The sequence below is a fragment of the Streptomyces gottesmaniae genome (genome assembly GCF_031845845.1).
GTDB lineage: Bacteria > Actinomycetota > Actinomycetes > Streptomycetales > Streptomycetaceae > Streptomyces > Streptomyces akebiae.
In genome coordinates, this window is sequence record NZ_JAVRFJ010000041.1 from 1 (window position 1) to 57,671 (window position 57,671).

Here is a 57,671-nt window from a genome sequence, read left to right on the forward strand (position 1 = left end):
GACCGTGGGCGCCGCAGCACCAGGCAACCCCGCCAGCCGGTCGGTCGGCCGGTCGGTCCGCCAGTCAGCCCGGTGGCAGTCCCTCACGGTCGCCGGGCCCGAGGGCGCCCCCATGCCGGTGGCGCCGACAGTTCCGACTCCAGCTCGCGCAGCCGGGACCGTACGGCCGGAGTGGGGCGGACGGCTGCCAGCGCCCGCCACACTTCCAGGTCGTCCTCACCCCATGGGGCGTGCGCCCAGTCCGCCAGGAGGTCGGGGTCGTGTACGGCTATCAGCGCCGACCGCAGGCCGTCGGCGAGCCTGCGCCGCAGCCGTGCGACGGCCGGTGCCTGCGAGCCCGGCAGCAGCGGGCCCGCGTACGCCGACGCGGCCGCCGTCACCGCACCCGTCTCCAGTCTCCGTTCCACCACCGCCACATCGGACTCGACGGGAACCAACAGCCGATACGGCCGTGACCCCAGCAACCCCGACCCGAGGAGACGGCGCAGCCGCGCCAGTTCGGCCCGCAACGTCACCGGCGTCACCGACTCGTCCTCGTACAGCGCGCAGAGCAGCTCGTCGCCGGACAGTCCCTCCGGGTGACGGGCGAGCAGCACCAGGATCTCGCTGTGCCGACGGCTGAGCCTGATCTTCCGCCCACGGGCCAGGAGTTGGGCCTCGTCCCGCCCCAGGGCGGCCAGTTCGAGCGCGTTCGTCGACGCGCCGGGCGGAGTGAGCAGGGCGAGCTGGGACTCGGCCGCCCTGGCGACCGCCTGGACGAAGCCGAGGCTGTGCGGATGAGCCAGGCCGTCGCCGCCGGTGATGTCGACCGCACCGAGCACCCGCCCCGTGCGTGGATCGTGCACCGGCGCCGCCGCGCACGTCCACGGCTGCACCCGCCGTATGAAGTGCTCGGCCGCGAACACCTGCACGGGCCGGTCCACGGCGACCGCGGTCCCCGGAGCGTTCGTGCCGACCGCGGACTCCGCCCACCGCGCACCGGGGACGAAATTCATCCGGTCGGCCCGCCGTCTGGTCGCCGCGTCTCCTTCCACCCACAGCAGTCTGCCCTGCGCGTCGCAGACGGCCAGCAGATGTTCACCGTCCGACGCGAACGTGCCCAGCAACTCGCGGACCAACGGCATCACTCGGGCCAGCGGATGCTCCGCGCGATAGGAACCGAGGTCGCCGTCCGTCAGTTCCACCCTGGCGGTGCCCTCCGGTCCCACACCCGCCTTCGCCGAACGCCGCCAGGAGTCCGCCACCACGGAACGCACCGGTCGCCCCACCGTGCCCCGCTGTGTGAACGCCTCATGCGCGCGACGCAGCACCCGTCCCCGCTCGACGGGGTCGGCTCCCGGCTCCAGAGCCACCCAAGGATCGGTCAACTCGGCCTCCCGGACACGCGCTCACGGCTGGAACCCATCGTCACCGCCGGACCCGCACCCGGACAAGCCGCGCGCTCCCTCGACCTCAGGCGGCGTCGACCAGGCGTATGTAGCGGTCCCAGTCCCAGTGCGGCCCCGGATCGGTGTGGTCGGTGCCCGGCACCTCGTAGTGGCCGATGATGTGCGCGCGGTTCCTGGGGATGCCGTGCCTGTCGCAGATCGCCGCTGTGAGTGCCGCGGACTGCTCGTACATGGCGGTGGTGAAGTACTCGGGCCGGTCGATCCAGCCCTCGTGCTCGATGCCTATGCTTCGTGCGTTGTAGTCCCAGTTGCCGGCGTGCCAGGCGATGTCGCGTTCGCGGACGCACTGGGTGACGCGCCCGTCGGCCGACCGGAGCAGGTAGTGCGCGGAGACCTGTTTCGCCGGGTTCCAGAAGACGGGCAGGGTGTTCTTGTACGTGGTCTGCGTGACGTGGATGATCACCAGGTCGATGGGTTGACCGGCCGGACGGTCGGCCGCGGTGTAGTTGGCCGGGCTCGCCGGTTCCCATCGGGCGGGTGCGTGGTCGAGGGGCGGCGACTGGGCGCCTGCCCGGGGGCTCGGGAGCAACGCGTAGGGGATCGCGGCGAGGGCGGTGCCCTGCAGCAGCCGCCGTCTGCTCGGCAACGGCCTGGCTCGCTCCATGTGGCTGTGCCTTTCCGGTCGGGAGTGGGGCATGTGCTGGTCGGTTCGTATCCGTGAGCGAAGACGCAGCCGCAGGTCGAATGGCTGCGCCTCACGTGGATCACGGTACGGCGACTGGCGGACGGGCTGTCCGAGCGTGTGGAAAACGGTGGAAAACCGGCGAGCTGTGGATAACTTCGTCACCCGGCAGAGGGAACGGGTGCGTTGCGGAGTCCGGTCGAGGGCGGCGTCGGCCTGCGCATCGGCGCAGCCCATGACCGCTTCCGCAGAGCTACGGCCGCACCCCGACCGTCGCCGGATCGTCCAGCACCCCACGCACCACCGAGTGGGCCGCACCCAGCAGCGGGCCCTCCGACCCCAGCCGGGACACGGTCACGGAACACGCCGGACCGGCCGTCCGTCGCGCCAACTCGCGCTCCAGCGAGGGCAGCAGCCAGGGCGCGAGGGCGGCCAGGGCGCCGCCCAGCACGACGGTCTGCGGGTCCAGCAGATTCACCGCGCCGGTCAGTGCCACACCGAGCGCTGTGCCGGCGCCCCGCAGGGCCCGGTGCACGTCCTTGTCGCCGGCGGCGGCCCGCTCGGCGAGGAACTCGACACGGTGTTCGCCCGGTTCCAGTCCGGCCGCCCGGAGTACGGCTTCCTCACCGGCGTACTGCTCCAGGCAGCCCCGTCCACCGCACGCGCAGTCCGGTCCTTCCGGCCGGACGGGAACATGCCCCAACTCGCCCGCGAATCCACGTGTTCCGCGGAGCAGCCGACCGTCCACGACGACCGCGCCGCCGATGCCGATCTCTGCGGAGACGTGCAGAAAGTCGAGCGGTGTGTCGTCACCGAGCCAGAGTTCCGCGAGACCGCCGAAGTTGGCCTCGTTGTCCACGGTCACCGGCAGGCCGGCGGGCAACAGGGCGCCCAGGTCCGTGTCGTGCCAGTCGAGGTTGGGGGCCCGAACCACCGTGCGGGCGTCGCTCGCGACCAGCCCGGGCACCGCGACGGCGAGCCCGGCGGGCCACAGGCCCTCGCCCTCCGCCTCGGCGACGACGCGGCGGACGAGCTCGGTCAGCTCCGCTATGACCGGCTCCGGCGCCCGGCCGCGATGGGTGCCGTGCCGCACCGCCCGAGCCCGCACCTCACCCCGCAGATCCACGGCGCAGACCGCGAGGTGGTCGACACCGATCTCCGCGCCGATACCGGCGGGGCCGCGTCCACTGAGGGCGAGCGCCGAACCGGGCCGTCCGACCCGGCCGGGGCGCTCGGGACCCAGTTCCTCCAGGAGTCCCGAACGGATCAGCTCGTCCACCAGCGTCGACACGGCGGCCCGGGTCAGGCCGATGTGCGAGGCGACGGCGGCTCGGGACAGCGGCCCCTCGGCGTTGAGGGTGTGCATGACCCGGGAGAGGTTGCGGCGCCGCATGCCCTGCTGGTTGTCGGGCAGACGGCGGCCGGAGCCGCTGGGGCGGGTTTCGTGCGGTGGTGCGGTCATGCCTCCCTCGGCTCCCGTCGGTGCGTCCCGGTGGGTGTTCCTGTGCGGTTTCCTGTCCGTGCCCTGTAGATCATGCCGGAATCGGATTTTCCCACTGGGGACACCCCCTCGCCGGTCAGTCGCTGTCCGGTCCGCTTTCCAGCAGCGGTGCGGCGTCGGACAGCACCCGGGAGATCCTGGTGAGCGTCTCCTCGTCCCGCTCCACGGCCTCCAGCACCGGCCCCCGGGTGGTGTCCCAGCGGCGGGCCACCGCGGCCGGGTCCTCGCCGGTGAGCAGCCCGGCGGCCTGTGCGGCGGCCCCCAGCGCGACCAGCTCCCTGGCCTCGGGGACCTGCACGGCACGCCCGGAGAGGCGGCGCACGGTCTGTTGCCAGGCGGTGCCCCGCGCGCCCCCGCCGATGAGCAGCAGCGGTACGGAGGTGTCCGCGTCGGAGTCGAGCACCAGGTCAAGGGCGCCGAGCAGTGAGTGGACGGCGCCGTCGTACGCGGCCTGCAGCAGTTGTCCGCCGGTCGTGTCGTGGCGCAGCCCGTGCAGCAGACCCGAGGCGTGCGGCAGGGCCGGGGTGCGCTCGCCGTCCAGGTAGGGGAGGAGCGTGACGTCCGTGCCGGGTTCCACGGACTCGCGGTCGAGGCCCAGCAGGGCGGCCACCCGGTCGACGGCCTGGGTGCAGTTCAGGGTGCAGGCCAGCGGCAGCCAGTCCCCGTGCGCGTCGGCGAAGCCCGCCACCGTGCCGGTCGGATCCGCCGTGCGGTGCCTGGAGACCGCGTACACCGTGCCCGAGGTGCCCAGGCTCAGCACCGGGGTGCCGGGGCGCAGTCCGAGGCCCAGCGCGGCGGCCGCGTTGTCGCCCGTACCGGCGGCGACCAGGGTCCCCTTGGCGAACGGCAGCTCGTGGGCGTCCCGTACGGTCCCGGCGACCTCGCCCGGCCGGACGACACGGGGCAGCAGCGCCGGGTCCAGCCCGACATGGGCGAGCACCTCGGCGTCGTACGCCTCCGTCGCCGACGCCCACCAGCCCGTGCCGGAGGCGTCGCCGCGATCGGTCGTGCCCTGGCCCGTGAGGCGCTCGGTGAGGTAGTCGTGCGGCAGGCGGACGGCGGTGGTCGCACGGACGGCCTCGGGCTCGTGCTCGGCCAGCCAGGCCCACTTCGTCACGGTGAAGGACGGCCCCGGCACGCTGCCGGCGCGCTCCGCCCAGGCCTTCGCGCCGCCCAGTTCCTCGACCAGTCGGACCGCCTGCGGCGCCGAGCGCACGTCGTTCCACAGCAGCGCCGGCCGCACCGGCTCGCCCTGCGCGTCGAGGGTGACGAGGCCGTGCTGCTGACCGCCGATCGACACCGCCGAGGCCTCGCGCGCCGCCTCCCCGCACTGGTGCAGCGCCTCGCACAGCGCGTCCCACCACTGGCGGGGGTCACTCTCCCGACCCGCCCCGGAGGACACGGTGTGCGGCGCCTGCCCGCTCGCCACGACCCGACCGGTCGACGCGTCGACGACCAGGGCCTTGGTGGACTGTGTGGACGAGTCCACACCGACGACGAGCGGACCCTCGGCAGCTGACATCGGGCTCTCCTTCTCACGCGGCTCGTGACCGCCGCTGACGCGGCTGACGCCTCCGTCCGGCGACATCTTGTCTTCCCAGAGACGCGTCCGCATACTAATTTGTAAATCGCCATGACGAAATAGTCGGAGCGCAAGGAGCCGCGGCATGAACTACCAACCCACCCCGGACGACAGGTTCACCTTCGGCCTGTGGACCGTCGGCTGGCAGGGAAGGGACCCGTTCGGCGACGCCACCCGGCGCGCCCTCGACCCGGTCGAGACGGTGCAGCGCCTGGCGGAGCTCGGTGCCTACGGTGTGACCTTCCACGACGACGACCTGATCCCCTTCGGGTCCTCGGACAGCGAGCGCGAGGAGCACATCAAGCGCTTCCGCGCGGCCCTGGACACGACCGGCATGACCGTGCCCATGGCCACCACCAACCTCTTCACGCACCCCGTCTTCAAGGACGGTGCGTTCACTGCCAACGACCGCGACGTCCGCCGGTACGCGCTGCGCAAGACGATCCGCAACATCGACCTGGCGGTCGAGCTCGGCGCCAAGATCTACGTCGCCTGGGGTGGCCGTGAGGGCGCCGAGTCCGGTGCCGCCAAGGACGTCCGGGACGCGCTCGACCGCATGAAGGAGGCCTTCGACCTCCTCGGCGAATACGTCACCTCCCAGGGCTACGACCTGAAGTTCGCGATCGAGCCCAAGCCGAACGAGCCGCGCGGCGACATCCTGCTCCCCACGGTCGGTCACGCCCTGGCCTTCATCGAGCGCCTGGAGCGCCCGGAGCTGTACGGCGTGAACCCCGAGGTCGGACACGAGCAGATGGCCGGGCTGAACTTCCCGCACGGCATCGCGCAGGCCCTCTGGGCGGGCAAGCTCTTCCACATCGACCTCAACGGCCAGTCCGGTATCAAGTACGACCAGGACCTCCGCTTCGGCGCGGGCGACCTGCGCTCCGCCTTCTGGCTGGTCGACCTGCTGGAGAGCGCCGGTTACGCGGGGCCGAAGCACTTCGACTTCAAGCCGCCGCGCACCGAGGACTTCGACGGCGTGTGGGCGTCGGCCGCGGGCTGCATGCGCAACTACCTCATCCTCAAGGAGCGCGCGGCCGCCTTCCGCGCGGACCCGGCGGTCCAGGAGGCGCTGCGTGCCGCGCGGCTGGACCAGCTGGCGCAGCCCACGGCCGCCGACGGCCTGCAGGCGCTGCTCGCGGACCGGACGGCCTTCGAGGAGTTCGACGCCGAGGCCGCCGCCGCTCGCGGCATGGCCTTCGAACAGCTCGACCAGCTGGCGATGGACCACCTGCTGGGCGCGCGCGGCTGATCACGCGCGTGGGGCCCTTCGAGTCGAAGCCGAAGCCGAAGCTCCAACCGCAAGGCAGCTCAAGCTCAGAAGCAAGCCGAGGCCGAGGCGGTGAGGGCCCCTCTTTCCGCCGGTGACCGTCAAGGTCGACTCCGACGCCCTACCTCGTCGGTTTCCGTGCGTAAATCTCCGGAATCGCGCGACCCACGGTGTGGGCCCTATCAACTTCCGTACGGGGCTCGCGCCTTGGCCGTTTCGCGGGGACTCTGGACGGTATGGGCATGCCGCCGCCACCGTCCCAGCCGCCCCGATCGCCGGACGGCACACCGCCGTCGAACGGCGGAGGGTTCGGGCCCCCGCCAGGGGGTTTCGGTCCGCCTCCGGGTGATCCGCCCGGGGGAGGCGGTGGCAGGCGGCCCCCGGGTCAGGGCGGGGGCCGCCTGCCACCCGATCCGCCCGGTGGACCCGCTCCCGACGGACGTCGCAGGCTCGCGCTCATCGCACTGGCCGTGCTCGTCACCCTCGGCGCCGTCCTCGCCGTGGCGCTGGTGGCCGGCCGGGGCGCGGGGTCGCCGGACGAGAAGCCGTCGAGCGGGACCGGTGGCGGTGCGAGTTCTTCGCCGACCCCGTCGCTGAGCCTCCCCTCAGGGCTGCCCAGCGACCTTCCGACACTGCCCTCCGGGCTTCCCAGCGATCTGCCCAGTGGTTTCCCCAGCGATCTGCCCAGCGGATTCCCGACCGGGTTGCCCGGCGACCTGGACCCACTCTTCCCGGACCCGGTCGGCCACACCGGGTGACGGAACCGCTCCGAGGTGTCAGTCGTCGGGTTCGCCGGCGACGGCAGCCAGTGCCGTCGCAGGATCATGGGCTGCCGGGCCGGCCGGTGCCCAGCGACCCCGCTCCTTGCGGTAGGGCCACCAGCGGCCGTCCCGTCCGAGGCGGAGTTGGGCCGACCCACCCACGACGGTCCAACGGTTGTGAGTGGACCGCAGCGAAGGGCGCTCGCCCTCGTCCCACGCCGTCTCCACAGCGGCACGCGCGCGTGCGAGCGACTCCGCCGGTACGTGCCACTCCTCGTCCAGCACGGCGAGACCGGCCGCCCCGCCGTACCGCCAGGCGCGGACGGCGAGCGCCAGTCCTTCCCGGCCACGCCCGGAACCCTCGCCGAGACGCGCCGCGATGCTCGTCCCCGGCGCACCGGCCGCCAGGCGCACCACGTCCTGGTGGAACGGCAACTCGTCGCCCAGGGGCTGCTGCTCATGACCGGGGTGGAGAGCCTCGGCCAGCAACCGGTGTGCCTCCATGGCCGTCTGCGCCGCCAGGAACTCGAGCGCCGTCGGGTCGAGTCCCGGCGCGGGCGTGGTCTCGCTGTCCAGGGAGGGCGGCAGGCCGGGCTCCACCGGCAGCGCGGGCGGCTCGGGCAGCGGCGGGAGGACCTCCCCCGCCGCGAACGCCTCCGCGGCGTCCACACCGTCACTGTGGCTGTCCGCGAGGCTGCTGCGGAGGTCGTTCATCGCCTCCTCGCCGCCCGCCGCGGGCACGGTTGCCCGCACGTGCAGTTCGTCCAGCAGCGCACCTTCCGTACGGCCGCGCATCAGCAGCAGGACGAACGGGTCCTGATCCAGCAGGCGGGCCACCTGGTAGCAGAGCGCCGCGGTGTGTCCGCAGTGGTCCCAGGCACCGCAGTCGCACTCCGCCTCCAGATCACCGAGCCCGGGCAGCAGCTCCACTCCGGCCGTCGCGGCGTCCTCCACCAGGTGCGGTGGCATCTCACGGTCGAGCAGGGCGGCGACATGCCCGGCCCGCTCGACCGCCATGTCCAGAAGACGGTCCCAGTGCTCCCCGGACAGTTCCTGAAGCAGGACGTCGGCACGGTGGCCGGTGCCGTCGCGGTCCTGGACGACCGCGGTGACGCGCCCGGGGCGCACCGACACCGCGCCCACGGCCCCCGCGCGCGCCAGCCGGCGCCCGACCTTCACCTGCTGCCCGTCCAGCGCCGCGTCCTCGAGCGCCTTCAACCAGGCCCGCCCCCACCACGTCCGTGCGAAACCCCCGCCCCGTACGGGAGCCAGTGCGGCGAACGTGCGCTCTTCGGCATGTCCCGTGCGTTCCGTCATCGCGCGTCCCCTCGAAGCTCCACCAGATCGGCCAGTGCCGCATCGGACAGCTCGGTCAGCGCCGTGTCGCCGGCGCTCAGCACCGCGTCGGCCAACTCCCGCTTGCGCAGCAGCATGTCCGCGATGCGGTCCTCGATCGTGCCCTCCGTGATCAACCGGTGCACCTGTACCGGCCGTGTCTGTCCGATGCGGTACGCCCGGTCCGTGGCCTGCGCCTCGACGGCCGGGTTCCACCAGCGGTCGTAGTGCACGACATGCTCGGCCCGCGTCAGGTTCAGACCCGTGCCGGCCGCCTTCAGCGACAGCAGGAAGACCGGAACCTCGCCTTCCTGGAAGCGTTCCACCATCGCCTCGCGCTCGGGGACCGGTGTCCCGCCGTGCAGGAAGCGGGTGGGCACCCCGCGTGCCGCCAGGTGACGTTCCAGCAGCCGGGCCATCCGGACGTACTGCGTGAAGACCAGAACGCTCGCCCCCTCGGAGAGGATGGTGTCCAGCAGTTCGTCCAGCAGCTCCAACTTCCCCGATCTGCCCGGGATCCGCGGCTTCTCCTCCTTGAGGAACTGGGCGGGGTGGTTGCAGATCTGTTTGAGCCCGGTCAGCAGCTTCACGATCAGTCCCCGTCGCTCCATGCCGTCGGCGGCGGCGATCTCCGCCATGGTCTCGCGGACCAACGCCTCGTACAGCCCCACCTGTTCCCTGGTGAGCGACACGGCACGGTCGGTCTCGGTCTTCGGCGGGAGCTCCGGCGCGATGCCCGGGTCCGACTTGCGGCGGCGCAGCAGGAACGGCCGTACGAGCCGGGAGAGCCGCTCCGCCGCGGCAGGGTCCCGACCGGCTTCGACGGCCTGCGCGTACCGGGTGCGGAAGGTGCTGAGCCGGCCGAGGAGACCCGGAGTGGTCCAGTCGAGGATCGCCCACAGTTCGGACACGTTGTTCTCCACCGGAGTGCCGGTAAGGGCCACGCGCGCGCGTGCCCCGATGGTGCGCAGTTCCCGCGCCGTGGCCGAGTAGGGGTTCTTCACGTGCTGCGCCTCGTCGGCCACGACCAGGCCCCAGGGCACGTCGGCGAGGCGCGGTGCGTCGAGCCGCATCGTGCCGTACGTGGTGAGCACGAACTCCGCGTCGGCGAGCCCGTCCAGACCGCGCCGGGATCCGTGGAAGCGGCGCACCGGCACGCCCGGGGCGAACTTCTCGATCTCCCGCTGCCAGTTGCCCATCAGGGACGCCGGACAGACCACGAGGGTGGGGCCCGCGGAGGAGGCGTCCGACTGCCGGTGCAGATGCAGAGCGATCAGGGTGATCGTCTTGCCGAGCCCCATGTCGTCGGCGAGACAGCCGCCGAGTCCCAGGGAGGTCATCCGGGCCAGCCAGTCGAGCCCCCGCAGCTGGTAGTCCCGCAGCGTCGCGGCGAGCGCGGACGGCTGCCCGACCGATTCCTGCCCCTCGGGGTCCGACAGCCGTTCCCGCAGCGTCGCCAGCCACCCGGTGGGCAGCACGTCGACCGTTCGGCCGTCGACCTCCGTCGAGCCCGTCAGAGCGGCACTGAGCGCGTCGACGGGTGACACTTTGCGGTCCTGCTGCGCACGGGCGCGGTGGATCTCCTCCGGATCCACCAGGACCCACCGGTCACGCAGTCGCACCATGGGGCGGTTCGCCTCCGCGAGCAGGTCGAGCTCCTCCCGGGTGAGCCGCTGATCGCCCAGCGCGAACCACCAGTCGAAGGCGAGCAGCGCGTCGGCGGACAGGTACGACGGGGTGTCCGACACGTTGCTGCCCGGGCCCTGCCCGTCGTCGTCCGGTGGGCCGATGACCGCGCGGGCGGTCAGCCCGCGGGCCAGTTCCCTGGGCCAGTGCACGTCGACACCGGCCGTCGCCAGCAGCCGGGCGCCTTCGCCGAGCAGTGCGGTGACCTCCTCGTCGGCGAGTTCCACGGCGTCCGGCACGGCTGCCGACAGCAGCGGGCCGAGCGGGGCCCAGGCGCGGGCGGCGCGGCGCAGCGCCAGCAGGGCGTCCATCCGCGCGCGCGGCCCGAAGGCGGCCGCGTCGGCCCACACCGCGGAGGCGTCCGCGACGAGCGTCGGGTCGCTCACGCTGTGCAGCTGAGGGACGACACGGAACGCCGGCCTCGTCCCGGCCGGGTCGTCGGCCCCGAGCGAGGCGAGCCCGGGAATCTCGACACGCAGTGACACACGGACCCCGGCGTCGTGTCCGGCGGCCACGTCGGCGGCCCAGGCGCGCTGTTCGGGAACGAACCGCGGATCACGGGCGGCGAAGGCCGGGCCGCCCGTCGCGACGCTCGCGGCGGGGGAGCGCGGCAGCGAGTCCACGACGGCGTCGAGGAACGCGCGCAGCAGCCGCTCCGGATCGGGCAGCCGGGGCGGCTCGCCGTGGTCCACCGGCAGGGCGTGCGCCTCGGGCGGCATCGCGGCGGCCAGTTCCCTGACCCGGTCCAGGTCCTCCGCCCGCAGCGGCCCCGCCCGCCAGGCGTCCTGTCCGCTCGCGGTGACGCCGGGCAGCAGCAGGCCTCGCGCGGCGAACTGGAGCCCCAGTAGGGTGGCGGCGCCCCAGAAAGCCGTCGACCGGTGGGCGCCGGTGGTGGCACGCGCGCGCGTGAGAACCGGAAGCGCGGCGTGCACCGGGAGCGACACGACGGGCACCGTGACCCGTCGGACGCCACGGTCGCCGGGCAGCGCGAGCGTCAGCTCCCCGTCGTACCCGTGGGCGACCAGGGACGGTGCGGAGCCGTCCGGTCGCCAGAAGGCGACGTGACCGGTGCGGGCGGGGTCCGCGGCCACGAAGACGGCAGGGCATCGGGCCAGTTCGGAAACTTCGGGGAGGGTTGCCACGGGGTTCGTCGGCACAGGGATGCTGAACTCCTCAAATTTGACTACTGGAAGGCAGAATCGCCGAGGATACCTCATCTCAAACCTCTTCCCGATACCTTGTGGAGTGACGTGGGTCACTTTTCCCGTGCGGTGACGAGGGCATCTCAGGGTTGTACGGGGGTTCGACTCAGGGGCATGTCAGGGTCGCGGTCCGGAACCGCGGGGACTCCGATCCCGTTTTCAGGACAGAGAGCGGCAGTGGCCGCGAAGGAGGCGACGGAGATGTCGAAGAGTACGAAGATCGTCGCAGGGGGTGCGGCACTCGGGATCGTCCTGCTGATCCTGTTGCCGTTCCCCTTCTGGGCCAATCTCCTGATAGTCCTGGGGATCCCCACAGTCGCGTACCTGGCGCTGGACCCCTCGCAGCGGCGCAGGCTGCGCCGCACCGGCCGCAAGGAGCTCGGCCGCTGACGTGCCACCGGCCCGCCCGCGCGGGCCGGTGCGGCACACGCAATCAGTTCGGGCGTACGGCGATCTTGTCGAGCGACTCCAGAAGACCGGGCAGTTCCGGGCCCCTGCCCACCGGCAGTACCTCTCCGGGTTCCTCGTCGAGAAGGACGAACGCGATGTCGTCGGTCCTGGCCACCATCGACCAGCCGGGGCCGTCGGCACGGAGCGTCCGCGCGCCGCCCGGCGCGAACGAGGAGCGGACCCGCCCGAGAGGCGGAGGGGACTCCACGTAGGCGCGCGCCTCCGCGAGCACGCGGCGGATACCCGTGCGAGGAGCACCGTCGTCCTTCCCGGCACCCGCTGCGGCTTCCGTCGTGTCGCCGGACGCCGCCCGGTCCGAGCCGTCCTGCCCGGCGAACGCGGCGTCGTCGATCTGCTCCCGCCACATGGCCCACTGCAGAGCGATCTCGTCGGCGCCCAGACGACGCTGGGCGGGGCCCCAGATGCCGGTGTCCGGCGGGCTCAGCGGAGGCCGGTCCGAGACCTCGGGATCGGGGTCGTGCGGAGCGGGCACCCCCGGGGCCGCGACAGCGACCGCCAGAGGCCAGCCCGGCAGCGCTGCCACGACGGAGTCCTCGTCGGGCGACAGGTCGTACTCCATGCCGCAGTCCCACGACGCGATGGCCACGGCGACCAGCGACACGTCGTCGACCGCCACCGTCCACCTGGCTCCTTCGCCGTCCTGGCCCAGGACGATCCCGTAACCGTCCGCGAGCGGTGCGAGGCCCAGGGCCGCGCAGGCCTCCGGGTAGTCGTCGCCCAGCACGCTGGGGAAGTTCGCGGGCGTGAGCAGTACCGCCGTCAGCACGTACAGCGCGTCGTCGTCCCCGGCGGTGACGGCGTCCTCGTCCGTCCCGGCCATGCAGGCCTCCCATCGCTCTCGCTCGTCCGTCGGCGCACCCTAATGCGCCCGGCGTGCCCTTGTCACGAGCGGGAACCCCGTGCGGAGCTGCGGATATCCGGGGCGAGCTGCAGGTATCCGGGTGGACAGGGGCGAAACGACCGGAGACCCTCACTCGTTCAGGCGGCGGGCAGGCCCAGCAGTGACCGCGCGACCGTCTGCGGCGACTCGTCGCGCTCCCGTGCGAGGGCGATCACCGCACGGCACGCCAGCTCGCTCACTCCGAACGACAGGGCCTCGGGCGACACCCAGGTGGCGGCCTCGTCGATCTGGTCCTGATCGTCCTCGGCGCACGCCGCTATGTAGACGGCGGCCGCCTCGAACAGGTTGTGCGTGCGTTTCGTCTTCTGCGCGGTGGCCTCCGCGCCCCACGAGTCGAGGAGTCTGCCGAAGGACTTGCGAACGCTGTCGAACATATGGATTACCTACCCCCGCGTCGGTATCACAGCTCGTCCTATCCAACGTAGAGACGGATCTGCGGCGACAGAAGGGGGAGGGCCGGGTGAAGCGCGGCGAACGGCGCATTCAGGACGCTGCTCGGCGCGATCCACCAGGGCCGCGGCAGGGCTCAGCCCACGCGCTTGGCGAGCGCCAGGAAGCGGGCGTCCTCGTCGGCGTAGGACGTCATGCGCCAGCCCGAACCTGCCAGCAGCGGCCCCAGATTCGCCTCGGCGCGCAGATCCCGCGGGGTGATCTGCCGCCCCTGGCGCGCGGCGAGCGCCGCCCGGCCGATGGGGTGGAAGAGCGCCAGAGTGCCGCCCGGCCTGACCGCCCTGGCCAACTCCCGCAGATTCTCCGCGGGGCTCGGGAGGTGTGCGACGAGCCCCGCGGCGAAAACCGCGTCGAGCGACTCCGTACGCAGCGGCAGGCGGCCGACGTCCGCGAGCACCAGCCGCCCGTCACGGTCCCGCCCGGCCCGTACGGCGGCTGCCAGCATGGCGGGGGTCAGGTCGACGCCGAGGACCACTCCCGAGGCGCCCACGGCAGTGCGCAACGCCGGCAGGGCCCGTCCCGTACCGCATCCCGCGTCCAGCACCCGGTCGCCCTCGTGCAGGCCCAGCTCGGTGACCGCGGCGGCATAGGCGGGCCCGTCGTCGGGGAAGCGGGCGTCCCAGTGGTCCGCCCGTGCCGTGAAGAACTCCTGGACGTGTGTGTGGTCGTCGCTCATGCTCCGCATGATCCCTCACCGGAGCGGGGGACGGGATGACGCGCATGTTCGGGCGGGAGGCGATCGTTCCTGTGCATATATGCGCCACATTCCAGCAGCTTTAGAAATGCGCCCCCTCCGTGCTCCCATGCCCCCACTAGCGTCCCGGGGCCATGGGACACCTGGACCACGCCACCTTCGGCTGGCTGACCCCCGCACTGTCGTACGCCATGGCCTGCATCGGCGCCGCCCTCGGACTGCGCTGCACGGTCCGCGCACTCGCCACCACCGGCAGGTCCCGCCGCAACTGGCTGATCACCGCGGCGTCGGCGATCGGCACCGGCATCTGGACCATGCACTTCGTGGCGATGCTCGGCTTCGGCGTCAGCGGCACCGAGATCCGCTACAACGTCCCACTGACCGTCCTGAGCCTCGTGGTCGCCATGCTCGTGGTCTGCGCCGGCGTCTTCGCCGTCGGCTACAGCCGGGACCGCGCCCGGGCGCTTCTGCTGGGCGGGCTCACCACCGGTCTGGGCGTGGCGAGCATGCACTATCTGGGGATGGCGGCCGTACGGCTGCACGGCGAGGTCACCTACGATCCGGCACTCGTCGCCCTCTCCGTCGCGATCGCGGTGGTCGCGGCGACCGCCGCCCTCTGGGCGGCACTCAACATCAGGTCGCCCATCGCGGTCACCGTCGCTTCACTCGTCATGGGCGGAGCGGTGAGCAGCATGCACTACACAGCGATGTGGGCGGTGCGCGTGGAGGTCACCCCGTCCACGGCGGTCCTGCCCGGGGCCACGGCGATGCAGTTCATCTTCCCCCTCGCCGTCGGCCTCGGGTCCTATCTCTTCCTCACCTCGGCGTTCGTCGCACTGTCGCCGACGGCCGGGGAGCGTGAGGCATCCGCGTCGGCCCAGCGGCCGGTCGAGAACGCCGCCGCCCACTAGCCGCGAAGAGGGTTCTCCAAGTCCGCCCCCGAACCCCTGATCGAGGAGGCCATGCGTACACCCCGCAGGACCCCGACCGCCGCTGCCGAGGCGTCGCCCCAGCCGGCGAGACGCGGACGCCGCGCCCACGCCGGACCACCGGCCGACGAGCCCCTCGCAACCGACGGCACCGGCGCCCCGACGACCGGCCCACCCACCCGCGCGGGACGTCGGCACCTGCGCCCCCGCACCGTCCGGGCCAAGATCGTCTGCCTGTTGATGGTGCCTGTCGTCTCCCTGCTCGCGCTGTGGGCGTACGCCACCGTCACCACCGCCCAGGACGTCGCCCGCTACCGCCAGCTGCAACGCGTCGACGCCTCCGTACGCGGCCCGGTCGCCGACGCCGTCGCGGCGCTCCAGGCCGAACGCGCGGCCGCCGTACGGTACGTCACCGGGCCCTCCCCAGAGCGGGAGAGCGCGCTGCGCGGACTCACCCGGCGCACCGACCGGGCGGTGGACGCCCTGCGCCTGGGAGACCGCCACACCGTCGCCGACGGCACCGACCTGCCCGCAGGTGTGTCCGAACGCCTCGCCGCCTTCGTGACCGGCGCCGACCACCTGCGAACACTGCGGACCGCGGTCCTCGACCGCCGCAGCGGCTGGGCCGAGACGTACGAGCGGTACACGACGGCCGTCTCCACGGCCTTCGGCGTCGGCGGTGCGCTCACCGGCATCCAGGACGCCGAACTCGGCTCCGACGCGCGCGTGCTGCTCGAGTTCTCCCGCGCGGGCGAGGCACTTGCGCAGGAGAACACGCTCCTGTCCGGAGCCCACATCGCCGGAACCCTCGACCGCGAGCGGCTGCGCCTGTTCACCGGAGCCGTCGACACGCGCCGCACCCTGACCGAAGCGGCCGGCGCGGACCTACGCGGCCCGGAACGCGTCGCGTGGCAGGAACTCGCAGGAGGAGACGCCTACGCCGACCTGCGCGCCCTCGAGGACGAGGTGCTCGCGAGCCACCCCGGAACCAAGGTGCTCCACGCCGTCCCCGCAGCAGCCTGGGAGTCCGCCCACGCGCGCGTGCGGAAGGACATGCGCGACATCGAAGCGGACGCCGGACGCGAAGTCGCCGACCGGGCCGACCCGTTCACCCGCGCACTGCTCACCCCGGCCGGGGTCGCCGTGCTCCTCGGCCTCGCCGCGGTCGCCGCCTCCCTCGTCATCTCCGTACGCATCGGACGCGCTCTGGTCGTCGAGCTGGTGAGCCTGCGCAACGGCGCCCTGGAGATCGCCCGCCGCAAACTGCCGCACGCGATGCGCAGACTGCGCGCCGGCGAGGAGATCGACGTCGACACCGAGGCACCGACCGGCCCACCTGCGGAGGACGAGACAGGTCAGGTCGCCGAGGCCCTCGGCACCGTGCACCGCGCGGCCCTCCGCGCGGCGGTCGAGCGCGCCGAACTCGCCAGCGGCATCTCCGGGGTGTTCGTCAACCTCGCCCGCCGCAGCCAGATCCTCGTGCACCGCCAACTCGCTCTGCTCGACAGCATGGAGCGCCGCTCCGACGATCCCGACGAACTCAGCGACCTCTTCCGCCTCGACCACCTGACCACGCGCATGCGACGCCACGCGGAAAGCCTGATCATCCTTTCCGGTGCCGCCCCGGGGCGTGCCTGGCGCATGCCCGTGTCCCTGACGAACGTGGTCCGGGCGGCCGTCTCCGAGATCGAGGACTACGCGCGCGTGGAACTGCGGCAACTCCCGGAAGCGAAGATCACCGGCACCGCGGTCGCCGACCTGACCCACCTCCTCGCGGAACTCGTGGAGAACGCCGCCCAGTTCTCACCACCCCACACGCGCGTGCGGGTCACCGGGGAACCGGTCGGCAACGGCTACGCCCTGGAGGTCGAGGACCGGGGCCTGGGCATGGGCAAGGAGACGCTCGCCGAGGCCAACCGCCGAATCGAACAGTCCGAGGCCCTCGACCTGTTCGACAGCGATCGGCTCGGCCTGTTCGTCGTGAGCCGCCTCGCCGCCCGCCACGGCATCAAGGTCCACCTGAGGACCTCCCCCTACGGCGGCACCACGGCCGTGGTCCTCCTCCCCACCAGCCTGATGCACAGCGGCATGCGGGAACGTTCCATCGAAGCCTCCACCGAGACCTCCACCGCAGCCTCAGCCGAAGCACCTCCGCAGCCCGAGGAACGCGAGTACGCGCACGTGACCGCGGCCCCGTACCAGGAACCCGTCGACCAGGCGAGGGACCGGCGCGCCCCGATCGCGCCCGTCGCCCCCGCGGGACGGAGCACGGGGGACGGCCCGCCCGAGAGTCCGGCCGGCGTCACCACCCTGCGGCCGCAGCGCCGACCGCCGGAACCGGACAGCACAGATGAACTGCCGCGCCGCGTGCGCCAGACGCACCTCGCCCCCCAACTGCGCGAGCGACACGACGGACAGCCCGCGTCGGCGACGCCCCCCGGAGCGGACGTCGAGCGCACCCCGGAGCTCGTCAGGGACCGTATGGCGGCCTATCGCGACGGCTGGGCACGCGGTGGCGGCAGGGCACCCGGCAGAGGAGTCGGCAACGGCCCCACGACGGGCAGCGACAGCAGCGAAGGAGACCCCGCATGATCCAGGACCCGAGGACCAGGGCCACCGAGCGGTCCGGTGAACTCGACTGGCTGCTGGACGACTTGGTCATGCGCGTGCACGAGGTGCGGCACGCCGTGGTCCTGTCCAACGACGGACTGGCGGTCGGCGCCTCCAGCGACCTCAGGCGCGAGGACGCCGAGCATCTCGCCGCGGTCGCCTCCGGCTTCAACAGTCTCGCCAAGGGCACGGGCCGTCACTTCGGCGCCGGGGGCGTACGGCAGACGATGGTGGAGATGGACGAGGGATTCCTCTTCGTGGCAGCCGCCGGAGACGGTTCCTGCCTCGCCCTCCTCACCTCCGCATCGGCCGACATCGGGCTGGTGGCGTACGAGATGGCACGGCTGGTGAAACGCGTCGGCGAGCACCTCCGCACACCGACCCGCGCCGGCGCACGCCCGCCCACGGCCGACTGAACCGGGGACGGGTCGTGCTCATGACCGAAAGCAGGGGCGCCGGCGCCCCGCACGAACCGCAGGGCAGCCGTTGGTACGACAACGAGGCCGGGCCGCTCGTCCGCCCCTACGCCATGACGGGCGGACGCACCAGGCCCGGCCCCGGCGGGAGCCGCTTCGACCTGATCGCCCTGATCTCGCTCGACACCGGCGCATCCGCCGCCGACGACACCTTGCTCGGCCCGGAACACCGCGCGCTCCTCGAACTGTGCCGGACCGAGACCCAGTCGGTCGCCGAACTCGCCGCCGGCTCCGACCTGCCCGTCGGCGTTGTGCGGGTCCTCCTCGGGGACCTCCTGGAGGGGGGACGAGTCACCGTCAGCCGCCCCGTGCCGCCCGCGCAACTGCCGGACGAACGGATCCTGCGCGAGGTGATCGCAGGGCTGAGGGCGCTGTAGATGAACACGCACACCGTTCCGGCCCGTACCGACTTGCGATCCAACCCGGCACCGAACGAGCACAAGCGGTCGGTGACATGAAATACCGATCCAACGCCCCACGCACGGGCGGCAGTTGCCAAGATGCTGACTCCTCACAGCCGTAGCCATGTCGACCATGGCCGACACACCCGACACTCCCGAGAGAAGTGATCGATGCTCTCCGAGCACTCCGACGAGACAGACGGGGACACGGGCGCCCTGGCATTGAAGATCCTCGTCGCCGGCGGATTCGGCGTCGGCAAGACCACGTTGGTCGGCGCCGTCAGCGAGATCAAACCGCTGCGCACCGAGGAACTCCTGAGCGAGGTGGGCCAGTCGGTGGACGACACCGACGGCGTGGACCAGAAGGTCACCACCACCGTCGCCATGGACTTCGGCCGCATCACCATCAGGTCGGGGCTCTCCCTCTACCTGTTCGGCACACCCGGACAGGACCGGTTCTGGTTCCTGTGGGACGAGTTGGCGCAAGGGGCCTTGGGTGCCGTCGTCCTCGCGGACACGAGGCGACTGCAGGACTGCTTCCCGGCCGTGGACTACTTCGAGCACCGGAACATCCCCTTCGTGGTCGCCGTCAACTGCTTCTCGGAGGCGCGCGCCCACGGTGCCCAGGACGTCTCACGCGCCCTCGACCTCGATCAGGGCACCCCCGTGGTCCTCTGCGACGCCAGGGACCGCGACTCCGGCAAGGAGGTGCTGATACGGCTCGTCGAGTACGCGGGACGGATGCACACCGCCCGGTTGCTCGACTCCGTGAGCTGAGCCGACGGCAACACGCCTGACCCTGGCCGGATCCTGTGCCTTGACACCGCTGTTTCGGGTGGGGAAGCACCCGTTGTCGCTGTTCGCGCGGAAGGACCGGCATGCCTTGTCGGTCATCTTCCCTGCCATGTTCCGATCCTGCTTGCTCCGACCGCAGCGGTGGGGAAGGCTGAATCGTCGGATCCTCCGCGTCCGGGGGAACGACGAAACGGGGAGTGCGAACGATGTCGCAGAACGCGGGACTCGGTTGGCTGCTGGACGACCTGACCGAACGCGTGGAACCCATACGGCACGCGCTGGTCCTGTCCAACGACGGACTGGTCACCGCGGCCAGCACCGGGCTGAGGCGCGAGGACTCCGAACACCTGGCCGCGGTCTCGTCGGGTCTGCACAGCCTCGCCAAGGGCTCGGGTCGCCACTTCGGTGCCGGTGACGTGCGCCAGACAATGATCGAGTTCGACGACGCGGTCCTCTTCGTCATCGCCGCCGGGCCGGGCAGTTGCCTGTGCGTCCTCAGCGCGGCGGAAGCGGACATCGGCCAGATCGCCTACGAGATGACCCTGCTGGTGAACCGCGTCGGGGAACACCTCCGCGTGGATGCCAGGCACCCCGAACGCTCGGCCGCGATGGACCGCTGACCTGCGGGTTTCTCTGTTGGGGGCCGAGTTATCCACAGGCCCGCCACGACTCTCCGCGAACGGGCTACGGTTTTTCCCGAGGCGAGCGCCAGACCAGCGCGAGCACCACACCGCACGGGGGAGAACCGTCATGTCCGGCGACACCGTCACGCAATCCGCCACGCGTACCGCGCACACCACGATCACCGAGCCCACCACACTCACCACGCTCACCACACGACGCGGGGCTCCCGCACCGGCCGGCCCGGCCGATGGCACCCTGGCACTGGGCCGAGCAGCCCGCGAACTGGGCCTGAAACGAAGCGAACTCGACCTCGCCGTACAACTGGGCAGCCTGCGAACGGTCGTCGACGACGGAGGCGGAGGCCGTCGCATCACACAGGCGGAGATCGACCGGCTCCGTGCCGAGAAGGGCTTCCCGGGGGCCCTGCGGGAACGGGTCGAGGCCGTGGGATCGAAGGCAGCCGCCGAGATCCTGGGCGTGCCGCCCACCCGGTTCATGCGTCTCGCGCGACTGGGCCTGCTCACACCGGTCAAGTTCTCACTCAACCGCTACCGCACCGTGATCTGGGTCTATCTGGCGGCGGAGCTACGGCAGTTCGCGGCCGACGAGAGGAACGCCCCCTGGCTGACGGGCCGTATCCCGGAGGACCTCAGGCGCCGGCTGGACGCGGGGCTGGACCTGCGCCCCCGGAACTGGCGAGGGCGCCACCTCGGATTCCTGCTGAGGCACGCCGACGACCCCTGGAGCCGGGCGGCCGCTGTGGCCTCCCTGCTCGACCCGATCCAGGTGGCCGAGATCGTCCAGGACCCCTATGAACGTGCACACCTGCATTTCCACCGGCCCGCACGAGCCGACCACGGGACGCCCGACTCGCCCGCCGCGAGGATCACCGCGCGGATCATGACCGCGGACGACCCCGATGAGATCGCGTGGCTGCGGACGGACCTCCAACAGTCCCTCGTCGAGGCCCGAGCGCATCGACTCGCCCCGAGGGCCCGCCGGAAGGTGCCGCAGTCGGCGGCCTGGCACGAGACGCCCGTCGGGACAGCGCGACCTACACCGCGACCGCGCCGGGGCCGACGGCGTCCCGGGCAAGGCCGACCCGGCGCCGGGACGGCTCCCGAGGGGCGACGCGGGCTGCTGGGCTGGCTCCGACGCGGTCACCACTGAGCGCGCCGGTCAGGCATCCGGTCCGCCTGCCGTCAGGCGCCGAGCTTACGGAACAGCCCTTCCTGGACGACCGACACGAGCAGACGTCCCTCCAGGTCGTAGATACGGCCGCGGGCCAGTCCGCGGCCGCCGACGGCGATCGGGGACTCCTGGTCGTACAGGAACCACTCGTCCGCGCGGAACGGCCGGTGGAACCACATCGCGTGGTCCAGCGACGCCATGTCGAACCCACGGGGCCCCCACAGAGGCTCCACCGGGATACGTACGGCGTCCAGGAGCGTCATGTCGCTGGCGTACGTCAGCGCGCACGTGTGCACGAGCGGGTCGTCACCGAGGGGACCCACGGCGCGCATCCACACCGCGCTGCGCGGCTCGGCGTGCTCGATCTCCTCGGCCGTCCAGCGCAACCGGTCGACGTACCGGATGTCGAAGGGCTGACGCCGGGCCATGCGCTCCAACTGCTCGGGGAGCGTGCCCAGATGCTCACTGATCTCCTGCGTCACCGTCGGCAGCGATTCGGGGTCCGGCACCTTGCGGGCCGGCGGCAGCTGATGCTCGAAGCTCCCCTCTTCAGGCTTGTGGAAGGAGGCGGTCAGATTGAAGATCGTGCGGCCCTGCTGCACGGCGGTGACTCGGCGCGTGGTGAACGACCGCCCGTCCCGCACCCGCTCGACCTGGTACACGATCGGCACCCCGGGACGGCCGGGGCGAAGGAAGTACGCGTGCAGCGAATGCACGGGCCGGTCGCCCTCGGTGGTGCGTCCGGCGGCGACCATCGCCTGGCCGGCGACCTGGCCGCCGAAGACCCGCTGCAGGGACTCCTGCGGGCTGCGACCGCGGAAGATGTTGACCTCGATCTGCTCCAGGTCGAGCAGGTCGACGAGCCGCTCGGCGGGGTTGGTCGTCATGTGCTGGCCTCTCCTGTGCTCACAGCTGACCGACGTCGGTGACCTTGACGACGGCGCGTCCCTCGGCGTCGGAGGCCGCGAGGTCGACCTCCGCGCTGATGCCCCAGTCATGATCGCCGTTCGGGTCGGCGAAGGTCTGCCGGACGCGCCACAGCCCGTTCTGCGACTCCTCCTCGATCATCAACAGCCGCGGGCCACGGGCGTCGGGACCGGTGCCGAGCTCCTCGTACTCGTCCCAGTACTTGTCCATCGCCTCGCCCCACCGCTCGGCGTCCCAGCCGGACTCGGCGTCCATCTCGCCCAACTCGTCCACGTGGTCGAGCGCGGCCAGTTCGACGCGGCGGAACATGGCGTTGCGGACGAGCACCCGGAAGGCACGCGCGTTGGAGGTGACCGGCTTGACCTGGTCGGCCCTCTCCTGGGCCTCCTCGGCCGTCATCTCCTCGGGGTTCGCCAGCTGCTCCCACTCGTCGAGGAGACTGGAGTCGACCTGGCGCACCATCTCGCCGAGCCAGGCGATCAGGTCCTCCAGATCGTCCGACTTCAGATCGTCGGGGACGGTGTGGTCGAGGGCCTTGTAGGCGCCGGCGAGGTAGCGCAGCACGATGCCCTCGGTGCGGGCCAGCTCGTAGTGGGACACCAACTCCGTGAAGGACATGGCCCGTTCGTACATGTCACGGATCACGGACTTCGGCGACAGCGGATGGTCACCGACCCAGGGGTGGCTCTTGCGGTAGGTGTTGTACGCGTGGAAGAGCAGCTCCTCCAGCGGCTTGGGGTAGCTGACATCCTGCAGCCGCTCCATGCGCTCCTCGTACTCGACGCCGTCGGCCTTCATCGCTGCCACGGCCTCACCGCGTGCCTTGTTCTGCTGGGCGGCGAGGATCTGCCGCGGGTCGTCCAGCGTCGACTCGACGACGGACACCATGTCGAGGGCGTAGGACGGGGACTCCGGGTCGAGCAGTTCGAACGCGGCCAGCGCGAAGGTGGACAGCGGCTGGTTGAGCGCGAAGTCCTGCTGGAGATCGACCGTCAGCCGGACGACACGGCCCTCGGCGTCGGGCTGGTCGAGCTTCTCGACGACGCCGCCGTCGAGGAGCGAGCGGTAGATCGCGATCGCGCGGCGGATGTGCCGCAGCTGCTGCTTGCGGGGCTCGTGGTTGTCCTCCAGCAGATGGCGCATCGCCTCGAAGGCGTTGCCCGGCCGGGCGATCACCGACAGCAGCATCGTGTGGGTGACCCGGAAGCGGGAGGTGAGCGGTTCCGGATCGGAGGCGATGAGCTTCTCGAAGGTGTTGTCGGTCCAGCCGACGAACCCTTCGGGAGCCTTCTTGCGGACCACCTTGCGACGCTTCTTCGGGTCGTCGCCGGCCTTGGCGAGGGCCTTCTCGTTCTCGATGACGTGCTCGGGTGCCTGCGCCACCACGAAGCCCGCCGTGTCGAAGCCGGCCCGTCCCGCGCGACCCGCGATCTGATGGAACTCGCGGGCCCGCAGGGTCCGCACACGATTGCCGTCGTACTTGGTGAGGGCGGTGAACAGCACGGTGCGGATGGGGACGTTGACGCCGACGCCGAGCGTGTCCGTGCCGCAGATGACCTTCAGCAGACCGGCCTGCGCGAGTTTCTCCACCAGGCGTCGGTACTTCGGCAGCATGCCGGCATGGTGGACGCCGATGCCGTGCCGCACGTAACGGGAGAGGTTGCGGCCGAACTTGGTGGTGAAGCGGAAGTTGCCGATCAGCTCGGCGATCTGGTCCTTCTCCTCCCGCGTGCACATGTTGATGCTCATCAGCGCCTGCGCCCGCTCCACGGCCTGCGCCTGCGTGAAGTGCACGATGTAGACCGGAGCCTGCTTGGTGGCGAGCAGCTCGGTGAGCGTCTCCGTCAGCGGGGTCAGCACGTACTCGTAGGACAGGGGCACCGGGCGGGTCGCCGAGCGGACCACGGCGGTCGGGCGACCGGTGCGCCGCGTGAGGTCCTTCTCGAACATCGAGACGTCGCCGAGCGTCGCCGACATCAGGATGAACTGGGCCTGCGGCAGCTCGAGGATCGGGATCTGCCAGGCCCAGCCCCGATCGGCCTCCGCGTAGAAGTGGAACTCGTCCATCACGACCTGGCCCACGTCGGCGTGCTTGCCGTCGCGCAGCGCGATGGAGGCCAGCACCTCGGCGGTGCAGCAGATGATGGGGGCGTCGGCGTTCACGGAGGCGTCGCCGGTGAGCATGCCGACGTTCTCGGTACCGAAGATCTTGCACAGCTCGAAGAACTTCTCCGAGACGAGCGCCTTGATCGGGGCCGTGTAGAAGGTGACCTCGTCGCGGGCGAGGGCAGCGAAATGGGCGCCCGCCGCGATCATGCTCTTGCCGGAGCCGGTGGGTGTCGACACGATCACGTTCGCGCCGGAGACCACCTCGATGAGCGCCTCCTCCTGATGCGGATAGAGGGTGAGACCGCGTTCCTGGGCCCACGACTCGAAGGCTTCGTAGAGGGCGTCGGGGTCGGCGGTCCGCGGCAGCTGATCGATGAGGGTCACGCCCCCATCTTGCCTGCCCGCGCACCCGATGGGGGAATCGGCTGCGGGACCGAAGATCGCGAACGCTACGCTGTGGCGCCGACGCAGCGTCAGCGCACCTGGACAACTGGACAGCGGCACAAGGCGCCTGAACAGCGGCACGAACGGAATGGGACGGGGCACGGCCATGATGGGACCAGCACACTCACTGTCGGGAGCCGCGGCCTGGCTCGGCGTAGGAGCCGCAGCGGCCGCCGCGGGGCACACGATGCCCTGGCCGGTGCTCCTGGTCGGTGCGCTGATCTGCGCCGGTGCCGCACTCGCCCCGGACCTGGACCACAAGGCGGCCACGATCTCCCGCTCCTTCGGTCCGCTGTCACGCTGGGTGTGCGAGATCGTCGACAAGCTGTCGTACGCCGTCTACAAGGCGACCAAGAAGCAGGGCGACCCGCGTCGCTCGGGTGGGCACCGCACCCTCACGCACACCTGGCTGTGGGCGGCGCTGCTCGGTGCCGGTGCCTCCGTCACCGCGATCACGGGCGGCCGCTGGGCGGTGCTGGCCATTCTCTTCGTGCATCTGGTGCTGGCCATCGAGGGGCTGCTGTGGCGGGCGACCCGGGGGGCGAGCAGCGATGTGCTGGTGTGGCTGCTGGCGGCGACCAGTGCCTGGATCCTCGCGGGTGTCCTGGACAAGCCGGGCAACGGGGCGGACTGGCTGTTCACACAGCCGGGCCAGGAGTACCTGTGGCTCGGGCTGCCGATCGTGCTCGGTGCCCTGGTGCACGACATCGGGGACTCGCTGACCGTGTCGGGGTGCCCGATCCTGTGGCCGATACCGATCGGGCGCAAGCGCTGGTACCCCGTGGGGCCACCGAAGGTGATGCGGTTCCGGGCCGGCAGCTGGGTCGAGCTGCGGGTGCTGATGCCGGTGTTCATGGTGCTCGGGGGAGTGGGCGCGGCGGCAGCCCTGAACGTCATCTGACACCCGGGCACTGCCGCCGAGGGACCGGCCGCCCAGGACCGGGTGACGCGTTCGCCCGGGGGTCAGCTCGGCTGGGAGTCCTCGTCCACGATGTGCATGGCGGCCTCCTCGGCGGAGGCGGCCGCGCCGTCGATGCCTATGTCGGTGGCGATCAGCCCGCTCTCCTCGTCCTCGTGCGCGCCCTCGTCGGGGGCGACCAGACGGCCGGAGCGCAGGTCTCCCACCTCGTTGTCCAGCGGCTCGCCGTCGGTGTCCTGGGAGTCGCCGATGCCGTCCCCGTCGGGGTAGGCGATGTCCGGGAGTTCCTCGGCGAGGCGCTGCTCCAGGGTCTCGCCGCGCAGCCGCTCCGCCGCCGTCACACCGGTGTGCTCCACCGCCCATGGCCGCTCCGGCGGGGACCAGCCCCGGTCGAGGGGGTCGGCCACACCGTCGGCGACCAGGGTGTCCTCGGCGTCCAGCAGCCCCGCGTCGTCCTGGATCTCGGATCCGTCTGGCTGGTAGACGTCGTCTCCCCATCCGCCGGCTCTGTCCACGGGTACCTCCAGTGGTGGGGCGGGCCCGGTGCCACCGTTCGGCGACGGTGGGCGCGCGGACCGCTGGGCGGCGGCCCGAACCCCGTGAACCGGGCGGTTCACGGGCGTCCCCCGAATCAGTGCCCACCACCAGCCTTCCACTCGCGTTCGGCACCGCGCAACGGCAGGGCGACGGCGCCCGCCGGACCCGGCCGGGGCCGGTCGTCACGGCCGGAGCGCAGCCCACTGCCTGGGCGGGAGCCGAGGCGGCCGTCGAGGCAGGTCTGGAGGCGACGGCCGAGGCAACGGTGGAGCCGGCCGCCGAGGCAAGTGAGGAGGGGACGGCCCAGGCAACGGGGGAGCCCGCCGCCGAGGTCGGTGCGCCTCGCGATCCGGCGACAGCGCTCCGACGGTGTGGCCCCACCCGCCGTGAGCACCGTGCAGGAGCCGGTCAGGGGCCTGGGCCGGGGCGCCGTCCGGTCGGGGACGGTCGTTCTCCGCCTGGTGGCGGTGCCCCCGCGCCGGTCAGCCGTGCCACGACCTCCACAGTGCGGCGTACGCGCCGTCCGCCGCGACGAGCTGGTCGTGGCTGCCCAGCTCGCTGATGCGGCCGTTCTCGACGACGGCGATGACGTCGGCGTCGTGGGCGGTGTGCAGACGGTGGGCGATGGCGACGACGGTGCGGCCGTCGAGGACGCGGGCGAGGGAGCGTTCCAGATGACGGGCCGCCCGCGGGTCGAGAAGCGAGGTCGCCTCGTCCAGGACCAGCGTGTGCGGGTCGGCCAGGACCAGCCGGGCCAGTGCGATCTGCTGGGCTTGCGCCGGGGTGAGCGTGAACCCGCCGGAACCGACCTCGGTGTCCAGCCCCTCGTCCAGTGCCCGTGCCCAGGTGTCGGCGTCGACCGCGCCCAGCGCTGCCCACAGCTCGGCGTCCTGCGCGCCGGTGCGGGCCAGGAGCAGGTTGTCGCGGAGGGAGCCGACGAAGACATGGTGCTCCTGGTTGACCAGGGCGACGTGGGAGCGGACGTCCTCGGCGGGCATCCGGGACAGCTCCGCACCACCGAGGGTGATGCGGCCGTCACGGGGCGCGTAGATCCCGGCGAGCAGTCGGCCCAGGGTCGACTTGCCCGCGCCGGAGGGGCCGACGAGCGCGAGCCGGGTGCCCGGCGCGACCTCCAGGGACACCTTGCGCAGGACGTCCACGCCTTCGCGGTACGCGAAGCGCACCTGGTCGGCGTGTACATGGCGCCCCTCGGGAGCCACGGTCGGGTCGCCCGCGTCCGGCTCGATGTCCCGCACGCCGACCAGGCGGGCCAGCGACACCTCGGCGACCTGCAGTTCGTCGTACCAGCGGAGGATGAGGTTGATGGGGTCGACGAGCATCTGGGCGATGAGCGCGCCCGTGGTGAGCTGCCCGAGCCCGATCCAGCCCTGCAGGACGAACACCCCGCCGATGATCAGGACGGACCCGAGGACCGTGGTGTGCGTGAAGTTGATGACGGGGAAGAGCACCGACCGCAGCCACAGCGTGTACCGCTCCCATGCGGTCCATTCCCGGACCCGCTGGTCGGACAGGTCGATGCGGCGTGTGCCGAGGCGGTGGGCCTCGACGGTGCGGCCGGCGTCCACCGTCTCCGCGAGCACGGCGGCGACGGCGGCGTACCCCGCGGACTCCGATCGGTAGGCGGAGGGGGCGCGCTTGAAGTACCAGCGGCAGCCGACCACCAGCAGCGGCAGGGCCAGCAGGACGGCGAGCGCCAGCGGGGGAGCGGTCACGGCGAGGCCGCCGATGAGCAGCACCACCCAGACCACGCCGATGGCCAGCTGGGGCACGGCCTCACGCATGGCGTTGGCGAGCCGGTCGATGTCCGTGGTGATGCGGGAGAGCAGGTCACCCGTGCCGGCACGTTCCAGGACACCGGGCGGCAGGCCGACCGACCGGACGAGGAAGTCCTCGCGCAGGTCGGCCAGCATCCGCTCGCCGAGCATGGCGCCGCGCAGACGTACCTCCCGTACGAAGACGGCCTGGACGACGAGGGCGACGACGAACACCGCCGCGGTGACTTCCAGATGGAGTTCGCGTGCCCCGTCGGAGACCCGTTCGACGAGTGCGCCGAGCAGGTAGGGGCCCGCCATCGAGGCCACGACCGCGACGGTGTTGACGGTGATGAGCAGGACGAACGCCCGGCGGTGCCGGCGGAACAGTTCGGCCACGTAGGCGCGTACGGTCGCGGGGGCGCCGACGGGCAGGGTGTTCGCCGTCGTCGGGGCGGCCGGGTCGTAGGCCGGGGGCGCCACGCCGATCATGCGGTCTCCTCGATCTCTTCCAGTTCGTCCAGCACTTCGCTGAGGGGGGTCTTGCGGTCCTGCGGCCGGCCGGTGAGGGCGGTCGTCGCGTCGGCCTCCTCGTCGGTCTCGCGGGTGACGACGGCCCGGTACCGGGGTTCCCTGCGGACCAGGTCGTGGTGCAGGCCGACCGCCGCGACCTCGCCGTCGTGGACGAGGACGACGCGGTCGGCGAGGTCGAGCAGGAGGGGCGAGGAGGTGAACACGACCGTCGTGCTGCCCGCCCGCAGGGAGCGGATGCCGTCGGCGATCCGGGCCTCGGTGTGCGAGTCGACGGCAGAGGTCGGCTCGTCGAGGACCAGCACCTTGGGATCCGTGATCAGGGAGCGGGCCAGGGCGAGTCGCTGGCGCTGGCCGCCGGACAGCGACCGCCCGCGTTCGGTGATCCGCGCGTGCATCGGGTCCTCGGCGTCCAGTGATCCCTGGACCAGGGCGTCCAGTACGTCCCCGCACTGGGCGGCGTTCAGCGCCTCCTCGGCGGTGACCTGGCCCGAGGAGGGGACGTCGAGGAGTTCGCGCAGAGTGCCGGAGAGCAGCACCGGGTCCTTGTCCTGGACGAGGACGGCCGTGCGGGCGGAGTCGAGGGGCAGTTCGTCGAGCGGTACACCGCCGAGGAGCACGGAGGTGCCCTCTTCGGAGGCGTGGCCGCCCAGCCGTTCCGCCAGTCGTCCGGCCGCGTCCGGGTCACCACACACCACCGCCGTGAGACACCCGGTGGGGGCGAGCAGCCCGGTGGCCGGGTCGTACAGGTCTCCGGTGGGCATGGCGGCCTCTCGGGACCCCTCGGTGTCCGTGGCCCGCTCCAGTGACAGCACTCCGGCGGCCCGCTTGGCGGACGGGCGGGAGAAGGAGTACGCCATCGCGATCTCCTCGAAGTGTCTGAGCGGGTACGTCAGCAGCATGACCGCGCTGTACACGGTGACCAGTTCGCCGACCGTGATGCGGCCCTCGCGGGCGAGACCCACGCCGTGCCAGACGACCGCGATCAGCAGCAGTCCCGGCAGCAGCACCTGGATGCCGGAGATGAGCGCCCACATACGGGCGCTGCGGACGGCGGCGTGGCGGACCTCCTGGGAGGCGCGGCGGTAGCGGTCCAGGAAGAGGTCCTCGCCGCCGATGCCGCGCAGCACACGCAGGCCCGCGACGGTGTCGGAGGCCAGCTCGGTGGCGCGGCCCGCCTTCTCGCGCTGGAAGTCGGCGCGGCGGGTCGCGCGGGGCAACAGCGGAAGCACGGCCAGGGCGAGAACGGGGACTCCGACCGCGACGACGACGCCCAGGGCGGGCTGGTACACGACCAGGCCGACGCAGACCAGCACCACGGTGAGGGCGGCGGCGGTGAAGCGGGAGATGGCCTCGACGAACCAGCCGATCTTCTCGACGTCGCCGGTGGAGACCGCGACCACCTCTCCGGCCGCGACCCGGCGTGTCAGAGCTGAGCCGAGCTGGGCCGTCTTGCGGGCCAGCAGTTGCTGGACGCGGGCGGCGGCCGTGATCCAGTTGGTGACGGCGGCCCGGTGCAGGAAGGTGTCGCCCAACGAGATGGTGAACCCGCACACGATCAGCACCACCCCCGCGAGGGCGAGTCGGGATCCGGAGCGGTCGACCACGGCCTGGATGGCGAAGCCGACACAGAACGGCAGGCCGGCCACGGAGGTGAAGTGCAACAACCCCCACGCCAGCGCCTTGAACTGTCCGCCCAGCTGATTCCGGCCGAGCCACCACAGGAATCGAGGGCCCGAGCGCGCGTCCGGCACTCCCGGGTCTTTGTACGGAAGGTCTTGAATCTGCATGACGTCCCAGAGGCTCGTGTCAGGGATGGGGGGAAGGGAGGAGAAGTGGGGGTAAGTGGGGAGAAAAGGGGCGGCGAGGTCCAGCGACCGGCCGTGAAAGGTTCGCGTCGCGGCGTGGTCGGAAGCAAACGGTTTTCCGGGGGCGGGCAAAGTTTCGGCCTGGACACTCCGCGGGAAGCCCGACGTGCGCCACGACGGGCGCCCGCGTCCGGCGAGCGGTGCGACGATGGACCGCATGCGAATAGGCGGTACGAGGCGGGGACGAACCGGCACGGTGAGCGACGCGGGCCCGGGTGCCGCGGGCAGCGCGGACGACACGGGTGCGAGGAACGGCGCGGCTCGTGTCGGGCTCGCCGTGGTGGTCTGTGGCGCGCTGGTGATGTCCGTCGCGGCGTGCGGCGGTTCGGGTGTCACGAACGACGGAGCCAGGGCCGACACGAACGCCACGAAGTCCGGTGGCGGGACGGATCGGTCGGGGGAAGGGACCGTGGACCCGACCCGTGTCCCGGGCGTCGGTGACCGCCTCCAGAAGCAGATCCCCGCGGAGTCCCGCCAGGTCGTGGCCGTCTACGGAGAGGGCAGGAACGACGCCGACGCCACGGTCGTGCTCTACACGAAAAGCGGCTCCGACTGGAAGAAGACCCGCAGCTGGGAGGGCCACAACGGCAAAAAGGGGTGGACCACCGACCATCGGGAGGGCGACAAGCGCAGCCCGGTCGGCGTGTTCACGCTGAGCGACGCGGGAGGGGTGCTGGCCGACCCGGGGGCCAAGCTCCCGTACAGCCGGTCGGCGTCGTTCCAGGCGCCCCACTACTGGGCCAAGTCGCACTGGCACGACTTCGACTACGTGATCGCGATCGACTACAACCGGGTCAAGGGCACCTCGCCGATCGACCCGACGCGCCCCGAGGGCCAGTCGAAGGGCGGCAGCATCTGGCTGCACATGGACCACGGCAGCGGCACCTCTGCCTGTGTCAGCCTGCCCAAGTCGGGCATGGAGTACCTGCTGCGTACGCTCGACCCGGCCCTGCACCCGGTGATCGTCATGGGGGACAAGGCGGAGCTGAAGGCCTGAGGCGCCCGGTGCGCCTGTGTCTGCTTGTGGCCGGAGATCCCATTGCGGCGGAGTGTCGACTCCCCGTAGAACTCCGGCCATGAGAAGCCGGATCATCATGTCCATGCTCACCGGGGCGACCCTCCTGGCGAGCACCCTCCTCGGGGCCACCCCCGCCCGATCCGCCGCGACCCCCGACGAATCCGCCGCCACTTCCGCCCGATCCGCCGCCGCCCCCTCCCGGACCGACGCATCGCCCGCCGTCCCCGCCGAGTTCGGCACCGACTGGCACGATCCGATCACCGCTGCCCCGGCCGTCTCCAGGCCCGAGAACGCGAAGTCGTGCCACGTGGCTGTCGCCGAGGCGCAGTTCAAGGACTTCACGCCCTACCGGGGGACCTACACACCACCGGGGGAGTGCGGGAAGAGATGGAGCAAGGTCGTCCTGCGGCTCGACGGCAAGGTCAAGGGCCGCCAGTTCGACCGGCTCGGCCATCTGCACATCGGCGGCGTCGAGGTGTTCCGGACGTCGACCCCGCAGCCCTCGCCCGACGGCATCGAGTGGTCCGTGGAGAAGGACGTCACGCGCTACAGCGACACCCTGCGTTCCGAGCAGCCGGTCGAGATGCTCATCGGCAACGTCGTCGACGACACGTACACCGGCATCCTCGACGTCAAGGTCACGCTGACCTTCTACGTCGGCCGGCCCGACGCGAGAACGGCGAGAACCGTCCCCGACCGCGTCCTCACCCTCCGGGACGGCACCGGCCTCACCACCCCGCGCAACAGCGAACGCGTCATCGCCGAGGTGTACGCGACCGGGTCCGGCGGCGGTTGCGAGGAGTACTGGTACCTGACGGTGCCCGACGAGGCGCCGTACTCCTGCAAGGCTGACGACGGGCCCTACCGTGAGGTGCGGATCGCGGTGGACGGGCAACTGGCCGGAATCGCCGCACCGTTCCCGAACGTGTGGACCGGCGGCTGGTCCAACCCCTTCCTCTGGTACGTCGTCCCCGGGCCCCGCGCCTTCGACATCCAGCCCCTCCGCTACGACCTCACCCCCTTCGCGGGCCTGCTCAACGACGGGCGCCCGCACCGGATCGAGGTGTCCGTCGCCGGTGTGCCCGAGGGGCAGAGCGGCTGGAGCACCCCGGTCAACGTCCTGGTCTGGCAGGACGAGAAGAGCGAGCACGTCACCGGCGCCCTCACGAAGGTGAGGGAGGGCGACTTCGCCAACTCGTCCACGTACACGCCGGGTGCGGAGCACCGCCTCGACACCGAGGGGAGCCATCGGCTGACCGTCGCCGGCTACGTCGACACCTCCCACGGCCGGGTCACGACCACCGTTCGCCGCAGCCTCGTCAACACCTCCACACACACCTGGTCGGACGGCGAGAACCCCGACGCGCTCGACGCGAGGTGGAGCGACGACGAGACGGTCACCGTGAGCGGAGGCGGAGGAGGATCCAAACGCGGGCAGGACCGGACGACGCGCGTCCAGCGGTCGTACACGATGGACGGAACGACCACGCTCGGCGCGGGAGATCGGCTGCGGACCGTGCTCACGCTCGGCGACCGGGCGGCGGTCACCGAGACGCGCGGCGGGAGGCGCACGGCGTGGTCCCGGCTCGACGACACCTACACCGGTGACGCCACGTACACCGCGAACGTACCGCGCGACCAGCGGCATGCCGTCGGGACCACGAGCGAGCGCTACCGAACGTACGGGTCGGACGGTTGCTACGACCGTTCGCTGGTCTCCGTACAGGGAGTGCTGACCCAGGACCGTATGGGCTGTTGATGCCCCATGCGTGCGATGTGACGTCTGTTCGATGATTTACCTCCGCGAAACGCGACGGTCTTCCCCGTGAGCGACGACTCCCCGATAGTGATCGACGCGGAAGCAGTTTTCCGCATGACAGAAAGTCCCCTCGGAGGAGTGCCCGTGCCGCAGTCCGTACCGTCCCTGCCGCGACGCGTCGCACGCATGCTGCGTACCTCATTGTTCGCGCAAGTCGGAGTCGCGCTTGTGCTCGGAATCGTCGTCGGAAGGTTGTGGCCGGACACGGCCACGACCTTTCAACCGCTCGGCGACGGTTTCATCCGGCTCATCAAGACCGTCATCTCGCCGCTGGTGTTCTGCGTGGTCGTCGTCGGCATCGCCAAGGCCGGCAATCTGAAGGCCTTCGGACGGATCGGGCTCAAGGCACTGATCTGGTTCGAGGTCGCCTCGACGGCCGCGCTGCTCATCGGTCTGGTCGCCGCCAACGTCTTCGGTCCCGGCTCGGGCATGAACGTCGATCCCTCGAAGCTCGACACCTCCGCGGTCGACGCGAAGACCGCCGGCGGTGAGCTGCCGACGACGAGCGAGTTCATCCTCAACGCGCTGCCCCAGAGCGCGATCGGCGCGTTCGCCGAGAACGCGCTGCTCCAGGTGCTCGTGCTCGCCTGCCTCACCGGCGCCGCGCTGCTGCACCTCGGTCACACCAAGGTGCCCAAGATCCTGCCCGCCATCGAGCAGGCCCAGGAGGTCATCTTCGCGATCGTCGGCTTCGTCATGAAGCTGGCCCCGCTCGCCGTGTTCGGCGCGATGGTCCACCTGGTCGGCGAGTACGGCCTGGGCGTGATGAAGACCTACGCCAAGCTGATTATCCTCTGCTACGCCGTCGCCGCCGCGTTCCTGGTGCTGCTGGGCGTCGCGCTGAAGCTGATGACCGGGCTGAGCCTGTGGAAGTTCGTCCGCTACACGCGGGCGGAGATGCTGCTCGCACTGGGAACCGCGTCCAGTGAGTCCGTGATGCCGCGCATGATGCAGAAGCTGCGGCAGGCCGGCGCCCGTGACGACGCCGTGGGTCTGGTGTTGCCCACCGGGTACTCCTTCAACCTCGACGGCGCGTCCATCTATCTGTCCATCGGCACCCTGTTCATCGCGCAGGCCGTGGGAGTGGACCTCAGTCTCAGTCAGCAGGTCACGGTCGTCCTGGTCCTGATGCTGACGAGCAAGGGCATGGCGGGCATCCCCGGTTCGGCCTTCCTCGCGCTGTCGGCGACCGCCTCCTCGCTCGGTGCCATCCCGGCCGGCGCCGTCGCCCTGCTCCTCGGCGTCGACCGCATCATGGACTCGATGCGCGTCGTCACCAACCTCCTCGGCAACTGTGTCGCCGTCTTCGCGGTGTCGAAGTGGGAGGGCGCGCTGGACACCGACCGGGCGAAGAAGATGCTCGACGGTGAGATCGAGTTCGTGGAGGAAGAGGACGAGCTCGGAAAGCCTCCCGCGAAGGCGGAGAGCGAGGCCGATGCCGAGGCCGATGCCGGCGAGGGCACTCCCGTGGAGGCAGAGGTTTCCGCTCTCTCCAAGGGGGAGACCAAGGAGGCCGCGTCCGGAGTGAGTTGATCCTTCCTCTGGATCCCTCCTTCTCCGCCGACCAGCGTGTCGAGCAAGCCTTCGAGTACGGTCCGCTGACCGCCCGACAGCGGTGCCAGGATCTCCTCCGCCGCCGAGCGGCGCGCGTGGTGCAGCTCCCGCAGGACCTCGAGGCCTTCGTCCGTGACCTCTATCCGGATCACCCGCCGGTTGGTGGGATCGGGCGCCCGGCGCACCCGCCCGCTCTCCTCGAGTGCGTCGACCAGCGTCGTCACGGCCCGGGGCACGACCTCCAGGCGCTCCGCCAGATCGGCCATCCTCGGCGGTGTGTCGTAGTGGGCGAGGGTGCGCAGCAGTCGCGACTGCGCAGGGGTGATCTCCAACCCGCTCTGCTGGAGGTGGCGCTTCTGGATGCGGTGCACGCGGCGGGTGAGGCGCAGCAGTTGCTCGGCGAGCAGTCCGTCGGCATCGGGGTCGGTCATACCGGGAACAATATCAGGACCATGTGCATTGTGAGTATAGGTAACAATGAGCTAGGCTCCGCAGGCCCCCGGAAGTCCCTAGAAGTGCCCAGAAGTGCCGGAAGCCCCCGGAAGTCCTCGTCGTCACCTCGACCTCCAGTCCGTCTCACCTCCCGTAGGAGCCCATGCATCCCCATCACGAACCCACCCGGGCGCCCTCCGCCGACACGGGTGAACAGCCCCGCCAGGTGCGTCGCATCCTGAAGCTCTTCCGCCCCTATCGCGGTCGACTGGCGATCGTCGGTCTCCTCGTCGGCGCCGCGTCACTCGCTTCGGTCGCCACGCCCTTCCTCCTCAAGGAGATCCTCGACACCGCCATCCCCGAGGGGCGCACCGGGCTGCTGAGCCTGCTGGCCCTCGGCATGATCCTCAGCGCCGTCCTGACCAGCATCTTCGGTGTCCTGCAGACGCTGATCTCCACCACCGTCGGCCAGCGGGTCATGCACGATCTGCGCACCGCCGTCTACGGCCGTCTGCAGCGGATGTCGCTCGCCTTCTTCACCCGGACCAGGACGGGTGAGGTCCAGTCCCGGATCGCCAATGACATCGGCGGCATGCAGGCGACCGTCACCTCCACGGCCACCTCCCTGGTGTCCAACACCACCAGCGTGGTCGCCACGGTCGTCGCGATGGTCGCCCTGGACTGGCGGCTCACCGTGGTCACCCTGCTCCTGCTGCCGCTCTTCGTGTGGATAAGCCGGCGGGTCGGCGACGAGCGCAAGAAGATCACCACCCAGCGGCAGAACCAGATGGCCGCCATGGCCGCGACGGTCACCGAGTCGCTCTCCGTCAGCGGCATCCTGCTCGGGCGCACCATGGGCCGCGCCGACTCGCTCACCAAGTCCTTCGCCGAGGAGTCCGAGGGGCTCGTCGACCTGGAGGTCAGGGCCAACATGGCGGGGCGCTGGCGTATGGCCATCATCACCGTGGTCATGGCCGCCATGCCCGCCGTCATCTACTGGACCGCCGGCGTCGCGCTCCAGCTCGGCGGCCCGTCCGTCTCCGTCGGCACGCTCGTCGCCTTCGTGTCGCTGCAGCAGAACCTGTTCCGGCCGACCGTGAGCCTGCTGTCCACGGGCGTCCAGATCCAGGCCTCGCTCGCCCTCTTCCAGCGCATCTTCGAGTACCTCGACCTGCCGATCGACATCACCGAGCCCGAGCACCCGGTCCACCTCGACCGCATCAAGGGCGAACTCCGCTTCGAGAAGGTCGAGTTCCGCTACGACGCGGACGGCGCCGACGGCGCCGCCAGCCCCGGCGAGAACGGTGGCCCCGGCGACGACGCGAGGTCGCGCCCGATCCTCGACGGCATCGACCTGAGCGTTCCGGCCGGCGGCAGCCTCGCCGTCGTCGGGCCGACCGGCGCCGGCAAGTCCACGCTCGGCTGGCTGGTGCCGAGGCTGTACGACGTCACGGGCGGCCGGGTCACCCTCGACGGGGTCGACGTGCGCGACCTGGACTTCGACACCCTGGCGCGGGGCATCGGCGTCGTCTCGCAGGAGACGTACCTCTTCCATGCCTCGGTCGCCGACAACCTGCGCTTCGCGAAACCGGACGCCACCGACGAGGAGCTGCACGCGGCCGCGCGGGCGGCCCAGATCCATGACCACATCGCGGCCCTGCCCGACGGTTACGACACCGTCGTCGGTGAGCGCGGACACCGCTTCTCCGGCGGGGAGAAGCAGCGTCTCGCCATCGCCCGCACCATTCTGCGCGATCCCCCGGTCCTCATCCTCGACGAGGCGACCAGCGCCCTCGACACCCGTACCGAGCATGCGGTGCAGGAGGCCATCGACGCGCTCTCCGCGAACCGGACCACCGTCACCATCGCGCACCGGCTCTCCACCGTCCGCGGCGCCGACCAGATCGTCGTGCTCGACTCCGGGCGGGCCGTCGAACGCGGTACGCACGAGGAACTGCTGGAGAGCGGTGGGCGGTACGCGGCGCTGGTCCGGCGGGACGCGCGGCTGAAGCCCGGTCGGGAGGTGGCCAAGGTGCCGAAACTGGAGCCGACAAGATGAAGATATGCCGGGTTTGAGGTGATATGCGGGTTACCGTGCCCGCATGCAGATGAACACTCCGCCACGGAGCACGATTCGACTGACGCGTCGGGGCCGGGCCGCCCTCATCGCGGCCGGGGCCGTCGTGGCGGCCACCGCCGTGGCGGTGCCGCTGCTGAGTGTGGGAGGCGGTGGCGGCGCGGCCGAGCGCCCCGCGTCCCTGGTGATCCCGGAAGGCTGGCGCTCCGGCCAGGTCTACGAAGCCGTCGACAAGGCCCTCGCGCTGCCCGCCGGATCCACCAAGAAGTCGCTGTCCAAGGCCCGGCTGATGCTGCCCGACGACGCCGAGGGCAACCCGGAGGGCTATCTGTTCCCGGCGACGTATCCGCTGCGGGAGAAGTCGACCCCCGAGTCCCTGCTGGCGTCCATGGTCGAGACCGCGAACAAGAAGTTCAACGGCGGCCAGGTCACGGCCGGGGCCCAGCGCAACGCGATGAACGTCTATCAGGCGGTCACCATCGCGAGCATCATCCAGGCCGAGGCGGCCACCGAGCAGGACATGGGCCGGGTGTCCCGGGTCGTCTTCAACCGCCTGGAACGCGGGATGCCGCTGCAGATGGACTCCACCATCAACTACGCGCTGAACCGCTCCACGTTGAACACCACCGTCGACGACACGAAGATCGACAGCCCGTACAACTCGTACCGGCGCATGGGCCTGCCGCCGACTCCGATCGCCAACCCGGGTGAGGCGGCGATGCGTGCCGCCGTCAACCCGACGGAGGGCGACTGGCTGTACTTCGTCACGGTCAAGCCGGGCGACACCCGCTTCACGGCGAACTACCAGGAACACCTGCGCAACGTCGCCGAGTTCAACCAGAACCGCAGAAAGGCGTCACCGGAGGCCGGGACGGTCAGCGGGTCGCCCTCGCCGACGACGGGCTGAGGGCCGGGGCCGGGGCGGCTCGGGATGTCAGGCGGCGGCCGGTGTGTTCGCCAGGAACCGCCGGATGTCCCGCACCGCCGCACGGCCGGCCCGGTTGGCGCCGATGGTGCTCGCCGAGGGGCCGTACCCGACCAGGTGAACGCGGTGGTCGGCGACCGCGCGGGTGCCGTCGACGCGGATACCGCCACCGGGTTCGCGCAGCCGCAAGGGGGCCAGATGGTCGACAGCGGCGCGGAAACCGGTCGCCCAGAGGACGACGTCGGCGTCCGCACGGCGGCCGTCGTCCCACTCCACGCCGTCGGGGGTGATCCGGTCGAACATCGGCAGCCGGTCCAGGACGCCGTCCGCGATGCCCTGCCGGATCGCGTCGTCGAGCGGCAGACCCGTCACCGACACGACGCTCCTCGGCGGCAGTCCTTGCCGCACCCGCTCCTCCACCAGGGCGACCGCCGCCCGCCCGGCGCCCTCGTCGAACGGTCCCTCGCGGAACACGGGCGGACGCCTCGTCACCCAGGTCGTCGCGGCGGCGTACGGCGCGATCTCCAGCAGATGCTGTGTCCCGGACGCGCCTCCGCCGACCACGATCACCCGAAGTCCCGCGAACTCCTCGGGCCCCGGGTACTGGGCGGTGTGCAACTGTCGCCCCCGGAAGGTCTCCTGCCCGGGGTAGCGCGGCCAGAACGGCCGGTCCCATGTCCCCGTCGCGTTGATCAGTGCCCGCGTCGACCACCCACCGTCCGAGGTCTCGACGGCCAGCCGCCCGTCCTGGCCCTCACGCACGGCGCGGACGTCCACGGGACGCCGTACCCGCAGGTCGAAGGTGCGCTCGTAGGCGTCGAAGTACTCCCTGACGACCTCGGACGACGGTCGCGCCGGGTCGGCCCCCGTCAGCTCCATGCCCGGCAGCGCGTGCATCCCGTGCACCTTGCCGTACGTCAGCGACGGCCAGCGGAACTGCCAGGCCCCGCCAGGCGCGGGGGAGTGGTCCAGCACCACGAACTCGCGCTCCGGCTCGAAGCCGGTGCGGCGCAGGTGGTAGGCGGCGGCCAGTCCTCCCTGGCCGGCGCCTATGACGAGCACCTCGACCTCACGCGTGTCGTTCATGCCTCTACCAACGGGGAGGGGGTGCCGGATCTTCCCCGGGGGCACCGGTGCGGTGGAGGAGGCGCGGAGTACACGGTTCACGCCGGCGCCTTCTCGGTGCGCGAGGATGGAACCATGTCCGATGCCTTCACCACCCGAGTACTGAACGTCGCCTCCGGCTCCCACGAGCGGGTCGTCGACCTCACCCACGACTGTGAGGAGTTCCTCCGCGAGGCCGCGGCCGGACGGGACGGCCTCCTCAATGTCTTCGTCCCGCACGCCACGGCCGGCATCGCCATCATCGAGACGGGCGCCGGCAGCGACGACGACCTCCTCGCCGCCCTGCGCAACCTCCTGCCCGCCGACGACCGCTGGCAGCACCGCCACGGCACCCCCGGCCACGGCCGCGACCACGTCCTCCCTGCCCTGGTCCCACCCCACGCCACCCTTCCGGTGATCGCCGGACGACTGGAACTGGGGACGTGGCAGTCGGTGTGTCTGGTGGACACGAACAGGGACAACCCCGACCGTCAGGTCCGGCTGAGCTTCCTCGGTTAGGTGGCCGTTCTGCGGAGACCGTAGAGGTGGAGTCCGGCCGCGCCGAACGGGGCGAGGAGCGGGGCTGGGAAACGGTTCGCCTCGGACCCGGCGTGCCTGCCGGAGGTGTGCCGGCAGGTTCTTCGTCCGCTGGTGGTGCGGGTCCTGCACATCGTCGTCCAGCTTCCCGCCACGCCATCTCGCGTGTGGGTGTCGTGATTCTCGGCCACCTGGGCGGACGGTCGCCGTCGGCCGTTCCGTGAATGGCTGCGTGAACCGTTGACTCGGAAACGCTTCGAATCTAGCGTCCGTCCGAATTCGCGAGCACAGTTCGGCATTTCGGACGATCGAAGGGTGGACCGTGAGCGGTGAAACACGCCTGAGCAGAAGGAAGTTACTCGTCGGCACCGGAGGGCTGGTGCTGGGTGCGGCGGGGTGCGCCGCGCCCTCCTTCGGTGCCGAGGGGAAGGCCCGGCTGCGTTACTGGCACCTCTTCGGTGGCGGCGACGGGGCCAATATGACCGCGCTGGTCGACGCGTTCGCCAAGGAGCACCCGGAGATCGGCCTGGAGGCGACCCAGCTTCAGTGGGGTACCCCGTACTACACGAAGCTGGGCATGGCGGGGGCCGGCGGGCGGGCGCCCGAGGTAGCGGTGCTCCACCTGGCACGGCTCGCGGGGTTCGGGCCCGGGCGGCTCCTCGACCCCTTCGACCTGGACCTGCTGCGTGAACTGGGCGTGGCAACCGACCAGTTTCCCGAGGACATCTTCCAGCGCGGCACGGTCGACGGGCAGCAGTACGCGATCCCGTTCGACACCCACCCCATGGTGCTCTACTACAACACCGACGTCTGTGAGAAGGCCGGGCTGCTCGGCGACGGCGGGCGGCTCCGACCCCTCGGCAGCGCGCGGGAGTTCATGGACGCCCTGCGCGCGGCGAAGAAGGCCACGGGCGCGCCCGGGCTGAGCGCCGAGACGACCGGACCGGACTGCGTCACCCCCTGGCGGCTGTTCGCCACGTTCTACTCGCAGCTGGGCGGCACGGTCCTGTCCGCTGACGGCAGACGCCTCACGCTCGACGACGCCAAGGCCCTGGAGGTCCTCGAGTTCATGGCCCGGCTCACGGCGGACGGATTGATGGTGCGCCGCGTCGATTACCCCGGCTCCATCGGGGTGTTCAACGCCGGCAGGACCGCCTTCCACCTCAACGGCGAGTGGGAGGTGTCCACGTTCGCCACCGCCGGGCTGCCGTTCTCCATGACTCGTGTGCCCGCGCTGTTCGGGCGTCCCACCGCCCAGGCCGACTGCCACTCCTTCGTACTCCCGCACCAGGACGGCGGCCGCCCGGGCGGGGCGAACGAGGCGGCCCACACCTTCGTCGCCTGGATGCTCAAGCACTCCGTGGAGTGGGCCAAGGGCGGCCACGTCCCCGCGTACCTGCCGACGCTGACGCGACCGGACTATCTGGAACTGGAGCCGCAGTCCGCCTACCGGTCCGTCATCGACGACGTGGCCCTCGACCAGCCCGCCTGGTTCGCGGGCTCGGCCTCGCCGATGTGGATCCAGCTGGGCGCGGTCTTCTCGGGCGTACTCACCGGATCGCGCACGCCGTCGGGTGCCCTGCGCGAGGCGAAGAAGCGGCTGCGAAAGCTGCTCGACACGCCGGATCCGCTCGGCAGTGCTCCCCTCGGCGTCGCGCTCGGCGGCAAGTCACCGGTCAGCGAAGGAGGCGCCGCGTGACCACCACGACGACCGCGACCACCGTCCCGGTATCGGCGGAGCAGCCGACGGCGCGACCCGTCACCGTCCGCCGGAAGTGGACCGAGCACGGCCTGGTGTTCATCGCCCCCTTCTTCCTCACCTATGCGCTCTTCCTGCTCTGGCCGCTGGTGTCCGGCATCGGAATGAGCCTGCGCAGCGACAACATCACCGGCGAGGGGGGAGAGTTCATCGGCTTCGACAACTACACGGAGGCGTTCCAGGACCCGGGCGTCTGGTCGTCGCTGTGGAACACGATCTGGTTCACGATCCTGTCCACGGTCCCGTTGGTGGTGACGGGCCTGGTCCTCGCCCTGCTCTCGCATCATCTGCGGGTCGTCCAATGGCTCTGGCGGCTCTCCTGGTTCGCGCCCTTCCTCCTGCCGTCGGGCGTGATCGGCCTGCTCTTCCTCTGGGTGATCTTCCCCTCCGGCTTCGGCTTCGCGGACCAACTGCTCGCCCGGTTCGGCCTGCACCCGGGCATCGGCTGGCTGACGGACGAGCGGTACGCGATGCTGTCGATCGTGGCGGCCACCGTGTGGTGGACGGTCGGCTTCAACTTCCTTCTCTACCTGGCCGCGTTGCAGTCGATTCCGCAACACCTGTACGAGGCGGCGGAGTTGGACGGCGCGGGCGCCTGGCAGCGGCTGCGGCATGTGACCCTCCCCCTGCTGAGGCGAGTCACGGGAGTCGTCCTGGTCCTCCAGATCCTGGCCTCCCTCAAGATCTTCGACCAGGTGTACATCATGACCGGCGGCGGCCCCGACGACTCGACCCGCCCGATCCTCCAGTACGTCTACCAGTCCGGCTTCACCGGCTACCGCATCGGCTACGCCTCGGCGGTCTCGTACCTCTTCTTCGCCCTGATCGTGATCGTGTCGCTGGTACAGCTGCGGTTCTCGCGGCGGAGGGGAGAGTCGGCATGAGCGCCGTGCCGTCGACGGACGAGGGCCGCAAGGTCCGTTGGACCCCGGGCCGCTGGGTGATGCTGGCCGCGGCCCTGCTGCTGGCGGTGGTGTGGGTCCTGCCTCTGGCCTGGGCCCTGGCGACGTCCCTCAAACCGGAAGGCGAGGCGACACGAACGCCCCTGCGCTGGCTCGGCTCCCACGTCACCTTCGACGCGTACCGGAAGGTGTGGGAGGCGGGCGACATAGGCCGCTGGATGTTCAACACGGCGTACATCTCGGTGATGACGACGATCCTGACGGTTCTGCTGTGCGCGATGGCGGCGTACGGCTTCTCGCGCACGGAGTTCCGTGGCCGCAAGGTGCTGTACGCCGTCGTCCTGGCCGGAATCATGGTCCCGCCCCAGGTCCTGATGGCCCCGTTGTTCGCGGAGATGGTGCAGCTGGGCCTGGTCGACACGTACTGGGGCGTGATCCTGCCCCAGGTCGCCGTCCCCGCCATGGTGTTCATCCTGGTCAAGTTCTTCGACGGCGTCCCCCGCGAACTGGAGGAGGCGGCCTTCGTCGACGGCGCGGGCCGCTGGCGCGTCTTCTGGACGATCGTGCTGCCCCTGTCCCGTCCGGTCCTGGCGGCGGTCGGCATCTTCACGTTCATCTCGACGTGGAACAACTTCCTCTGGCCGTTCCTGGTGACCACGGACCCGGGCGGCATGACGCTCCCGGTGGGCCTGGTCAACGTCCAGACGTCCTACGGCCTGCGCTACGAGCAGATGATGGCGTCGGTCGTCATCGCGGGCCTGCCCCTCCTGATCGTCTTCGCGCTGTTCCAGCGGCAGATCGTGCGGGGGGTGGCGCATACGGGGTTGGCGGGGCAGTGAGGGGCGGCCTACCGGGGCGTGACGTGCCCTGGTGAGGTGGCCTCGCGCACAGCGTCGTGCTGTCGGCGAGCGGGCAGTGGACCACCGCTCACAGTCCGGTGACCTTGGCGCTCGCCGACAGCTCGTAGACCAGGGTGACTGTGCGGCGGCTGCCGGGCGGCAGGGGGACGTCCCAGCGGGCGATGCCCTCGGCGTCGACCACGTCGGGCGCCGGGGAGCATGAATCCTTGTGCAGGCGTATCTCGACCGCCGAGACCTCGGAGACCGGGATCCGCTCCCGAAGGACGACCACCCGCTCGTCGTGCTCTCCGGGGGCGGAGAACCGGGACAGGTGCAGCCGGACCGTGCGGGTGACCACGGTCCGCTGCGTGATTCCGGCGGAGCCGCGGGACTCCTCGGCATGCCGGGCCACGCGGTAGTCGTCGCAGCTGCCGAAGGCCAGCTCGACGGGGGCGCCGGGGGCGGTGAAGTCCAGCGTGCCGCGGCCGCTGAATCCGCTGCCTCGCACCAGGTCCACGGGCCCGGCGAGCAGCACGTGGCCGGACAGGTTGTCGAACCGCACCACCTGGGTGACCAGCGGCGACACCTCGGGTGAGCAGGCGTACTCGCTGCTCGCGGCGGTGGTGAACACGGTGAGCGGCACCCGGTGGGCGTGGCCGTCTCCGGGTACGGAGACCGGCGCGGGGGATCTCAGTACCCGCGCCTCGCCGCCGTCGTCCACCCCGGGCAGGCCGAGCACCGGGGCTGGGCCGAGGTCCCCGATCTCCTCCTCGCGCAGTTCGACGTCGAGCGTGCGGCGCTCCGCCGCGGAGCGGTCCTTGAGCGTCAGCCGGTCCTCGCCCAGCCGTGGCGGATCGGTGGCCCGCGCCGAGCGGGCCGTCGACAGAGTCAGCCGTACGTCCGACCAGTCCTCACCGGTGCGCTGCCAGACCATCGCGTCGGTCTCCAGCGTCAGGGAGTCCCCGTCGAGCACGGCCCGATAGGCGGGCCGCCACAGCGCACACGGGGTCAGGTGACTCAGGCGCAGCCCGACCGGCCCGGCGACCGCGGCCTCCACAGTCAACTCGACATGGCCGACCAGCTCGGCGGGCTCCTCCTCGGAGAGATCCATGGCTCGCCGGGCTTCCCCGAGTTCGGCGGCGAGGGCGGCCAGCCGGGCCTCCACGGTGCGCAGTTCCTCGCCGTGTGCGTCGCGTTCGTCGTCCACCCGGTCCAGTTCGCGGGCCCAGCGGGGTCCTTCGCTCTCCCCGGAGCCGGCGCCTTCGCCGATCTCCCGCAGCAGATCGGCGGCGAGGCGGCCGAGCAGGTCGAGGCGGGCACGCAGCCGGTCACGTCGCTGTCCCAGAGCCAGCTGCTCCTCTTCGAGGGCGTGTACGCGCCGGCGCAGGGCGGAGTCGTCGGTGGACGGCAGTGGCCCGCGTGGCGTCCAGCCGCGGACGACCCGTACGTCGAGCACGGTCGCGGGGTGATCGGCGGTCAGCTCGGCATGGAGGGTCCGGTCGACGGCCAGCGCACTGACCGGCCCGAGACGCAGCCGCTGGACCCCGGCCTTCAGGTCGAGGACGGCGGCGCGCTCGATGTGGGCGCGATCCTCCAGACACGTGACGGCGGTGACAGGGAGGGCGATCGGCTTCGGGGCCGTGGACATGGCGTGTGTCAGCTCCTGCGGTTGCCGCCGACCAGGGCCTTGCCGGTCGGGATGCGGATCTCGTAGCCGCCGTCGAGGGCGGCGGTGGCGCCTGCCGGCAGGTCCAGTCGCCAGACGCGGGTGCCGGGCGCATGGCGATCGGGCCCCGTGCCTTCCTCGGGTGCCGCCCAGTCGGCCCGCTCCTCGATCCGGACGTCCGGCTCGGAGGTGACCGGCACCCGCTCGCGGACTTCGACGGTGACGGGCCTCGCGAGCCGGTTGGCCAGCTCCACGTGGACGCGGTGGTCCAGCACGGTGGTGTTGCCCCGCAGGCCCGAGGTCGTCTCGTGCAGGTTCGTACGGCGCGTGACCCGGATGCCCTCGGCCGGCCCGAGACCCACCCGGCGGACACCACCGGGGGCGAGTGTGGGCAGCGCGGTGGTGAGCAGGAAGTCGTCGTCGACGGTGACCTCCACAGGGCCGGCCAACAGCGCCTGGTCGGTGGCGTTGGAGAGCACCAACGTCGCGTACACGGTCTGCTCCACGGACGGCACACAGAGGTACTCGGTGCGCAGGCCGACCGGGATCTCGCCGACGGTGACGGTGTGCCAGGTGCCGTCCGACGGAATGTCGGCGCGGGCGGTGGCATCGAAGCGGTGGTCGAAGGAACCCGCCGACTCGCGGGGCCGCACGGCGTGGCCGGGCAGCGGCAGCGCGGCCACCGCTTCGGCGCGGCGGCGGTGCTCGTTCGCCACCGGGTCGAAGCGAGAGCCGGGAAACAACCGGCCTCTGCGATCCCCCTGTCCGTCGGGGCCGCACAGGACGAGGGCGGCGTAGTCGAGCTCGGCGCCGCTCGGCTGCGGCGGACCGGCCACCGGTGCCGGAAGGGGTGGAGGTGCGGCCCGGCCGGGAGCCGCGGGCGCCATGGGGGCGGCGGCACCCGCGAAGGAACTGCCGCCGGTCCGCGGCCTGCCGGCCGGCCGGGAGGAGGTCGGCTGCGCACGGTCGGCCACCCCGCCGCCGAACGACACCGGGGAGGGGGCGTACGCGCCGCCAGGCGCCGGGACCGCGGCCGACGGACCGCCGTAGCCCTGCGAGGCCGGCGGCGGGGGAGGCGGCGGTGGTGGAACGGGACCGGACGCGGAGCCGTCCGCCGCACCCACGGACGCGGAGCCGGCCACGACAGCCGCAGGTGCGGCGGTTGTGGCAGGGCGGGGGCCGGCTGCCTCGTACCCGGTGAACAGGTCGGCGAGTCCTGCCGGAGGCTCGCGCCAGCCGGAGGGCGCGGGGGCGGGCTGACGGCGCCCGATCCGGATCGAGCGGAGCCGCGGCAGGTCGGTGCGGCGCCGGAGATCGGCGGTGGCCAGGGCGATGCGCACGCCGGTCCAGTCCTCGCCGGTCCGCTGGGCGACCGAGGCACGCAGCATCAGACGGCCACTGCCGTCGCCCTGACGGTGCGTGAGACGGTAGGTCGGCACCCAGACGGCGCCCGGCACCCCGTACTCCAGCTCCACCTCGGGCTGCGCGTCACCGGTGCCGTCGAGGGTCAGGACCGCGCAGACGGTGGTCTCCACATGCGCTGACGGTGCGTCGGTGGAGGCGCGGGCGAGCCTGTCGGCGGCGACGGCGAGCCTGTGCTCGACGTCGTGCAGCGCATCCTCCAGCTCGACGAGGCGGGTGTGCAGTCCCGTCAGCCGCTCGTCGACGAAGTCGGCGAGCTCCAGCCACGCGTCGACCGGGGTGCGGCGGTGCGGGTCCTCGCGCCTGCGGGGAGGTGGGATCGGGTGCAGAGCCCTCACTTCCTCGATCAGGCCCAGCTGCCGGTCCCGGCGTCCCCGTGCCGCCGCATACGCGTCGCGCAGCCGCTCGACCTCGCGCCGCAACTCGTCGGGCGTGTCCCCGCCGAGCGGCTGGGCCTCGACCTCCACCCGGGCTTCGGCGACACGGACCCCAGGTGCGCCCAGGACACGGGCCCGCAGCGAGCCCGGGTCCAGCGAGTGGGGCAGTCCCGTCACCCGTACCCGGCCGTCGGGCGGCACAATGCCCCGGGCCAGACGGCGGCAGACCGCGCCCTGCGCATACACCACGACCGAATCGAGGGTCGACCCCCACCTCTGTGCTGCCTCAACCGTCATGTGCTCCGCCCCGCCCTGTCCATGCTGAGCGAAGCCTACGCCCGGGCGGTCTGCGCGTCCGCGTCGCCTCAAGAGGACGGCGTCCGGGTCCACGCCTGATGCGAGCCCCGCACAGCAAAGCTGTCAACCGACGTCGAAGAGGTTCGGCAGCCGGAGGAGGTACCGGATGCGGTCGTGGCGATTGAGCGCCTCGAACTCGGGCCCCGGGGCGCCGGGGTGACGATGCATCACCTCTGCGGCGCCCGATGGCGTGCGGCGAAGGCACTCCCGGGCCGACCGCGGCCGGCCGTCCAGAGTTCCGAGGCGATGTCCAGGGCGGATGACACCGCTCTCCCGCGTTCTCCTCCTCCGGCGACGGACGCGCCGACCGCCCGCGTAGAGCAGAGGACGGAATCCACACAGGGAGGGGCCGCGAGATGGCGGTGCGCATGGTGTTCAGGACGGTCGGTACGGCGAGAGGGACCAGATGCACGGCGATCGCGGCGGCGGCCATGGCCGCGCTGACCGCTTCCCAGGCGCCGGGGGTCTCGGCACAGGCCGCGGAGGCGGCGCGGAACGCGGCGCGCGCCGAGCACGGGCCGAGCGTCTCCGGCGACGCCCCGTACCGCACCGAGCTTCCGCCGCTGCGGACCGGGAAGTCCGACGAGGACACGGCCGCGGGGCGGGCCGGCGGTGCACTGCCCGCGACCGTCTTCGCCGCGTACCGGCGCGCCGAGTCGGAGCTCGCGGGCACCGCACCGGGATGCCGACTGGAGTGGCAACTGCTGGCCGCCATCGGCCAGGTGGAGTCGGGGCAGGCGCGCGGCGGCCGGGTGACCGCAGACGGTACGGCCGTGTCACCGATCCTCGGCCCCCGGCTGAACGGCGGCGCCTTCGCGGTCATCCGGGACACCGACGGCGGCCGGCACGACGGGGACACGGCGTACGACCGGGCGGTCGGCCCGATGCAGTTCATCCCGTCGACCTGGACCCGCTGGGGCGTGGACGGCAACGGCGACGGGCGGGCCGACCCGAACAACGTCTTCGACGCGGCGCTCGCCGCCGGGCGCTATCTGTGCGCGGGCGGGCGGGACCTCTCCGACCCGGCCGACCTGGACCGGGCGATCCTCGGCTACAACCACTCGGAGGCCTATCTGCGCACGGTCCGGGCCTGGTACGCGTACTTCCTGGAAGGGCATCGGGTGGTGCCGGACCAGAGCGGCGGGTCGTCCGCGCGACCGGAGCCGTCGAGACCGAGCAGTACCCGCGAACCCGCGCCGGAGCCGTCCGAGCACCCGGGCGCGAGCCCGTCCCCTGCGCCGCCCACACCGTCCGCCTCAGCCCCGCCCTCCCCCTCTCCCACCCCGTCTCGTCCGGCGGGCGGAGCGCAGGAGGCGGACGAGTCGCCGCTCCCCCTACCCGATCCTTCCGTTGAGCTGCCCGGCGGCGGCGACGTGCTGCCCGGTGCCGGCCCGCTGACCAGCAACGGTGAGGACACGATGCGCCCGTCCCCCTCCACAACCACGGATACCGGGCGGTAATGTCGCCACCCGCCGGACGGCACGAGCCCGGCGGAGTGAGCGCGAAGGGGCCCTCATGGCGACGGACATGCCTGCTGAGACAGAGGCGGCCATGGCTGCTGGGACAGAGGCGGACCACGACCGTTGGCAGCGCATGTGGAGCCACCGCGAGCAGTTGCTTAAGGTGGCCCGGCGCAGGTCGATGAGCCCGGAGGACGCCGAGGACGCCGTGCACGAGGCGATGCTGCGTGCCGCCGAGCGTCCGGACCTCGACGACGAGCGCCTCGGTGCCTGGCTGACGACCGTGACCATGCGGCTGTGCGTCGACCGGTACCGGCAGGTCAACCGCGAGGCCGAGGTGCGCACCAGCCCCACGCTGATCGCACCGGGCCCGGTGCCCGTCGAGGAGGCGGTGTGCGACCGGGCCGAGGCGAAGTGGCTGGCCGTGCGCAGCGGGGAACTGCCCGCCCGGCAGGCGGAGGCGCTGCGGCTCAAGTCCGAGGATCTGGACGTCGGCCAGGTCGCCACGGAGATGGGGCTGAGCTATCGGACCGTGGAGTCGCTGCTCGCCCGGGCCCGGCGGACGCTGCGCGCCTCGCTGGCCGGGACGCTCGGCGTGGTGCTGTTCCTGCTCGGGCGCGGACGGCCGCGGGGAGGCGGGAACGCGCATGCCGTGGCCGTCGCCTCGACGGCGGCGACCCTGGCGGTGGCGGGGTTCGTGATGCCGTACGCGCTCGACGGGAGCGAGGGCGGTCCGGCTCCGCGGCCCTCCGTGTCCGGGCCCTCGGTGGCGCTCACGAGCGACGGGGGCGGCCGGGAGCGCGCGCCGGAGTCGCGCGCATCGTCGCCCGCGTCGGCGGCTCCCGGCGACGGTCCGGCGGGATCCGCGGCCGGCGACGGATCGATGCTGCCGCTGTCCGTGCCGCCCTTGCCCGAGGCCTCGGTACCCCCGCTTCCGGGGCTGCCCGCGCCCAGGGTGCCCGGAGTCCCGGGCGTGCCAGAGCTGCCGGACACACCAGACATGCCGAATATGCCAGTTGTGTCAGATGTTCCGGATATGCCGGATGTGTCAGGCGTGCTGGATGTGTCGGATGCGCCGGTCGAGTCCGCTGTCCCCCCGCTGCCGTCGGCGGCGTCGATGTCGTCGGTTCCGGACACATCCTCCGTACCGGCCACGCCCCTCTCCCTCCCCACCGCGACCGAGCTGCCGTAAACGCGCTGGTCAGGAGGCTGTTAAGGCCGCCTGACCAGCAGTCCGCAAACTCGTCCGAAAAAAATCGGCCTCGTCGCGACGGACCTCCCGCCCCTCCCCGTAGAGCAGATGTCGGAGCTGCTCCACGGCTGAAGGGTGAACCGGATGGGTGTCGAGATCTGTGTGGAAGGGCTGACCAAGTCCTTCGGTCACCAGGTCATCTGGCAGGACGTCTCGCTGACGCTGCCCGCCGGGGAGGTATCGGTCATGCTCGGCCCCTCGGGCACGGGCAAGTCGGTGTTCCTCAAGACGCTCGTCGGGCTGCTGAAGCCGGAACGCGGCTCGATCAAGGTCGCGGGGCGGGACATCACGAAGCTCCGTGAGCACGACCTGTACGAGGTGCGGAAGCTGTTCGGGGTGCTGTTCCAGGACGGCGCGCTGTTCGGTTCGATGAACCTGTACGACAACATCGCCTTCCCGCTGCGCGAGCACACCCGGAAGTCCGAGAGCCAGATCCGGCGCATCGTGCTGGAGAAGATGGACATGGTCGGACTGATCGGCGCCGAGGGGAAGCTGCCCGGCGAGATCTCCGGCGGTATGCGCAAGCGGGCCGGGCTGGCACGCGCCCTGGTGCTGGACCCCGAGATCATCCTCTTCGACGAGCCCGACTCGGGCCTCGACCCCGTACGCGTCGCCTACCTCAACCAGCTGATCGTCGACCTCAACGCGCAGATCGACGCCACCTTCCTGATCGTCACGCACGACATCGCCTCCGCCCGCCAGGTGCCGGACAACATCGGACTGCTGTTCCGCCGTGAGCTGGTGATGTTCGGCCCGCGCGAGAAGCTGCTGACCAGCGACGAGCCGGTCGTACGCCAGTTCCTGAACGGCCGGATGCAGGGGCCGATCGGCATGGCGGAGGAGAAGGACGCCGCCCAGGTCGAGCAGGAGCTGGCGCAGCTCGGCGACGGCGAGCACACCACGACGCCCGGCGGTCAGGAGCTGCCTCCCCGCCTGCTGCCGGGTCCGGGCATCACCAGGCCGCCCCGCTGGGAGGCCATCGCCCGACGGGAGGCCGAAGTGCACCGGAAGGAGCGGAAGGCCGAGCCGCACCGGAAGGAGGTGGCCGGAGCATGAGCCTGTCACCGACCGGAGCGCTGCGGCAGTCGGGCAACCTGTTCGCGATGGCGCTGGACGTCGTGCGAACCATACCCCGACGGCCCTTCCAGGCACGGGAGTTCATCCAGCAGGCGTGGTTCGTCGCGAGCGTCACGATCCTGCCCACGGCCCTGGTGTCGATCCCCTTCGGGGCCGTCATCGCCCTCCAGATAGGCAGCCTGACCCGGCAACTCGGCGCCCAGTCCTTCGCGGGTGCCGCCTCCGTCCTCGCCGTCCTGCGGGAGGCCTCGCCGATCGTCACCGCGCTGCTGATCGCGGGCGCGGGCGGCACGGCGATCTGCGCGGACCTCGGGGCGCGCAAGATCCGCGACGAGATCGACGCCATGCAGGTGCTCGGCATCGACCCGATCCACCGGCTGGTCGTCCCCCGCGTACTGGCCTCCATGGTGGTGGCCGTGCTGCTCAACGGCCTGGTGTCGGTCGTCGGTGTGGCCGGCGGCTACTTCTTCAACGTGGTCCTCCAGAACGGCACCCCCGGCGCGTATCTGGCGTCCTTCACCACCCTCGCCCAGCTCTCCGACCTGTGGGCGGCCGAGGTGAAGGCGCTGGTGTTCGGGGCGATCGCCGGGATCGTCGCCTCGTACAAGGGGCTCACCGCGAAGGGCGGACCCAAGGGCGTCGGCGACGCGGTCAACCAGTCAGTGGTGATCACCTTCATGTTGCTGTTCGTGACCAACTTCGTGATGACGGCGGTGTACTTCCAAGTCGTCCCGCAGAGGGGCTGAGGAACCGACGATGCGACCTCCACGACTCCTCGACCGCCCGCTCCGCTCACTGGAGGAGCTGGGCACCCAGCTCTCCTTCTACGGCCGCTCACTCGCGTGGACGGGCCGTACCCTGCGCCGCTACAAGAAGGAGATCCTGCGGCTGCTCGCCGAGGTGAGCTTCGGGCGCGGCGCGCTGGCCGTCGTCGGCGGCACGGTCGGCGTCATCGCCTTCCTGTCGTTCTTCACCGGCACCGAGGTGGGCCTCCAGGGCTACGCGGCCCTCAACCAGCTCGGCACCTCCAACTTCGTGGCCTTCCTGTCGGCGTACTTCAACACCCGGGAGATCGCCCCGCTGGTGGCCGGGCTCGCCCTGTCCGCCACGGTCGGCGCCGGCTTCACGGCACAGCTCGGCGCGATGCGGATCAGTGAGGAGACCGACGCCCTGGAGGTGATGGGCGTCCCCTCGCTGCCGTTCCTGGTGACCACCAGGATGGTCGCGGGATTCGTCGCCGTGATCCCGCTGTACGTGATCGGCCTGCTCTCCTCCTACCTCGCAGCCCGCACCATCACCACCGTCTACTACGGGCAGTCGACCGGCACGTACGACCACTACTTCCACCAGTACCTGCCGCCCGTCGACGTGCTGTGGTCCTTCGGCAAGGTGATCGTCTTCGCCGTCCTGATCATCCTGGTGCACTGCTACTACGGCTACTACGCGAGCGGCGGTCCCGCCGGGGTCGGCGTGGCGGTGGGCCGCGCGGTGCGGACCTCGATCGTCGCCATCAACGTCCTGGACTTCTTTCTGAGCCTCGCGATCTGGGGCGCCAACACGACCGTACGGATCGCGGGGTGAGGTCGATGAGAGTACTGAGGCTTCGGTTGTACGGCATCGCCTTCATAGCCGTGCTCGCGCTGCTGCTGTCGCTCGCCGTGGCCGTCTACCAGCAGGCGTTCACCTCGGTCGTGCGCATCACCCTGGAGGCCGGCAGCCTCGGCAACCAGCTCGATCCGCGCGCCGACGTCAAACTGCGCGGACTGCTGGTCGGCGAGGTGCGCGCGGTGCGCGCGGACGGCGAGAAGGCGACCCTCGACATCGCGCTCAAGCCGGAGTACGTCGCGTCCATCCCGTCGGACGTGCACGCGCGGCTGCTGCCGAAGACGCTGTTCGGCGAGAAGTACGTCGACCTCGTGGCACCGCGCGGCTCCTCCGCCCGGCCCATCCGCGCCGGGGACGTCATCACCCAGGACCGTACGAAGACGGGTATGGAGCTGCAGCGGTTGCTGAACGACCTGCTGCCGCTGCTGCGCACGGTCGAGCCGGCCGAACTGAACGCCACGCTCTCGGCGTTCGCCACCGCGCTGGAGGGCCGCGGCGACCGGATCGGCGACAACCTCACCCGCGTCGAGAGCTATCTGCGCCGCCTCAACCCGCACCTGCCGTCACTCAAGGAGGACATCTCCCGCTTCGCCGATGTCGCCGAGGTGTACGGGGACGCGGCGCCCGACCTGATGCGGATCCTGCGCAACACGGTCACCACCAGCCGCACGATCGTCGAGAAGAAGGACCGGCTGGCCGCCGCGCTCCGCACCACCGCGACCGTCGCGGGCACCGGTGAGGACTTCTTCGACGCGAACGGCGACCGGCTGATCACGCTGGGCCGGGTCTCCCGCCCCACCCTTCAGCTGTTCGCCCGCTACGCACCCGAGTACCCGTGCCTCCTCGAAGGGCTGGTCCGGCAGGAGAAGGCGTCCGAGGAGGCGTTCCGGGGCGGCCGGATGCGGATCACCCTCGAAGTCGTCCGCCCACAGGCCGCGTACGAGCCCGGCGAGGAGCCGCGTCACGCCGAGCGGTCCGGGCCGAACTGCCGGGGTCTGCCCCATCCACAGGTGCCCGCACCGCACACGAAGCTCGACGACGGTACGTCGCCCGGTGGTTCGGGCGGCGCCCCGCCCGGAGGCGTCGACGTGTCCGCCACCGGGGCCGAGCAGCGGGCCGTGGGCTCGCTCGTGGCCCCCGTCCTGGGCGTACCGGCGGACGAGGTGCCGCCCGTGGCGACCCTGCTGTTCGGCCCGCTCGCTCGTGGGACGGCGGTGAGCGTCGTATGAGGACGACGGGAGCTCGCCAGACCATGGCGCCGCTGGTCAAGTTCACCCTGTTCGCGCTGGTCACCGTCCTGGCGACGGCTCTGCTCGCCGCCACCATCGTCAACGTGTCCTTCGCGCCGAAGGACACCTACCGAGCCGTGTTCAGCGATGTGACCGGCCTGGAGGAGGGCGACGACATCCGCGTGGCCGGGGTGCGGGTCGGCGAGGTCGAGGGCATCCGGATCAAGGACCGGACCCTGGCCGAGGTCACCTTCACGGTCACCGCGGAGCGCCCGCTGCTCACCAGTACCGGCGCGGTCGTCCGTTACCGGAACCTGGTCGGGCAGCGGTACATCGCGCTCACCGAGGGCGCCGGCGACGGCACCCGGCTGCGGCCCGGCGGCACCATCCCGCTGTCCAGGACCCAGCCCGCGCTGGACCTCAACGCGCTGCTGAACGGCTTCAAGCCGCTGTTCGCCGCGCTCAGCCCGAACGACGTCAACCAGCTCGCCACCGAGATCATCAAGACCCTTCAGGGCGAGGGCGGCACGGTGAACAGCCTGCTCGCGCACACGGCGTCGCTCACCACGACGCTCGCCGACCGCGACGAGCTGATCGGCTCCGTGATCGACAACCTCAACTCCGTACTGAAGACGCTCGACGAGCGCGGTGGCCGCTTCTCCGGACTGCTGAAGCAGTTGCGGCGGGTGATCTCCGGACTGTCCGCCGACCGCAAGCCCATCGGGGAGTCCCTGGTGAGCATCGGCGACCTCACTGAGGCCACATCGGGGCTGCTCGACGACGCCCGCCCGCCGCTGAAGGACGACATCACCGAGCTGGACGAGCTCACCGGAACGCTGAACAGGAACGAGAAGACCGTGGAGGGCGTGCTGAAGCGGCTGCCGAACAAGCTCACCGAGCTGACGGGGACGGCGTCCTACGGCTCGTGGTTCAACTTCTACCTCTGCGACTTCGACGGCCGGATCGTGCTGCCGAAGACGAAGCAGGTACTCACCCCCGAGTTCCACGTGGCGCGGGCGAGGTGCGGCGCATGAGGATCCGCATCCTGCCGCGCAGGACACGGCGCCGCCGCCCCGAGCCCCTGATGAAGGTGCGCGTCATGCCACCGAAGCTGCCCGGGCTGCCGAAGCCGCGGCTCCTTCCCCGCAGGAAGCGTCGCCCTGAGCCCTTGATGAAGGTGCGCGTCCTGCCACCGAAGCTGCCGAGGATCAGGCTGCCCCGGAAGGCGGCGGGCCGCCCGCGGCTGAAGCCGTTCCGGGACCGCAACCCCGTGGTCGTCGGCGCGGTCGGGCTCACCACCCTCGCGCTGCTGACCGTGGCCGCGTTCAACGCCGACAGCCTGCCGGTGATCGGCGGCGGCGAGACGTACAGCGCCGCCTTCTCGGAGGCCGGCGGCCTCAAGCCGGGCGACGAGGTGCGGATCGCCGGGGTCAAGGTCGGCAAGGTCGAGGACGTAGATCTGGACGGCGACCACGTCAAGGTGACCTTCAAGGTCAAGGACGACCCGGACCTCGGCACCGAGACCGGCGCGTCGATCCGGGTCAAGACGATCCTCGGCGCGAAATACCTGGCGTTGCACCCGAAGGGGCCGGGCCGACTGAGGGCGGGCAGCGAGATCCCGCTGCGGCGGACGGTGTCCGCGTACGACGTCGTGCAGGCGTTCAGCGACCTGACGACCACGACGGAGGAGGTCGACACGGAGCGGCTCGCGAAGGCGCTGGACACGATCTCCACCACCTTCCAGGACTCGCCCGCGGAGGTGCGGGCCTCCATCAAGGGACTGTCACGGATCTCCCGGACAGTGGCCTCGCGTGACAAGGCGCTGCGTGAGCTCCTCGACCACGCGAACGGGGTCACCGGGGTGCTGGCCGAGCACTCGGAGGACTTCTCCGCGCTGGTGAAGGACGGCGACAAGCTGTTCAAGGAGATCAGCAAGCGGCGCGCCGCGATCCACAAACTGCTCAAGAACTCCGCCCTGCTGGGCATCGAGCTCTCCGGCCTGGTCGAGGACAACCGCGAGGAGATCGGGCCCGCGCTCAAGAACCTCAACACCTTCGTCAGGATGCTCGAACGCAACCAGGCGAGCCTCGACCGGAGCGTCAAGCTGCTCGCGCCCTACGTGCGGGTCTTCACCAACACCCTCGGCAACGGCCGCTGGTTCGACTCCTACGTCCAGAACCTGGTCGCCGCCCCGGTGGTGCCCCGCACGGGAGGCTCACGATGACCAGGCGACTGCCCGCCCCGCGCACCCTGGTGCTGCTCACCGCGCTCGCGGTCCTCGCCGCGCTCGCCGTGGTGCTGTGGCCGCGCCCCCAGGCCGTCCGGGTCACGGCGTACTTCCCGCGCACCGTCGGTATCTATCCCGGCTCGGACGTCCGCGTCCTCGGCATCCGCATCGGCGAGGTCAGGCGGATCACGCCGGAGGGCGGCCGGGTGCGCGTCGAGCTGGAGTACGAGGAGGGCCGCAAGCTGCCCGCCGACGCGCAGGCCGCCATCATCAACTCCTCGGTGGTCAGCGACCGTTACGTGCAACTGCTGCCGGTGTACCGCAAGGGCCCGGTGCTGCGGGACGGCGACGTCATTCCCGAGTCGCGCACGGCCGTCCCCGTCGAGCTGGACCGGATCTTCGACAGCCTGCACACCACGTCCGAGGCCCTCGGCCCGAAGGGCGCGAACAAGGACGGCTCCCTGTCGCGACTGCTGGGCGTGAGCGCCGACAACCTCGAAGGCCAGGGCGAGAACCTCAACCAGACCGTCGAGGACCTCTCGCAGGCCGTCACCACGCTGTCCGACGGGCGGGGCGACCTGTTCGGCACCGTACAGAACCTCCAGGTGTTCACGGCCGCGCTCGCCGCCGACGACCGAGGCGTGCGGTCGTTCAACACCAGCCTCAGCAAGGTGGCGGAGCAGCTCGCCGGGGAGCGCGAGGACCTCGCGGCGGCGCTGAAGCATCTGGGCGCGGCACTCGGCGACGTGTCGGAGTTCGTGAAGAAGAACAAGAAGTCACTGACCTCGAACGTGCGGGGCCTCAGCAAGGTCACCAAGGTCCTCGTCACCCAACGCGCCGCGCTGGAGGAGCTGTTGGAGGTCGCTCCCACGGGTCTGTCGAACCTGCAGAACGCCTACAACGCCTCCGCCGGCACCCTCGACACCCGCAACAACCCCGAGGAGCCGCAGGACCCGGCGTCCCTCCTGTGCTCCCTTCTGAAGACGACCGGGGAAGAAGGCGGCGAGAACCCCGACTGCGCGGAGCTGAAGAAGCTCTTCGACTCCCTGCCCGAGGTACCGGCGGCCCCCGCGGTGACGGGCACGGTCGACCGGACGCTCGGCGGAATCCTGGAGGCCCGAACATGAATGTCTCCCGTAGGACGGGCGTGGCCGCGTGGACGGCCTCCGGATCCCTGCTGCTGACGGGCTGCCAGTTCAACGGCTGGTACGACGTCCAGCTCCCCGGGGGAGCGGCGGCGGACGGCCACTCCTACCACGTCACGGTCGAGTTCAGGGACGTCATGGACCTGGTGCCGCAGTCGGCGGTCAAGGTCGACAACGTCACCGTGGGCGCGGTCGAGAAGGTGGAGCTGGACGGCTGGCACGCCCGGGTGCGGCTGCGCGTCGCCGACTCGGTGAAGCTGCCCGCCAACGCGGTCGCCGAGCTCCGGCAGACCAGCATGCTCGGCGAGAAGTACGTGGCGCTGTCCCCGCCGGTCGGCCCCGCGCCCGTCGGACGGCTCCGGGACGGCGACCGTGTCCCGCTGTCCCGCAGCGGCCGCAACCCGGAGATCGAGGAGGTGCTCTCCGCCCTGTCCGCGCTCCTCAACGGCGGCGGCGTCGCCCAGCTCAAGACGATCACCGTGGAGCTCAACAAGGCCCTGGAGGGCCGCGAGAACCGGGTCAGGTCGCTGCTCGGGGAACTCGACACGTTCCTCGGCGGCCTCGACGGGCAGCGCGCGGACATCGTCCGCGCCCTCAAGGGCATCGACCGGTTGGCCAAGCGGCTGAGGAAGGAGAAGAAGACGGTCGCCGATGCCGTCGACACGCTGCCGCCCGCCCTGAAGGTCCTCGCCGACCAGCGCCGCGACCTGACGCGGATGCTCACCGCCCTGTCGAAGCTGAGCAAGACCGGCACCCGGGTCGTGAACGCCTCGCGGGACGACACCGTCGCCAACCTCAAGCAGCTGAAGCCGATCCTGCAGCAGCTCGACAA

47 protein-coding genes and 1 pseudogene (1 of these 48 running past the window's edge) are annotated in these 57,671 nt (G+C 71.4%); 30 read left to right on the forward strand and 18 right to left on the reverse strand.

Features of this window, described 5'->3' with window-relative positions; genetic code table 11:
* Positions 1–83 precede the first annotated feature (83 nt).
* The 4 genes from RM704_RS35170 to xylB all read right to left on the reverse strand — a co-directional run bounded on the left by RM704_RS35170 (position 84) and on the right by xylB (position 5,093).
* Complete coding sequence (locus tag RM704_RS35170; RefSeq protein WP_033527933.1) at positions 84–1,367, reverse strand: GAF domain-containing protein; 1,284 nt, start codon at positions 1,365–1,367, stop codon at positions 84–86.
* Positions 1,368–1,452: 85 nt separating this feature from the next.
* On the reverse strand, positions 1,453–2,052 hold the full coding sequence (locus RM704_RS35175; RefSeq protein WP_033527932.1) for an N-acetylmuramoyl-L-alanine amidase: 600 nt from the start codon (positions 2,050–2,052) through the stop codon (positions 1,453–1,455).
* A 271-nt stretch (positions 2,053–2,323) separates the two neighbouring features.
* On the reverse strand, positions 2,324–3,532 hold the full coding sequence (locus RM704_RS35180; protein WP_033527931.1) for an ROK family transcriptional regulator: 1,209 nt from the start codon (positions 3,530–3,532) through the stop codon (positions 2,324–2,326).
* Between the two features lie 115 nt (positions 3,533–3,647).
* Positions 3,648–5,093: a xylulokinase gene (xylB, locus tag RM704_RS35185; RefSeq protein ID WP_033527930.1), complete on the reverse strand. Its 1,446-nt coding sequence runs from the start codon at positions 5,091–5,093 to the stop codon at positions 3,648–3,650.
* Between the two features lie 145 nt (positions 5,094–5,238).
* Between xylB and xylA the strand changes: the two genes are divergently transcribed.
* Both xylA and RM704_RS35195 read left to right on the forward strand, forming a co-directional pair.
* Entirely contained in the window at positions 5,239–6,405 is a 1,167-nt protein-coding gene (xylA, locus tag RM704_RS35190) for a xylose isomerase (protein ID WP_033527929.1), read from the forward strand.
* A 488-nt stretch (positions 6,406–6,893) separates the two neighbouring features.
* Positions 6,894–7,181 carry a hypothetical protein gene (locus tag RM704_RS35195; RefSeq protein ID WP_311592013.1) on the forward strand — a complete coding sequence of 96 codons (288 nt, stop codon included), beginning with the start codon at positions 6,894–6,896 and terminating at the stop codon, positions 7,179–7,181.
* Positions 7,182–7,199: 18 nt separating this feature from the next.
* On the opposite strand, the gene RM704_RS35200 is transcribed toward RM704_RS35195, so the two are convergent.
* Positions 7,200–8,501 carry an SWIM zinc finger family protein gene (locus RM704_RS35200; protein ID WP_033527928.1) on the reverse strand — a complete coding sequence of 434 codons (1,302 nt, stop codon included), beginning with the start codon at positions 8,499–8,501 and terminating at the stop codon, positions 7,200–7,202.
* Positions 8,498–11,422: an SCO1167/SCO6262 family helicase gene (locus tag RM704_RS35205; protein ID WP_078937167.1), complete on the reverse strand. Its 2,925-nt coding sequence runs from the start codon at positions 11,420–11,422 to the stop codon at positions 8,498–8,500. The genes RM704_RS35200 and RM704_RS35205 overlap by 4 nt, the downstream gene beginning before the upstream one ends.
* A gap of 186 nt (positions 11,423–11,608) precedes the next feature.
* On the opposite strand from RM704_RS35205, the gene RM704_RS35210 reads away from it, so the two are divergent.
* A complete protein-coding gene (locus RM704_RS35210) occupies positions 11,609–11,797 on the forward strand; it encodes a tail-anchor membrane protein (protein ID WP_033527980.1) in 189 nt (62 codons plus the stop codon).
* Positions 11,798–11,840: 43 nt separating this feature from the next.
* Here RM704_RS35210 and RM704_RS35215 read toward each other — a convergent pair whose 3' ends face one another.
* The 3 genes from RM704_RS35215 to RM704_RS35225 all read right to left on the reverse strand — a co-directional run bounded on the left by RM704_RS35215 (position 11,841) and on the right by RM704_RS35225 (position 13,905).
* Positions 11,841–12,698, reverse strand: coding sequence for a hypothetical protein (locus RM704_RS35215; RefSeq protein WP_033527926.1), 858 nt, complete (start codon positions 12,696–12,698; stop codon positions 11,841–11,843).
* A 158-nt stretch (positions 12,699–12,856) separates the two neighbouring features.
* Positions 12,857–13,153 (reverse strand): hypothetical protein, encoded by a 297-nt coding sequence (locus RM704_RS35220; protein ID WP_033527925.1) that lies wholly within the window; start codon positions 13,151–13,153, stop codon positions 12,857–12,859.
* 152 nt (positions 13,154–13,305) lie between these two features.
* Entirely contained in the window at positions 13,306–13,905 is a 600-nt protein-coding gene (locus tag RM704_RS35225; protein WP_033527924.1) for a class I SAM-dependent methyltransferase, read from the reverse strand.
* Positions 13,906–14,057: 152 nt separating this feature from the next.
* Here RM704_RS35225 and RM704_RS35230 point away from each other — a divergent pair, with 152 nt between their 5' ends.
* The 7 genes from RM704_RS35230 to RM704_RS35260 all read left to right on the forward strand — a co-directional run bounded on the left by RM704_RS35230 (position 14,058) and on the right by RM704_RS35260 (position 20,928).
* Positions 14,058–14,834, forward strand: a complete 777-nt coding sequence (locus RM704_RS35230) for an MHYT domain-containing protein (RefSeq protein WP_033527923.1) — start codon at positions 14,058–14,060, stop codon at positions 14,832–14,834.
* 51 nt (positions 14,835–14,885) lie between these two features.
* Positions 14,886–17,444 (forward strand): sensor histidine kinase, encoded by a 2,559-nt coding sequence (locus tag RM704_RS35235; RefSeq protein WP_033527922.1) that lies wholly within the window; start codon positions 14,886–14,888, stop codon positions 17,442–17,444.
* Positions 17,441–17,878: a roadblock/LC7 domain-containing protein gene (locus RM704_RS35240; protein WP_033527921.1), complete on the forward strand. Its 438-nt coding sequence runs from the start codon at positions 17,441–17,443 to the stop codon at positions 17,876–17,878. Before RM704_RS35235 ends, RM704_RS35240 begins: the two co-directional genes overlap by 4 nt.
* Positions 17,879–17,898: 20 nt before the next feature.
* A complete protein-coding gene (locus RM704_RS35245; RefSeq protein ID WP_033527979.1) occupies positions 17,899–18,315 on the forward strand; it encodes a DUF742 domain-containing protein in 417 nt (138 codons plus the stop codon).
* A gap of 195 nt (positions 18,316–18,510) precedes the next feature.
* Positions 18,511–19,116 (forward strand): GTP-binding protein, encoded by a 606-nt coding sequence (locus RM704_RS35250; RefSeq protein WP_033527920.1) that lies wholly within the window; start codon positions 18,511–18,513, stop codon positions 19,114–19,116.
* Between the two features lie 224 nt (positions 19,117–19,340).
* The gene (locus RM704_RS35255; protein ID WP_033527919.1) at positions 19,341–19,754 is read left to right on the forward strand and encodes a roadblock/LC7 domain-containing protein; all 414 of its coding nucleotides are present in this window, start codon (positions 19,341–19,343) and stop codon (positions 19,752–19,754) included.
* Positions 19,755–19,884: 130 nt separating this feature from the next.
* Positions 19,885–20,928 (forward strand): DUF6397 family protein, encoded by a 1,044-nt coding sequence (locus RM704_RS35260; RefSeq protein WP_033527918.1) that lies wholly within the window; start codon positions 19,885–19,887, stop codon positions 20,926–20,928.
* A gap of 32 nt (positions 20,929–20,960) precedes the next feature.
* Here RM704_RS35260 and RM704_RS35265 read toward each other — a convergent pair whose 3' ends face one another.
* Positions 20,961–21,836: an acyl-CoA thioesterase gene (locus RM704_RS35265; protein WP_033527917.1), complete on the reverse strand. Its 876-nt coding sequence runs from the start codon at positions 21,834–21,836 to the stop codon at positions 20,961–20,963.
* Between the two features lie 19 nt (positions 21,837–21,855).
* Positions 21,856–24,369, reverse strand: a complete 2,514-nt coding sequence (locus RM704_RS35270; protein ID WP_033527916.1) for a DEAD/DEAH box helicase — start codon at positions 24,367–24,369, stop codon at positions 21,856–21,858.
* 166 nt (positions 24,370–24,535) lie between these two features.
* On the opposite strand from RM704_RS35270, the gene RM704_RS35275 reads away from it, so the two are divergent.
* Positions 24,536–25,330, forward strand: coding sequence for a metal-dependent hydrolase (locus RM704_RS35275; protein ID WP_033527978.1), 795 nt, complete (start codon positions 24,536–24,538; stop codon positions 25,328–25,330).
* Between the two features lie 62 nt (positions 25,331–25,392).
* Here RM704_RS35275 and RM704_RS35280 read toward each other — a convergent pair whose 3' ends face one another.
* The 3 genes from RM704_RS35280 to RM704_RS35290 all read right to left on the reverse strand — a co-directional run bounded on the left by RM704_RS35280 (position 25,393) and on the right by RM704_RS35290 (position 29,978).
* Positions 25,393–25,863, reverse strand: a complete 471-nt coding sequence (locus tag RM704_RS35280; RefSeq protein ID WP_033527915.1) for a DUF5709 domain-containing protein — start codon at positions 25,861–25,863, stop codon at positions 25,393–25,395.
* A 504-nt stretch (positions 25,864–26,367) separates the two neighbouring features.
* On the reverse strand, positions 26,368–28,149 hold the full coding sequence (locus RM704_RS35285) for an ABC transporter ATP-binding protein (protein ID WP_033527914.1): 1,782 nt from the start codon (positions 28,147–28,149) through the stop codon (positions 26,368–26,370).
* Positions 28,146–29,978, reverse strand: a complete 1,833-nt coding sequence (locus RM704_RS35290; protein ID WP_033527913.1) for an ABC transporter transmembrane domain-containing protein — start codon at positions 29,976–29,978, stop codon at positions 28,146–28,148. The genes RM704_RS35285 and RM704_RS35290 overlap by 4 nt, the downstream gene beginning before the upstream one ends.
* Positions 29,979–30,357: 379 nt before the next feature.
* Between RM704_RS35290 and RM704_RS35295 the strand changes: the two genes are divergently transcribed.
* The 3 genes from RM704_RS35295 to RM704_RS35305 all read left to right on the forward strand — a co-directional run bounded on the left by RM704_RS35295 (position 30,358) and on the right by RM704_RS35305 (position 34,426).
* Entirely contained in the window at positions 30,358–31,053 is a 696-nt protein-coding gene (locus tag RM704_RS35295) for a hypothetical protein (protein WP_192829682.1), read from the forward strand.
* A 79-nt stretch (positions 31,054–31,132) separates the two neighbouring features.
* Complete coding sequence (locus tag RM704_RS35300; RefSeq protein ID WP_033527912.1) at positions 31,133–32,833, forward strand: peptide-N4-asparagine amidase; 1,701 nt, start codon at positions 31,133–31,135, stop codon at positions 32,831–32,833.
* Positions 32,834–32,977: 144 nt separating this feature from the next.
* Positions 32,978–34,426 carry a cation:dicarboxylate symporter family transporter gene (locus tag RM704_RS35305; protein ID WP_033527911.1) on the forward strand — a complete coding sequence of 483 codons (1,449 nt, stop codon included), beginning with the start codon at positions 32,978–32,980 and terminating at the stop codon, positions 34,424–34,426.
* A gap of 2 nt (positions 34,427–34,428) precedes the next feature.
* Here RM704_RS35305 and RM704_RS35310 read toward each other — a convergent pair.
* Positions 34,429–34,878: pseudogene (locus RM704_RS35310) on the reverse strand (MarR family winged helix-turn-helix transcriptional regulator); the annotation flags it as partial.
* Positions 34,879–35,042: 164 nt separating this feature from the next.
* Here RM704_RS35310 and RM704_RS35315 point away from each other — a divergent pair.
* Both RM704_RS35315 and mltG read left to right on the forward strand, forming a co-directional pair.
* Positions 35,043–36,938 carry an ABC transporter ATP-binding protein gene (locus tag RM704_RS35315; protein WP_033527909.1) on the forward strand — a complete coding sequence of 632 codons (1,896 nt, stop codon included), beginning with the start codon at positions 35,043–35,045 and terminating at the stop codon, positions 36,936–36,938.
* Positions 36,939–36,981: 43 nt separating this feature from the next.
* On the forward strand, positions 36,982–37,863 hold the full coding sequence (mltG, locus tag RM704_RS35320; protein ID WP_033527908.1) for an endolytic transglycosylase MltG: 882 nt from the start codon (positions 36,982–36,984) through the stop codon (positions 37,861–37,863).
* Positions 37,864–37,890: 27 nt separating this feature from the next.
* Here mltG and RM704_RS35325 read toward each other — a convergent pair whose 3' ends face one another.
* On the reverse strand, positions 37,891–38,967 hold the full coding sequence (locus tag RM704_RS35325; RefSeq protein ID WP_033527907.1) for an NAD(P)-binding domain-containing protein: 1,077 nt from the start codon (positions 38,965–38,967) through the stop codon (positions 37,891–37,893).
* A gap of 114 nt (positions 38,968–39,081) precedes the next feature.
* Here RM704_RS35325 and RM704_RS35330 point away from each other — a divergent pair, with 114 nt between their 5' ends.
* From RM704_RS35330 to RM704_RS35345, 4 genes are all read left to right on the forward strand, one after another.
* Positions 39,082–39,504, forward strand: coding sequence for a secondary thiamine-phosphate synthase enzyme YjbQ (locus RM704_RS35330; protein ID WP_033527906.1), 423 nt, complete (start codon positions 39,082–39,084; stop codon positions 39,502–39,504).
* Positions 39,505–39,844: 340 nt separating this feature from the next.
* On the forward strand, positions 39,845–41,221 hold the full coding sequence (locus tag RM704_RS35335; protein WP_438828971.1) for an extracellular solute-binding protein: 1,377 nt from the start codon (positions 39,845–39,847) through the stop codon (positions 41,219–41,221).
* Positions 41,218–42,165 carry a carbohydrate ABC transporter permease gene (locus tag RM704_RS35340; RefSeq protein ID WP_033527904.1) on the forward strand — a complete coding sequence of 316 codons (948 nt, stop codon included), beginning with the start codon at positions 41,218–41,220 and terminating at the stop codon, positions 42,163–42,165. Before RM704_RS35335 ends, RM704_RS35340 begins: the two co-directional genes overlap by 4 nt.
* Positions 42,162–43,022 (forward strand): carbohydrate ABC transporter permease, encoded by an 861-nt coding sequence (locus RM704_RS35345; RefSeq protein WP_033527903.1) that lies wholly within the window; start codon positions 42,162–42,164, stop codon positions 43,020–43,022. Before RM704_RS35340 ends, RM704_RS35345 begins: the two co-directional genes overlap by 4 nt.
* Before the next feature lie 88 nt (positions 43,023–43,110).
* On the opposite strand, the gene RM704_RS35350 is transcribed toward RM704_RS35345, so the two are convergent.
* On the reverse strand, positions 43,111–44,670 hold the full coding sequence (locus RM704_RS35350; protein WP_033527902.1) for a DUF4139 domain-containing protein: 1,560 nt from the start codon (positions 44,668–44,670) through the stop codon (positions 43,111–43,113).
* Between the two features lie 8 nt (positions 44,671–44,678).
* Positions 44,679–46,784: a DUF4139 domain-containing protein gene (locus tag RM704_RS35355; protein ID WP_052146096.1), complete on the reverse strand. Its 2,106-nt coding sequence runs from the start codon at positions 46,782–46,784 to the stop codon at positions 44,679–44,681.
* 416 nt (positions 46,785–47,200) lie between these two features.
* Between RM704_RS35355 and RM704_RS35360 the strand changes: the two genes are divergently transcribed.
* The 10 genes from RM704_RS35360 to RM704_RS35405 form a co-directional block, all read left to right on the forward strand.
* The gene (locus RM704_RS35360; RefSeq protein ID WP_033527900.1) at positions 47,201–48,304 is read left to right on the forward strand and encodes a lytic transglycosylase domain-containing protein; all 1,104 of its coding nucleotides are present in this window, start codon (positions 47,201–47,203) and stop codon (positions 48,302–48,304) included.
* A 91-nt stretch (positions 48,305–48,395) separates the two neighbouring features.
* Positions 48,396–49,496 (forward strand): RNA polymerase sigma factor, encoded by a 1,101-nt coding sequence (locus RM704_RS35365; RefSeq protein ID WP_311592029.1) that lies wholly within the window; start codon positions 48,396–48,398, stop codon positions 49,494–49,496.
* A gap of 144 nt (positions 49,497–49,640) precedes the next feature.
* On the forward strand, positions 49,641–50,612 hold the full coding sequence (locus tag RM704_RS35370; protein ID WP_033527898.1) for an ABC transporter ATP-binding protein: 972 nt from the start codon (positions 49,641–49,643) through the stop codon (positions 50,610–50,612).
* Entirely contained in the window at positions 50,609–51,379 is a 771-nt protein-coding gene (locus RM704_RS35375) for an MlaE family ABC transporter permease (protein ID WP_033527897.1), read from the forward strand. The genes RM704_RS35370 and RM704_RS35375 overlap by 4 nt, the downstream gene beginning before the upstream one ends.
* 10 nt (positions 51,380–51,389) lie before the next feature.
* Positions 51,390–52,214 (forward strand): MlaE family ABC transporter permease, encoded by an 825-nt coding sequence (locus tag RM704_RS35380; RefSeq protein ID WP_052146095.1) that lies wholly within the window; start codon positions 51,390–51,392, stop codon positions 52,212–52,214.
* Between the two features lie 5 nt (positions 52,215–52,219).
* On the forward strand, positions 52,220–53,467 hold the full coding sequence (locus RM704_RS35385; RefSeq protein WP_033527896.1) for an MCE family protein: 1,248 nt from the start codon (positions 52,220–52,222) through the stop codon (positions 53,465–53,467).
* Positions 53,464–54,501, forward strand: a complete 1,038-nt coding sequence (locus tag RM704_RS35390) for an MCE family protein (protein ID WP_033527895.1) — start codon at positions 53,464–53,466, stop codon at positions 54,499–54,501. The genes RM704_RS35385 and RM704_RS35390 overlap by 4 nt, the downstream gene beginning before the upstream one ends.
* On the forward strand, positions 54,498–55,691 hold the full coding sequence (locus RM704_RS35395; protein ID WP_438828972.1) for an MCE family protein: 1,194 nt from the start codon (positions 54,498–54,500) through the stop codon (positions 55,689–55,691). The genes RM704_RS35390 and RM704_RS35395 overlap by 4 nt, the downstream gene beginning before the upstream one ends.
* Positions 55,688–56,821, forward strand: a complete 1,134-nt coding sequence (locus RM704_RS35400; protein ID WP_192829679.1) for an MCE family protein — start codon at positions 55,688–55,690, stop codon at positions 56,819–56,821. The genes RM704_RS35395 and RM704_RS35400 overlap by 4 nt, the downstream gene beginning before the upstream one ends.
* Positions 56,818–57,671, forward strand: the 5' portion of a protein-coding gene (locus tag RM704_RS35405; RefSeq protein WP_033527894.1) for an MCE family protein. It continues 433 nt past the right edge of the window; the window shows 854 of its 1,287 coding nt (coding positions 1–854); it begins with the start codon at positions 56,818–56,820; its stop codon lies off the right edge, out of view. Before RM704_RS35400 ends, RM704_RS35405 begins: the two co-directional genes overlap by 4 nt.

Bases quoted from the DNA above. Each gene is read 5' to 3' on its own strand.
- RM704_RS35175 (WP_033527932.1), bottom strand. From the start codon at position 2,052: ATGGAGCGAGCCAGGCCGTTGCCGAGCAGACGGCGGCTGCTGCAGGGC.
- RM704_RS35180 (WP_033527931.1), bottom strand. From the start codon at position 3,532: ATGACCGCACCACCGCACGAAACCCGCCCCAGCGGCTCCGGCCGCCGT.
- xylB (WP_033527930.1), bottom strand. From the start codon at position 5,093: ATGTCAGCTGCCGAGGGTCCGCTCGTCGTCGGTGTGGACTCGTCCACA.
- xylA (WP_033527929.1), top strand. From the start codon at position 5,239: ATGAACTACCAACCCACCCCGGACGACAGGTTCACCTTCGGCCTGTGG.
- RM704_RS35200 (WP_033527928.1), bottom strand. From the start codon at position 8,501: ATGACGGAACGCACGGGACATGCCGAAGAGCGCACGTTCGCCGCACTG.
- RM704_RS35205 (WP_078937167.1), bottom strand. From the start codon at position 11,422: ATGAGGTATCCTCGGCGATTCTGCCTTCCAGTAGTCAAATTTGAGGAG.
- RM704_RS35210 (WP_033527980.1), top strand. From the start codon at position 11,609: ATGTCGAAGAGTACGAAGATCGTCGCAGGGGGTGCGGCACTCGGGATC.
- RM704_RS35215 (WP_033527926.1), bottom strand. From the start codon at position 12,698: ATGGCCGGGACGGACGAGGACGCCGTCACCGCCGGGGACGACGACGCG.
- RM704_RS35220 (WP_033527925.1), bottom strand. From the start codon at position 13,153: ATGTTCGACAGCGTTCGCAAGTCCTTCGGCAGACTCCTCGACTCGTGG.
- RM704_RS35225 (WP_033527924.1), bottom strand. From the start codon at position 13,905: ATGAGCGACGACCACACACACGTCCAGGAGTTCTTCACGGCACGGGCG.
- RM704_RS35230 (WP_033527923.1), top strand. From the start codon at position 14,058: ATGGGACACCTGGACCACGCCACCTTCGGCTGGCTGACCCCCGCACTG.
- RM704_RS35235 (WP_033527922.1), top strand. From the start codon at position 14,886: ATGCGTACACCCCGCAGGACCCCGACCGCCGCTGCCGAGGCGTCGCCC.
- RM704_RS35240 (WP_033527921.1), top strand. From the start codon at position 17,441: ATGATCCAGGACCCGAGGACCAGGGCCACCGAGCGGTCCGGTGAACTC.
- RM704_RS35245 (WP_033527979.1), top strand. From the start codon at position 17,899: ATGACCGAAAGCAGGGGCGCCGGCGCCCCGCACGAACCGCAGGGCAGC.
- RM704_RS35250 (WP_033527920.1), top strand. From the start codon at position 18,511: ATGCTCTCCGAGCACTCCGACGAGACAGACGGGGACACGGGCGCCCTG.
- RM704_RS35255 (WP_033527919.1), top strand. From the start codon at position 19,341: ATGTCGCAGAACGCGGGACTCGGTTGGCTGCTGGACGACCTGACCGAA.
- RM704_RS35260 (WP_033527918.1), top strand. From the start codon at position 19,885: ATGTCCGGCGACACCGTCACGCAATCCGCCACGCGTACCGCGCACACC.
- RM704_RS35265 (WP_033527917.1), bottom strand. From the start codon at position 21,836: ATGACGACCAACCCCGCCGAGCGGCTCGTCGACCTGCTCGACCTGGAG.
- RM704_RS35275 (WP_033527978.1), top strand. From the start codon at position 24,536: ATGATGGGACCAGCACACTCACTGTCGGGAGCCGCGGCCTGGCTCGGC.
- RM704_RS35285 (WP_033527914.1), bottom strand. From the start codon at position 28,149: ATGATCGGCGTGGCGCCCCCGGCCTACGACCCGGCCGCCCCGACGACG.
- RM704_RS35290 (WP_033527913.1), bottom strand. From the start codon at position 29,978: ATGCAGATTCAAGACCTTCCGTACAAAGACCCGGGAGTGCCGGACGCG.
- RM704_RS35295 (WP_192829682.1), top strand. From the start codon at position 30,358: ATGTCCGTCGCGGCGTGCGGCGGTTCGGGTGTCACGAACGACGGAGCC.
- RM704_RS35300 (WP_033527912.1), top strand. From the start codon at position 31,133: ATGAGAAGCCGGATCATCATGTCCATGCTCACCGGGGCGACCCTCCTG.
- RM704_RS35315 (WP_033527909.1), top strand. From the start codon at position 35,043: ATGCATCCCCATCACGAACCCACCCGGGCGCCCTCCGCCGACACGGGT.
- mltG (WP_033527908.1), top strand. From the start codon at position 36,982: ATGCAGATGAACACTCCGCCACGGAGCACGATTCGACTGACGCGTCGG.
- RM704_RS35325 (WP_033527907.1), bottom strand. From the start codon at position 38,967: ATGAACGACACGCGTGAGGTCGAGGTGCTCGTCATAGGCGCCGGCCAG.
- RM704_RS35330 (WP_033527906.1), top strand. From the start codon at position 39,082: ATGTCCGATGCCTTCACCACCCGAGTACTGAACGTCGCCTCCGGCTCC.
- RM704_RS35345 (WP_033527903.1), top strand. From the start codon at position 42,162: ATGAGCGCCGTGCCGTCGACGGACGAGGGCCGCAAGGTCCGTTGGACC.
- RM704_RS35350 (WP_033527902.1), bottom strand. From the start codon at position 44,670: ATGTCCACGGCCCCGAAGCCGATCGCCCTCCCTGTCACCGCCGTCACG.
- RM704_RS35355 (WP_052146096.1), bottom strand. From the start codon at position 46,784: ATGACGGTTGAGGCAGCACAGAGGTGGGGGTCGACCCTCGATTCGGTC.
- RM704_RS35360 (WP_033527900.1), top strand. From the start codon at position 47,201: ATGGCGGTGCGCATGGTGTTCAGGACGGTCGGTACGGCGAGAGGGACC.
- RM704_RS35365 (WP_311592029.1), top strand. From the start codon at position 48,396: ATGGCTGCTGGGACAGAGGCGGACCACGACCGTTGGCAGCGCATGTGG.
- RM704_RS35370 (WP_033527898.1), top strand. From the start codon at position 49,641: ATGGGTGTCGAGATCTGTGTGGAAGGGCTGACCAAGTCCTTCGGTCAC.
- RM704_RS35375 (WP_033527897.1), top strand. From the start codon at position 50,609: ATGAGCCTGTCACCGACCGGAGCGCTGCGGCAGTCGGGCAACCTGTTC.
- RM704_RS35380 (WP_052146095.1), top strand. From the start codon at position 51,390: ATGCGACCTCCACGACTCCTCGACCGCCCGCTCCGCTCACTGGAGGAG.
- RM704_RS35385 (WP_033527896.1), top strand. From the start codon at position 52,220: ATGAGAGTACTGAGGCTTCGGTTGTACGGCATCGCCTTCATAGCCGTG.
- RM704_RS35390 (WP_033527895.1), top strand. From the start codon at position 53,464: ATGAGGACGACGGGAGCTCGCCAGACCATGGCGCCGCTGGTCAAGTTC.
- RM704_RS35395 (WP_438828972.1), top strand. From the start codon at position 54,498: ATGAGGATCCGCATCCTGCCGCGCAGGACACGGCGCCGCCGCCCCGAG.
- RM704_RS35400 (WP_192829679.1), top strand. From the start codon at position 55,688: ATGACCAGGCGACTGCCCGCCCCGCGCACCCTGGTGCTGCTCACCGCG.